This is a genomic window from Kribbella sp. NPDC055071, from assembly GCF_053608045.1.
The window spans coordinates 1-53,667 of record NZ_JBSGUS010000035.1 but is presented as its reverse complement, the minus strand read 5'-3'; the positions used below and the strand labels follow the sequence as shown (position 1 = coordinate 53,667).

61 protein-coding genes, 2 tRNA genes and 1 pseudogene (1 of these 64 only partly in view) are annotated in these 53,667 nt (G+C 67.3%); 22 read left to right on the top strand and 42 right to left on the bottom strand.

Annotated elements, in window-relative coordinates:
• Positions 1-220, top strand: partial view of a helix-turn-helix transcriptional regulator gene (locus ACWF4Z_RS35695; protein WP_452247639.1) — the 3' portion only. It extends 821 nt beyond the left edge of the window; only the last 220 of its 1,041 coding nucleotides appear in the window; its start codon lies off the left edge, out of view; it ends in the stop codon at positions 218-220.
• On the opposite strand, the gene ACWF4Z_RS35690 is transcribed toward ACWF4Z_RS35695, so the two are convergent.
• Positions 221-1,123 (bottom strand): AraC family transcriptional regulator, encoded by a 903-nt coding sequence (locus ACWF4Z_RS35690; protein WP_452247638.1) that lies wholly within the window; start codon positions 1,121-1,123, stop codon positions 221-223. It abuts the gene before it with no gap.
• A 122-nt stretch (positions 1,124-1,245) separates the two neighbouring features.
• Here ACWF4Z_RS35690 and ACWF4Z_RS35685 point away from each other — a divergent pair, with 122 nt between their 5' ends.
• The gene (locus tag ACWF4Z_RS35685) at positions 1,246-2,097 is read left to right on the top strand and encodes an NAD(P)H-binding protein (RefSeq protein WP_452247637.1); all 852 of its coding nucleotides are present in this window, start codon (positions 1,246-1,248) and stop codon (positions 2,095-2,097) included.
• A 43-nt stretch (positions 2,098-2,140) separates the two neighbouring features.
• Here the strand turns inward: ACWF4Z_RS35685 and ACWF4Z_RS35680 are convergent, their stop codons facing one another.
• The 7 genes from ACWF4Z_RS35680 to ACWF4Z_RS35650 all read right to left on the bottom strand — a co-directional run bounded on the left by ACWF4Z_RS35680 (position 2,141) and on the right by ACWF4Z_RS35650 (position 8,460).
• Positions 2,141-3,544, bottom strand: a complete 1,404-nt coding sequence (locus ACWF4Z_RS35680; protein WP_452247636.1) for an alpha/beta hydrolase — start codon at positions 3,542-3,544, stop codon at positions 2,141-2,143.
• Positions 3,545-3,646: 102 nt separating this feature from the next.
• Positions 3,647-3,769, bottom strand: coding sequence for a hypothetical protein (locus tag ACWF4Z_RS35675; protein ID WP_452247635.1), 123 nt, complete (start codon positions 3,767-3,769; stop codon positions 3,647-3,649).
• A gap of 103 nt (positions 3,770-3,872) precedes the next feature.
• Positions 3,873-5,168 carry an ATP-dependent Clp protease ATP-binding subunit ClpX gene (gene clpX, locus ACWF4Z_RS35670; protein WP_452247634.1) on the bottom strand — a complete coding sequence of 432 codons (1,296 nt, stop codon included), beginning with the start codon at positions 5,166-5,168 and terminating at the stop codon, positions 3,873-3,875.
• Between the two features lie 274 nt (positions 5,169-5,442).
• Positions 5,443-6,054, bottom strand: a complete 612-nt coding sequence (locus tag ACWF4Z_RS35665) for an ATP-dependent Clp protease proteolytic subunit (RefSeq protein WP_132152638.1) — start codon at positions 6,052-6,054, stop codon at positions 5,443-5,445.
• 31 nt (positions 6,055-6,085) lie between these two features.
• Positions 6,086-6,709 carry a ClpP family protease gene (locus ACWF4Z_RS35660; protein WP_452247633.1) on the bottom strand — a complete coding sequence of 208 codons (624 nt, stop codon included), beginning with the start codon at positions 6,707-6,709 and terminating at the stop codon, positions 6,086-6,088.
• 194 nt (positions 6,710-6,903) lie between these two features.
• Positions 6,904-8,310 (bottom strand): trigger factor, encoded by a 1,407-nt coding sequence (tig, locus tag ACWF4Z_RS35655; RefSeq protein ID WP_452247632.1) that lies wholly within the window; start codon positions 8,308-8,310, stop codon positions 6,904-6,906.
• Positions 8,311-8,387: 77 nt separating this feature from the next.
• Positions 8,388-8,460: transfer RNA gene (locus tag ACWF4Z_RS35650), tRNA-Pro, on the bottom strand.
• 115 nt (positions 8,461-8,575) lie between these two features.
• Here ACWF4Z_RS35650 and ACWF4Z_RS35645 point away from each other — a divergent pair.
• Positions 8,576-8,646: transfer RNA gene (locus ACWF4Z_RS35645), tRNA-Gly, on the top strand.
• Between the two features lie 346 nt (positions 8,647-8,992).
• On the opposite strand, the gene ACWF4Z_RS35640 is transcribed toward ACWF4Z_RS35645, so the two are convergent.
• On the bottom strand, positions 8,993-9,325 hold the full coding sequence (locus ACWF4Z_RS35640; RefSeq protein ID WP_452247631.1) for a hypothetical protein: 333 nt from the start codon (positions 9,323-9,325) through the stop codon (positions 8,993-8,995).
• Positions 9,326-9,328: 3 nt separating this feature from the next.
• Positions 9,329-11,200: a hypothetical protein gene (locus ACWF4Z_RS35635; protein WP_452247630.1), complete on the bottom strand. Its 1,872-nt coding sequence runs from the start codon at positions 11,198-11,200 to the stop codon at positions 9,329-9,331.
• A gap of 161 nt (positions 11,201-11,361) precedes the next feature.
• On the opposite strand from ACWF4Z_RS35635, the gene ACWF4Z_RS35630 reads away from it, so the two are divergent.
• The 5 genes from ACWF4Z_RS35630 (at position 11,362) to ACWF4Z_RS35610 (ending at position 19,892) form a co-directional block, all read left to right on the top strand.
• Positions 11,362-12,576, top strand: coding sequence for an MFS transporter (locus tag ACWF4Z_RS35630; protein WP_452247629.1), 1,215 nt, complete (start codon positions 11,362-11,364; stop codon positions 12,574-12,576).
• A 362-nt stretch (positions 12,577-12,938) separates the two neighbouring features.
• Positions 12,939-14,603, top strand: coding sequence for an ABC transporter ATP-binding protein (locus ACWF4Z_RS35625; protein WP_452247628.1), 1,665 nt, complete (start codon positions 12,939-12,941; stop codon positions 14,601-14,603).
• Positions 14,600-16,465 (top strand): ABC transporter ATP-binding protein, encoded by a 1,866-nt coding sequence (locus ACWF4Z_RS35620; RefSeq protein WP_452247627.1) that lies wholly within the window; start codon positions 14,600-14,602, stop codon positions 16,463-16,465. Before ACWF4Z_RS35625 ends, ACWF4Z_RS35620 begins: the two co-directional genes overlap by 4 nt.
• Before the next feature lie 141 nt (positions 16,466-16,606).
• On the top strand, positions 16,607-18,652 hold the full coding sequence (locus tag ACWF4Z_RS35615) for a golvesin C-terminal-like domain-containing protein (protein ID WP_452247626.1): 2,046 nt from the start codon (positions 16,607-16,609) through the stop codon (positions 18,650-18,652).
• A 67-nt stretch (positions 18,653-18,719) separates the two neighbouring features.
• Positions 18,720-19,892, top strand: a complete 1,173-nt coding sequence (locus ACWF4Z_RS35610; protein ID WP_452247625.1) for an AAA family ATPase — start codon at positions 18,720-18,722, stop codon at positions 19,890-19,892.
• Here ACWF4Z_RS35610 and ACWF4Z_RS35605 read toward each other — a convergent pair.
• Together ACWF4Z_RS35605 and ACWF4Z_RS35600 are read right to left on the bottom strand one after the other, a co-directional pair.
• Entirely contained in the window at positions 19,889-20,725 is an 837-nt protein-coding gene (locus tag ACWF4Z_RS35605; protein WP_452247624.1) for a hypothetical protein, read from the bottom strand. The two genes, ACWF4Z_RS35610 and ACWF4Z_RS35605, sit on opposite strands and share 4 nt — an antisense overlap.
• Position 20,726: 1 nt before the next feature.
• Positions 20,727-21,455: a CDP-alcohol phosphatidyltransferase family protein gene (locus tag ACWF4Z_RS35600; RefSeq protein ID WP_452247623.1), complete on the bottom strand. Its 729-nt coding sequence runs from the start codon at positions 21,453-21,455 to the stop codon at positions 20,727-20,729.
• Positions 21,456-21,640: 185 nt separating this feature from the next.
• On the opposite strand from ACWF4Z_RS35600, the gene ACWF4Z_RS35595 reads away from it, so the two are divergent.
• Positions 21,641-22,252 (top strand): hypothetical protein, encoded by a 612-nt coding sequence (locus ACWF4Z_RS35595; protein ID WP_452247622.1) that lies wholly within the window; start codon positions 21,641-21,643, stop codon positions 22,250-22,252.
• 20 nt (positions 22,253-22,272) lie between these two features.
• Here the strand turns inward: ACWF4Z_RS35595 and ACWF4Z_RS35590 are convergent, their stop codons facing one another.
• From ACWF4Z_RS35590 to ACWF4Z_RS35575, 4 genes and pseudogenes are all read right to left on the bottom strand, one after another.
• A complete protein-coding gene (locus ACWF4Z_RS35590; protein WP_452247621.1) occupies positions 22,273-22,722 on the bottom strand; it encodes a nitroreductase family deazaflavin-dependent oxidoreductase in 450 nt (149 codons plus the stop codon).
• 49 nt (positions 22,723-22,771) lie between these two features.
• A complete protein-coding gene (locus tag ACWF4Z_RS35585; protein ID WP_452247620.1) occupies positions 22,772-23,224 on the bottom strand; it encodes an ArsR/SmtB family transcription factor in 453 nt (150 codons plus the stop codon).
• Positions 23,225-23,248: 24 nt separating this feature from the next.
• Positions 23,249-23,539 carry an SRPBCC domain-containing protein gene (locus ACWF4Z_RS35580; protein ID WP_452247619.1) on the bottom strand — a complete coding sequence of 97 codons (291 nt, stop codon included), beginning with the start codon at positions 23,537-23,539 and terminating at the stop codon, positions 23,249-23,251.
• A 44-nt stretch (positions 23,540-23,583) separates the two neighbouring features.
• Positions 23,584-23,685 (bottom strand): annotated as a pseudogene (locus ACWF4Z_RS35575) (SRPBCC domain-containing protein); the annotation flags it as partial.
• A gap of 135 nt (positions 23,686-23,820) precedes the next feature.
• Between ACWF4Z_RS35575 and ACWF4Z_RS35570 the strand changes: the two are divergent.
• Both ACWF4Z_RS35570 and ACWF4Z_RS35565 read left to right on the top strand, forming a co-directional pair.
• Positions 23,821-24,108 (top strand): hypothetical protein, encoded by a 288-nt coding sequence (locus tag ACWF4Z_RS35570; RefSeq protein ID WP_452247618.1) that lies wholly within the window; start codon positions 23,821-23,823, stop codon positions 24,106-24,108.
• Positions 24,109-24,140: 32 nt separating this feature from the next.
• Positions 24,141-24,488 carry a PIN domain-containing protein gene (locus tag ACWF4Z_RS35565; RefSeq protein WP_452247617.1) on the top strand — a complete coding sequence of 116 codons (348 nt, stop codon included), beginning with the start codon at positions 24,141-24,143 and terminating at the stop codon, positions 24,486-24,488.
• Positions 24,489-24,492: 4 nt separating this feature from the next.
• Here ACWF4Z_RS35565 and ACWF4Z_RS35560 read toward each other — a convergent pair whose 3' ends face one another.
• The 6 genes from ACWF4Z_RS35560 to ACWF4Z_RS35535 all read right to left on the bottom strand — a co-directional run bounded on the left by ACWF4Z_RS35560 (position 24,493) and on the right by ACWF4Z_RS35535 (position 29,137).
• Positions 24,493-24,954 (bottom strand): hypothetical protein, encoded by a 462-nt coding sequence (locus tag ACWF4Z_RS35560; protein ID WP_452247616.1) that lies wholly within the window; start codon positions 24,952-24,954, stop codon positions 24,493-24,495.
• A gap of 48 nt (positions 24,955-25,002) precedes the next feature.
• Positions 25,003-26,109, bottom strand: coding sequence for a PP2C family protein-serine/threonine phosphatase (locus ACWF4Z_RS35555; protein WP_452247615.1), 1,107 nt, complete (start codon positions 26,107-26,109; stop codon positions 25,003-25,005).
• A 63-nt stretch (positions 26,110-26,172) separates the two neighbouring features.
• Positions 26,173-27,000 carry an Fpg/Nei family DNA glycosylase gene (locus ACWF4Z_RS35550; protein ID WP_452247614.1) on the bottom strand — a complete coding sequence of 276 codons (828 nt, stop codon included), beginning with the start codon at positions 26,998-27,000 and terminating at the stop codon, positions 26,173-26,175.
• 159 nt (positions 27,001-27,159) lie between these two features.
• Positions 27,160-27,627, bottom strand: a complete 468-nt coding sequence (locus ACWF4Z_RS35545; protein ID WP_452247613.1) for a ribose-5-phosphate isomerase — start codon at positions 27,625-27,627, stop codon at positions 27,160-27,162.
• Between the two features lie 10 nt (positions 27,628-27,637).
• Positions 27,638-28,447 carry a hypothetical protein gene (locus ACWF4Z_RS35540; RefSeq protein ID WP_452247612.1) on the bottom strand — a complete coding sequence of 270 codons (810 nt, stop codon included), beginning with the start codon at positions 28,445-28,447 and terminating at the stop codon, positions 27,638-27,640.
• 93 nt (positions 28,448-28,540) lie between these two features.
• Complete coding sequence (locus tag ACWF4Z_RS35535) at positions 28,541-29,137, bottom strand: mycothiol-dependent nitroreductase Rv2466c family protein (RefSeq protein WP_452247611.1); 597 nt, start codon at positions 29,135-29,137, stop codon at positions 28,541-28,543.
• Positions 29,138-29,248: 111 nt separating this feature from the next.
• Between ACWF4Z_RS35535 and pepN the strand changes: the two genes are divergently transcribed.
• From pepN to ACWF4Z_RS35520, 3 genes are all read left to right on the top strand, one after another.
• Positions 29,249-31,822, top strand: coding sequence for an aminopeptidase N (gene pepN, locus ACWF4Z_RS35530; RefSeq protein WP_452247610.1), 2,574 nt, complete (start codon positions 29,249-29,251; stop codon positions 31,820-31,822).
• Between the two features lie 80 nt (positions 31,823-31,902).
• On the top strand, positions 31,903-32,433 hold the full coding sequence (locus ACWF4Z_RS35525; RefSeq protein WP_452247609.1) for a hypothetical protein: 531 nt from the start codon (positions 31,903-31,905) through the stop codon (positions 32,431-32,433).
• 441 nt (positions 32,434-32,874) lie between these two features.
• Complete coding sequence (locus tag ACWF4Z_RS35520; RefSeq protein WP_452247608.1) at positions 32,875-33,435, top strand: hypothetical protein; 561 nt, start codon at positions 32,875-32,877, stop codon at positions 33,433-33,435.
• On the opposite strand, the gene ACWF4Z_RS35515 is transcribed toward ACWF4Z_RS35520, so the two are convergent.
• The 7 genes from ACWF4Z_RS35515 to ACWF4Z_RS35485 all read right to left on the bottom strand — a co-directional run bounded on the left by ACWF4Z_RS35515 (position 33,405) and on the right by ACWF4Z_RS35485 (position 39,378).
• Complete coding sequence (locus ACWF4Z_RS35515) at positions 33,405-34,001, bottom strand: GNAT family N-acetyltransferase (protein ID WP_452247607.1); 597 nt, start codon at positions 33,999-34,001, stop codon at positions 33,405-33,407. The two genes, ACWF4Z_RS35520 and ACWF4Z_RS35515, sit on opposite strands and share 31 nt — an antisense overlap.
• Positions 33,998-34,396 (bottom strand): DUF5130 family protein, encoded by a 399-nt coding sequence (locus tag ACWF4Z_RS35510; protein WP_452247606.1) that lies wholly within the window; start codon positions 34,394-34,396, stop codon positions 33,998-34,000. The genes ACWF4Z_RS35515 and ACWF4Z_RS35510 overlap by 4 nt, the downstream gene beginning before the upstream one ends.
• Entirely contained in the window at positions 34,383-34,664 is a 282-nt protein-coding gene (gene ctaJ, locus ACWF4Z_RS35505; RefSeq protein ID WP_452247605.1) for an aa3-type cytochrome oxidase subunit CtaJ, read from the bottom strand. The genes ACWF4Z_RS35510 and ctaJ overlap by 14 nt, the downstream gene beginning before the upstream one ends.
• Positions 34,665-34,862: 198 nt before the next feature.
• Complete coding sequence (locus ACWF4Z_RS35500) at positions 34,863-35,366, bottom strand: hypothetical protein (RefSeq protein WP_452247604.1); 504 nt, start codon at positions 35,364-35,366, stop codon at positions 34,863-34,865.
• Between the two features lie 81 nt (positions 35,367-35,447).
• Positions 35,448-36,047 carry a lytic polysaccharide monooxygenase auxiliary activity family 9 protein gene (locus ACWF4Z_RS35495; RefSeq protein WP_452247603.1) on the bottom strand — a complete coding sequence of 200 codons (600 nt, stop codon included), beginning with the start codon at positions 36,045-36,047 and terminating at the stop codon, positions 35,448-35,450.
• A 123-nt stretch (positions 36,048-36,170) separates the two neighbouring features.
• On the bottom strand, positions 36,171-38,288 hold the full coding sequence (gene malQ / locus ACWF4Z_RS35490; protein WP_452247602.1) for a 4-alpha-glucanotransferase: 2,118 nt from the start codon (positions 38,286-38,288) through the stop codon (positions 36,171-36,173).
• Between the two features lie 52 nt (positions 38,289-38,340).
• Positions 38,341-39,378: a hypothetical protein gene (locus ACWF4Z_RS35485; RefSeq protein WP_452247601.1), complete on the bottom strand. Its 1,038-nt coding sequence runs from the start codon at positions 39,376-39,378 to the stop codon at positions 38,341-38,343.
• 64 nt (positions 39,379-39,442) lie between these two features.
• Here ACWF4Z_RS35485 and ACWF4Z_RS35480 point away from each other — a divergent pair, with 64 nt between their 5' ends.
• Together ACWF4Z_RS35480 and ACWF4Z_RS35475 are read left to right on the top strand one after the other, a co-directional pair.
• Complete coding sequence (locus ACWF4Z_RS35480; RefSeq protein ID WP_452247600.1) at positions 39,443-40,183, top strand: mechanosensitive ion channel family protein; 741 nt, start codon at positions 39,443-39,445, stop codon at positions 40,181-40,183.
• A 104-nt stretch (positions 40,184-40,287) separates the two neighbouring features.
• Complete coding sequence (locus ACWF4Z_RS35475) at positions 40,288-41,283, top strand: chitinase (RefSeq protein WP_452247599.1); 996 nt, start codon at positions 40,288-40,290, stop codon at positions 41,281-41,283.
• Between the two features lie 53 nt (positions 41,284-41,336).
• Here ACWF4Z_RS35475 and ACWF4Z_RS35470 read toward each other — a convergent pair whose 3' ends face one another.
• Genes ACWF4Z_RS35470 through ACWF4Z_RS35455 form a run of 4 tightly spaced genes read right to left on the bottom strand, consistent with a single transcriptional unit; the run spans position 41,337 to position 43,063 of the window.
• Positions 41,337-41,765: an OsmC family protein gene (locus ACWF4Z_RS35470; RefSeq protein WP_452247598.1), complete on the bottom strand. Its 429-nt coding sequence runs from the start codon at positions 41,763-41,765 to the stop codon at positions 41,337-41,339.
• A gap of 27 nt (positions 41,766-41,792) precedes the next feature.
• Positions 41,793-42,212, bottom strand: a complete 420-nt coding sequence (locus ACWF4Z_RS35465) for a globin (protein WP_452247597.1) — start codon at positions 42,210-42,212, stop codon at positions 41,793-41,795.
• Positions 42,213-42,227: 15 nt separating this feature from the next.
• A complete protein-coding gene (locus ACWF4Z_RS35460; protein ID WP_452247596.1) occupies positions 42,228-42,647 on the bottom strand; it encodes an acyl-CoA thioesterase in 420 nt (139 codons plus the stop codon).
• On the bottom strand, positions 42,644-43,063 hold the full coding sequence (locus tag ACWF4Z_RS35455) for an acyl-CoA thioesterase (protein WP_452247595.1): 420 nt from the start codon (positions 43,061-43,063) through the stop codon (positions 42,644-42,646). Before ACWF4Z_RS35455 ends, ACWF4Z_RS35460 begins: the two co-directional genes overlap by 4 nt.
• A gap of 132 nt (positions 43,064-43,195) precedes the next feature.
• Between ACWF4Z_RS35455 and ACWF4Z_RS35450 the strand changes: the two genes are divergently transcribed.
• Both ACWF4Z_RS35450 and ACWF4Z_RS35445 read left to right on the top strand, forming a co-directional pair.
• The gene (locus ACWF4Z_RS35450; protein ID WP_452247594.1) at positions 43,196-43,951 is read left to right on the top strand and encodes an SDR family oxidoreductase; all 756 of its coding nucleotides are present in this window, start codon (positions 43,196-43,198) and stop codon (positions 43,949-43,951) included.
• A gap of 37 nt (positions 43,952-43,988) precedes the next feature.
• Positions 43,989-44,444, top strand: coding sequence for a MaoC family dehydratase (locus ACWF4Z_RS35445; protein ID WP_452247593.1), 456 nt, complete (start codon positions 43,989-43,991; stop codon positions 44,442-44,444).
• Here ACWF4Z_RS35445 and ACWF4Z_RS35440 read toward each other — a convergent pair.
• The 3 genes from ACWF4Z_RS35440 to ACWF4Z_RS35430 all read right to left on the bottom strand — a co-directional run bounded on the left by ACWF4Z_RS35440 (position 44,441) and on the right by ACWF4Z_RS35430 (position 46,688).
• The gene (locus ACWF4Z_RS35440) at positions 44,441-45,325 is read right to left on the bottom strand and encodes an N-acetyltransferase family protein (protein ID WP_452247592.1); all 885 of its coding nucleotides are present in this window, start codon (positions 45,323-45,325) and stop codon (positions 44,441-44,443) included. The two genes, ACWF4Z_RS35445 and ACWF4Z_RS35440, sit on opposite strands and share 4 nt — an antisense overlap.
• 103 nt (positions 45,326-45,428) lie before the next feature.
• The gene (locus ACWF4Z_RS35435; RefSeq protein ID WP_452247591.1) at positions 45,429-45,662 is read right to left on the bottom strand and encodes a hypothetical protein; all 234 of its coding nucleotides are present in this window, start codon (positions 45,660-45,662) and stop codon (positions 45,429-45,431) included.
• A gap of 117 nt (positions 45,663-45,779) precedes the next feature.
• Complete coding sequence (locus ACWF4Z_RS35430) at positions 45,780-46,688, bottom strand: N-acetyltransferase family protein (RefSeq protein WP_452247590.1); 909 nt, start codon at positions 46,686-46,688, stop codon at positions 45,780-45,782.
• On the opposite strand from ACWF4Z_RS35430, the gene ACWF4Z_RS35425 reads away from it, so the two are divergent.
• The gene (locus ACWF4Z_RS35425; RefSeq protein WP_452247589.1) at positions 46,687-46,947 is read left to right on the top strand and encodes a hypothetical protein; all 261 of its coding nucleotides are present in this window, start codon (positions 46,687-46,689) and stop codon (positions 46,945-46,947) included. The genes ACWF4Z_RS35430 and ACWF4Z_RS35425 overlap by 2 nt on opposite strands.
• Before the next feature lie 23 nt (positions 46,948-46,970).
• Positions 46,971-47,510, top strand: a complete 540-nt coding sequence (locus ACWF4Z_RS35420; protein WP_452247588.1) for a hypothetical protein — start codon at positions 46,971-46,973, stop codon at positions 47,508-47,510.
• On the opposite strand, the gene ACWF4Z_RS35415 is transcribed toward ACWF4Z_RS35420, so the two are convergent.
• A complete protein-coding gene (locus tag ACWF4Z_RS35415) occupies positions 47,501-48,472 on the bottom strand; it encodes a helix-turn-helix transcriptional regulator (protein WP_452247587.1) in 972 nt (323 codons plus the stop codon). The genes ACWF4Z_RS35420 and ACWF4Z_RS35415 overlap by 10 nt on opposite strands.
• A gap of 53 nt (positions 48,473-48,525) precedes the next feature.
• Between ACWF4Z_RS35415 and ACWF4Z_RS35410 the strand changes: the two genes are divergently transcribed.
• Positions 48,526-49,098: a TIGR03086 family metal-binding protein gene (locus ACWF4Z_RS35410; RefSeq protein ID WP_452247586.1), complete on the top strand. Its 573-nt coding sequence runs from the start codon at positions 48,526-48,528 to the stop codon at positions 49,096-49,098.
• Positions 49,099-49,129: 31 nt separating this feature from the next.
• Here the strand turns inward: ACWF4Z_RS35410 and ACWF4Z_RS35405 are convergent, their stop codons facing one another.
• From ACWF4Z_RS35405 to ACWF4Z_RS35385, 5 genes are read right to left on the bottom strand one after another with little or no spacing between them, the layout of a single operon-like run.
• Positions 49,130-49,441, bottom strand: a complete 312-nt coding sequence (locus ACWF4Z_RS35405) for a type II toxin-antitoxin system PemK/MazF family toxin (protein WP_452247644.1) — start codon at positions 49,439-49,441, stop codon at positions 49,130-49,132.
• Between the two features lie 26 nt (positions 49,442-49,467).
• Positions 49,468-49,695, bottom strand: a complete 228-nt coding sequence (locus ACWF4Z_RS35400; protein WP_452247585.1) for a hypothetical protein — start codon at positions 49,693-49,695, stop codon at positions 49,468-49,470.
• 53 nt (positions 49,696-49,748) lie between these two features.
• Positions 49,749-50,501 carry an SDR family oxidoreductase gene (locus ACWF4Z_RS35395; protein ID WP_452247584.1) on the bottom strand — a complete coding sequence of 251 codons (753 nt, stop codon included), beginning with the start codon at positions 50,499-50,501 and terminating at the stop codon, positions 49,749-49,751.
• The gene (locus tag ACWF4Z_RS35390) at positions 50,501-51,721 is read right to left on the bottom strand and encodes an acetyl-CoA C-acetyltransferase (protein WP_452247583.1); all 1,221 of its coding nucleotides are present in this window, start codon (positions 51,719-51,721) and stop codon (positions 50,501-50,503) included. Before ACWF4Z_RS35390 ends, ACWF4Z_RS35395 begins: the two co-directional genes overlap by 1 nt.
• Positions 51,722-51,736: 15 nt before the next feature.
• The gene (locus ACWF4Z_RS35385; protein WP_452247582.1) at positions 51,737-52,882 is read right to left on the bottom strand and encodes an acyl-CoA dehydrogenase family protein; all 1,146 of its coding nucleotides are present in this window, start codon (positions 52,880-52,882) and stop codon (positions 51,737-51,739) included.
• A 74-nt stretch (positions 52,883-52,956) separates the two neighbouring features.
• Here ACWF4Z_RS35385 and ACWF4Z_RS35380 point away from each other — a divergent pair, with 74 nt between their 5' ends.
• The gene (locus tag ACWF4Z_RS35380; RefSeq protein WP_452247581.1) at positions 52,957-53,556 is read left to right on the top strand and encodes a TetR/AcrR family transcriptional regulator; all 600 of its coding nucleotides are present in this window, start codon (positions 52,957-52,959) and stop codon (positions 53,554-53,556) included.
• Positions 53,557-53,667: the final 111 nt, after the last annotated feature.

Sequence of the window (53,667 nt, the reverse complement as noted above, 5' to 3'; positions counted from 1 at the left end):
TCTGGTCGGGATGCTGCTGGCGGCCTACGGGCTGACCACGCGGGAGCGCGAGATCTGCCTCGAGGTCATCTCCGGTCACACCACGGCCGAGATCGCCGATCGGCTGTCGATCTCGCCGCACACGATCCAGGATCATCTGAAGGCGGCGTTCGCCAAAGTCGGCGTACGGAGTCGTGGTGAGCTGGTTGCCACGCTGCGACCGGAGGACCTAACGGCCTGATCAGGCGGGGGTGAGCTGCCTGCGGTAGGTGCCGGGCGGGATGCCGAAGTCGCGCTTGAACGCCTTGGCGAACGCGAACTCGGACGTGTACCCGATCTCCTTCGCCACCGCCGCGAGCGGTCGATCGTGATCGCGGAGCAGCCGCGCAGCCGTCGTCATCCGCCACCGGGACAGGTAGGTCAGCGGCGGCTCGCCCACGGCATCGGTGAAGCGCCGCGCGAAGGCGGCTCGCGACAACCCCACGAGCTCCGCGAGATCGGCAACGGTCCAGGCCGCACCCGGCCGATCGTGAATGAGCTCCAGCGACCGTGCGACGGCCGGATCGGTCAGCGCACGGGCCCAACCGCTCTCGGTCGGACAGCCGTGATCCTCGAACCAGGCTCGCAGAATCAACACCAGCAGGGCATCGACGAGCGCCGGTACGACGGCGGTCGCGCCGGGCCGATTCCCCTCGAGCTCCTCACCGAGGATGCCGATCGCGGTGTGGAGGGTGCGGTGCTTGCCCGGATCGGCGGGAACGTAGACGACGTCCGGCAGCTTGCTCAGCATCGGATGCGGCCGCTCCCGATCGAGCTTGTAGGTCCCGCAGAGCAACAGCGTCCGAGCGCCGTCACCCTGGACCGGCTCCTCGATCTCCGGATCGAAATCGACCAACGGCGAACTGGGGTGGTCGGCCAGCGCGTGCTCGAGACCGCGCGGCATCAGCACCATGTCGCCCGGACCCATCGCGATCGGTGCGCCGCCGCCTGCGGGCAGCAACCAGGCCGTCCCCTGCAGCACGAGGTGGAACGTCGTCCCGAACGAGTGCGCGAACCGCAGGCCCCACGGTCCGTGCACATCGGTGCGCCCGGAGGCGGCCGGTCCGGTCCGGAGCGCGGCGACGACATCGGCAAGAACATCCATGATTGGAATGATACTCGCACTGGTCAAGACGATGAGACATAAAGAAGCGAGAGATAGACATAGATCCGCTCGTCCGAGGCCCCTACTGTCGGTAGTACAAACCTCAATCACAAGGAGTACGGATGAGCATCGTCGTCACCGCCGCCACCGGCCACCTGGGCAATCTGGTCATCGACGAACTGCTGGAGCGGGTGCCCGCCGACCAGGTCGTGGCGGTCGCCCGGAACGCCGAGAAGGCGGCGCCGCTCGCGGCCCGTGGCGTCGAGGTCCGGATCGCCGACTACAACGACTCCGCCGCACTCGCGACGGCGTTCCACGCCGGCGACACGGTCCTGCTGATCTCCGGCCTCGAGCCGAACCGGCTGGACCAGCACGTGGCCGTCGTCGACGCGGCGAAGGCCGCCGGTGTCGCCCGGATCGTGTACACCAGCGTGCTCGGCGGGTCCGAGGCCGACTTCGACCTGGCCGTTGACCACATCGCCACCGAGCAGGCGATCCTCGATTCGGGCCTGAACTACACGTTCCTCCGCAACGGCTGGTACCACGAGGTCTACACCGCCCAGATCCCGACGCAGCTCGAGCACGGTGTGGTCGGGAGCGCGGGTGACGGCCGGATCGGATCCGCCGCCCGGCGCGACTACGCCGCCGCGGCTGCCGTCGTACTGACCGGTGACGGCCACGACAAGACGGCGTACGAACTGAACGGCGACACGTCCTGGACGCTGGCCGAGTACGCCGCCGAGCTGTCGAAGCGGTCCGGTCAGGAGGTTGCCTACAGCAACGTTCCGCCCGCGACCTACCTCGAGATCCTGCTCGGAGCCGGCGTGCCGGAAGGGTTCGCGCCGATCCTGGTCGACGTGGACGACGCGATCGAGCGTGGTCGCCTGGCCGGACGTGGCTCGGACCTCAGCCGCCTGATCGGCCGCCCGACCACTCCGATCGCGGACGCGATCGCGGTTGCCCTGAGCAAGTAATGCCGGATCGGGCCCCAGCACGTGGCTGGGGCCCGATCGTGGATTACAGCGGGAAGACCGGCTGCAGTCGCTTGGCCGTCGTCGGCTGCGGGTCGAACGGCTTGCGGTCCTGAGCGCACGTCGAGCCGTCGGCGGGCGCATTCAGCTTGGTCAGGTAGTCGGTGATCATCAGGTCGGCACACGTGCTCTTGAAGAGCGTGGTGTGACCCCAGCCCTCGACCGTGACCATCCGGGCGTCCGGGTAGAGGTCGGCGTACGGGCGGGTGAACTTGTACGGCGTGGCCGGGTCGTGCCGCGTACCGAAGACGAGGACCGGCTGCTTCACCTGGTTCGGCCAGGGTCCGACGAACGCGTCGGTGTCGCGGATCCCGAGGAACTCACACTGGATGCCGATCCACGAGCGGAACCGGCCGAAATGTGGCCCACTCCGGTCGGCGGCATCGGCGTACGCCGGGTAGGACAGCGGCCGGCCTGTTTGAGGTGACTCGATACACGGCTGCAGGGCGCTGCCGATCGAGGTGGCGTACTCCTCCTTGCGGCGATTCCACTCGACCAGAGCCGCGGGCGCCTGGACCTTGGCCGTCGTCTTCGCCTTCGCCTTTGCCGGGTTCGACAGGCTTGCCAGGGTCGCCAGCAGCTCGGCCAGCCCGGGATAGCCGTTCGGGTCGTACAGGCTCATGAACGTGACCTGGACGGCAATCGCGTAGGTCACCTGCAACGTCGTACCGTCCGGAAGCGGGATGTTGACCGGGTGGGTCTTCAGCCGCTCGAACGTGTCGTCGACCACGGTCTTCGGATCGCCGAGCTCGTTCAGCAGGCAGTTGGCGCCGGCCTTCTTGCACTCCGCCAGGAACTGCGCGAACGTGTCCGCGGCCCCGTCCCCCTGCCCGAGCCGAACGCCGACGGGGCTGCGGTCGCCGTTCGAGCCGGAGTACGCCTCCGGGCTCAGAGTCCCGTCCAGGACCAGAGCACGGACGTTCTTCGGGAAGAGCTTCGCGTACGTCGCACCGAGGTACGTCCCGTACGAGTAGCCGATGTAGGTGAGCTTCTGATCGCCGACAGCCTGCCGGAGCAGGTCCATGTCGCGGGCCACGTTCGCAGTTGAGTAATGCTTGAGTCGATCCGGCGAAGTAGTTCGACAGCTGATCGCGAGCTTCGCGGCGTCGATCGTGTACTGGCGCTCTTCCTTGGGCGTGACCGGGAACGGCGGGACGTTCGCGAACGCGGCGGCCTCCTCGGCGGCTGTCGGGTAGCACGTTGCCGGGTCTGACTTGCCAACCCCACGAGGGTCGAAGCCGAGGATGTCGAACTGCGCCCGGACGGCCGGCGTGTACGCCACCTGGCCGACCTGCTGGACGAAGTCGACGCCGGGCCCACCAGGTCCGCCGGGATTCGTGAACAGCGTGCCGATCTTGTGCGCGGGATCGGTCGCAGGCAGCCGAGTCACCGCGATCGTGGTGGTGGCGCCGCGCGGGTTGTCGTAGTCGGTCGGGACCTCGACCGACGCGCACTGGAAGGGCTTCAGCGCCGGGTCGGTGCCGCAACTCCCTCACGCGATCTTCGGAATCGTGGGCCGGCTCTGCGGCTGTGCCATGGCGGAAGCCGTCGGCGTCACCAAGGCCAGTGCCACACCGGCCGCAGACAGTCTTCGAAGGATTCTTCTGGGCGTCATGCACCGACCGTAGGTGGGCGCGCACCGCTCGGTCGTCCACCACGAGAAGGAGGCCGGGAGTCCGTCGTACAGCGGACTCCCGGCCTCCTTCCGGAGACTTGACTTAGGCCGTCTTCTCGCGGCGTTCGCGCTTGCGCTCCATCTGGTCGCGCGGGATCAGCGTGGGATTCACGTTCTCCAGTACGACGTCGCCGGTGACGACAACCTTGGCGACGTCCTCGCGGCTCGGCACCTCGTACATCACGTTGAGGAGAACCTCTTCCATGATCGCCCGCAGACCACGGGCGCCGGTACCGCGCAGCAGTGCCTGGTCCGCGATCGCCTCGATCGCGTCGTCGCTGAACTCCAGCTCGACGTTGTCGATCTCGAACAGCCGCCGGTACTGCTTCACCAGCGCGTTCTTCGGCTCGGACAGGATCTTGATCAGCGCGTCCCGGTCCAGCGGCGACACCGTCGTGATGACCGGGAGCCGGCCGATGAACTCGGGGATCAGGCCGAACTTGAGCAGATCCTCCGGCATGACATCGGCGTACCCACCCGCCTCTTTCGGCTTCTCCGGCTCACGGGAGGTGTTGAAGCCGAGCGTCTTCTTGCCGACACGCTGCTCGACCATGTGGTCCAGGCCGGCGAACGCGCCGCCGACGATGAACAGCACGTTGGTCGTGTCGATCTGGATGAACTCCTGGTGCGGGTGCTTACGGCCACCCTGCGGCGGCACGGAGGCCGTCGTACCCTCCAGGATCTTCAGCAGTGCCTGCTGCACACCCTCGCCGGAGACATCGCGGGTGATCGACGGGTTCTCGCTCTTGCGGGCGATCTTGTCGACCTCGTCGATGTAGATGATCCCGGTCTCGGCCTTCTTGACGTCGTAGTCGGCCGCCTGGATCAGCTTCAGCAGGATGTTCTCGACGTCCTCGCCGACATACCCGGCCTCGGTCAGCGCCGTCGCGTCCGCGATCGCGAACGGGACGTTGAGCATCCGGGCCAGGGTTTGCGCGAGGTACGTCTTGCCGCAGCCGGTCGGGCCGATCAGCAGAATGTTCGACTTGGCCAGCTCGACGGCCTCGTCCTTCGCGTGCCGGCCGGCGCTGGAGCTGCCCTGACCGTCGCGGACCCGCTTGTAGTGGTTGTACACCGCCACCGCGAGCGCCTTCTTCGCCACGTCCTGTCCGACGACGTAGGCATTGAGGAAGTCGTAGATCTCCCGCGGCTTCGGCAGCTCGGTGAGTCCGACCTCGGAGCCCTCGTTCAGCTCCTCCTCGATGATCTCGTTGCAGAGATCGATGCATTCGTCGCAGATGTAAACGCCGGGACCGGCGATGAGCTTCTTGACCTGCTTCTGGCTCTTACCGCAGAACGAGCACTTGAGCAGGTCGCCGCCGTCACCTATGCGTGCCACCGGGACAGATCCCTTCTATGCGCAGTCGAACCGTGTGCCGAGGGGGCGTGAGCCGCAGTGGCCCGGCGCCGTCGGTCAGGTGCTACCCCCAGCCCGAATTCGACGGTACCCCGTCCGGGGCCGAAACGCCGCGCCCGCCGCCGGGTTATCACTACGCCGGTGGCGAACGCGCCGAGCCCTTGACAGCTCATCCCTCGGCCTCGGCAGTGCAGGCCGGCCGGCAGGCCGGGACACCGGCCGCAGCCGGGTCCCGTCAGCCTGCCCATTGACCAGCTCAGACGCCGGCCGGAACCGGGGTCTTGAGGGTTTGCAGGACGTCGTCGATCAGGCCGTACTCGATCGCCTGGTCGGCGGTGAGGAACTTGTCCCGCTCGATGTCACGCGAAACCTCTTCCAGCGACTTGCCGCTGGCATCGGCGATCATCTTCTCCAGCAACGCGCGCAGCCGGAGAATCTCGTTCGCCTGGATCTCGATGTCACTGGACTGCCCGTAGGTGCCCTCGGTGGCCGGCTGGTGGATGATGATCCGGCTGTTCGGGAGGGCGAGGCGCTTGCCCGGCGTACCGGCGGCGAGCAGCACGGCCGCGGCCGAGGCCGCCTGGCCGAGGCAGACTGTCTGCACGTCCGGCTTGATGTAGCGGACAGTGTCGTAGATCGCCGTCAGCGCGGTGAAGGAGCCGCCCGGCGAGTTGATGTAGATGCTGATGTCGCGGTCGGAGTCCATCGACTGCAGGCACAGCAGCTGGGCCATCACCGCGTTCGCGATCTCGTCGGTGATCGGCGTACCGAGGAAGATGATGCGGTCCTCGAAGAGCTTCGTGTACGGGTCGATCCGGCGCATGCCGTACGACGTGCGCTCCTCCCACTGCGGGATGAAGTAGTTCATGATGCGTCCTTAACTGAGACGGAGTGGGAGATCAGGAGTTCGGGGAGTCGGAGGTCAACTGCGCGGCGCTGGAGACCACGTGGTCGATGAAGCCGTACTCCTTGGCCGCATCCGCGGTGAACCAGCGGTCGCGGTCGGCGTCGTTCTCGACCTGCTCGAGCGGCTGACCGGTGTGCTCGGCGATCAGCTTGAACAGCTGCGCCTTGATGTGCAGCGACTGCTCGGCCTGGATCTTGATGTCGGACGCCGTACCACCCATGCCGCCGGACGGCTGGTGCATCATGATCCGGGCGTGCGGCAGGGCGAACCGCTTGTCCTTCGCGCCGGCGCAGAGCAGGAACTGGCCCATGGACGCGGCCAGGCCCATCCCGACCGTGGCGACGTCGTTGGAGATCCACTGCATCGTGTCGTAGATCGCCATACCGGAGTCGACCGAACCACCCGGCGAGTTGATGTACAGCCAGATGTCCTTGTTGGGGTCCTCGGCGTTCAGGAGGAGCATCTGCGCGCAGATCGCGTTCGCGTTGTCGTCGCGAACCTCGGACCCCAGGAAGATGATCCGGTTGCTCAGCAGGCGCTGGTAGATGTGGTCGTCGAGTCCGCCGGATCCGTTGCCGCCCGCGGCGGTGGGGCTGGCTGCAAATGTCTCGTTCACGAAGCCGACATTACTGGGCGGCGGCGACAGACCTAAGGCTGGGCCACAGGTGTTCGCTCACGGCGCACCCTGCGGTGCGTCCCGTCTGCTCTGAGCGTATTTTCCGGGCTGCTTCCAGGTCGCTTCCGAGTCAGGGAGGTGGACGTGCGAGCGGCCCGGAACCAGGTCGGTTCCGGGCCGCTTCGTCGTACGGATCAAGCCTTTGCGGGCTCCTCGGCCGACTCGTCGGCCGTCCCAGTGGTGTCGTCGGTGCTGTCGTCGCTGGTGTCCTCGGCGTACGAACCGTCCGGCTGCAGGGTCTTCAGCTCGACCACGTTGCCGGAGGCATCCGTGACCTTCGCGTTCTCGACCAGGTGCGCGAGCGCCTTGCCGCGGACGACCTCGGAGACCAGGCTCGGGACCAGGTTGTTCTCCACGGCGTGCTGGGCGAACTGGTCCGGGCTGACGCCGGAACGCTGCGCGTGCCGGACGATGTGCTCGGTCAGCTCCTGGTCGTTGACGCTCAGCTCCTGCTGCTCAGCGACCATGTCGAGCACGAACTGGGCCTTGATCGCGTCCTCGGAACGCTTCTTCAGGTCCTCGTCGAACTCTTCCTGGGACTGCTCCTCGCCCTCGAGGAACTGCTCGAAGGTCATCCCGGAGTAGCCGAGCTGCTGCTCGAGGTTCTCCTTGCGGGCGGCGAGCTCGTCGGTCAGCAGACCCTCCGGCACCGGCACGTCGACCAGCGTCAGGATCTTCTCCAGGACGGCGTCGCGCGCCTCGCCGGCCTGCTCGAGCCGCTTGCCGCGCTCCAGCCGGGTCCGCACGTCGGCGGTCAGCTCCTCGGCCGTGTCGAACTCCGACGCGGTCTGCGCGAACTCGTCGTCGAACTCCGGGAGCTCCTGCTCCTTGACCGCGGTCACCGTCACCTCGACGTCGACGTCCTCGCCCTTGAGCGCACCGCCGACCAGTTGGGTGACGAAGGTCTTGCTCTCGCCGGCGTTCAGCCCGATGACGGCCTCGTCCAGGCCGTCGAGCAGCTGACCGCTGCCGACCTGGTACGACAGGCCGGTCGCCTGGGCCTCTTCGACCTGCTCGCCGTCCTTGCTCGCGGACAGGTCGAGGGTGATGTAGTCGTTGTCCTGCACCGCGCGCTCGACCGGGTTCAGCGAGCCGAAGCGCTGGCGCAGCGACTCGATCTGCTCGGTCACCTCGTCGTCGCTGATCGCGATGTCCTCGACCTCGGCGGTCAGGCCGTCCAGGTCCGGCAGCGTGATCTCCGGACGGACCTCGACCTCGGCGGAGAACTGCAGGCTCTCCTTGTCGTTGAACTCGGTCACGTCGACCTCAGGCTGGCCGATCGCCTTCACCTGGTTGTCGGAGACGGCCCGCGAGTACAGCTTCGGCAGCGCGTCGTTGATCGCCTCTTCCAGCACCGGGCCACGACCCACGCGCTGGTCGATCACCTGCGGGGGGATCTTGCCCTTGCGGAAGCCCGGCACCACGATCTGTGCGCCGATGCTCTTGTACGCCGCGTCGAGGCTCGGCTTGAGCTCCTCGAACGGCACCTCGACGATGAGCTTGACCTTGGTCGGGCTCAAGGACTCGACGGTGCTCTTCACGGTGGCGGTTCTCCTTGATCGATGTCGTTCACAGCACGGGCGACAGCCCGCGCTGCAGCGGTGCTACAGGGGGTTTGTCGGGGCGACAGGACTCGAACCTGCGGTCTCCTGCTCCCAAAGCAGGCGCGCTAGCCACTACGCTACGCCCCGCAGTGACCGCACGAGTCTAGTCGACCCGAGGCAATGCTCGCGCCACCACCCCGGTCCGAACTCGTTTTGAGTCCACCGAGCGGATGTGGAATCATGATCACTCGCCGCAAGGCACGCGGGTGTAGCTCAATGGTAGAGCCCCAGTCTTCCAAACTGACTACGCGAGTTCGATTCTCGTCACCCGCTCGGGCGAGGGCGAGTTGTGTCCGCGGAAAGCGCGGACCTGCTCGCCCTCTTCTTTTGTGCGCCGTCGCTCCGCTCGGCGCGAGCGGGGGCTTCGCCACCCGCACCCCCGGCGCCGTCGCTTCGCTCGGCGGCTTCGGCTGGCGTCGGCGCTTTGCTGGACGGCTTGGGCTGAGGTCGGCGCTTTGCTGGACGGCTTGGGCTGAGGTCGGGGGTTGGGTGGACCGCTCTGGCTGAGGTCGGTGGTTTGGTGGTCGGTGGGAGATGGTCGGTGCGGAGTGGGGTTCGATCGGGTCGCGCGTTGGTTGTCAGAGGGGTTATTTGAAGTAGTGCCAGCCGCCGCCTTGGCTTACTCGGTGGGCGCTTTCGAAGCCGATGCGGGGGCTGCGGGCCAGCTTGCTGTGGTGAAGCGTTGGTGGAGGGCGGTTCGCCAAGTGGTGCAGGCGGTTAGTAGGGCCGCCGGGAGGTTTGTGGGGGCTGGGTCGGACTCCGGGAAGTACCACTCGGGGAGTTGGTCGTCGGGGAGGCCGGTGAGGAGGACCCAGATGACTAGGTACTTGGGGTCGATGTCGACGGCGCCGTACCAGGTGATGGTGTCGATGGTGGCGCCGGCCTGGGTGGTGCCGTTCAGGTCTCGGCGGGCGTCGGTCAGGACACGTTCGACGGTGGCTTTGGCGTCCATGGGTCAGGGGGCTCGGAGAAAGGCGACTGCGTCGATGGTGGCGGGGGCTGTGGTGGTGGAGATGAGTTTGACGGGGCCGGTGCGGTAGGGGGTGGTGGCTAGGTAGAAGGTCTGGCGGGTTGTGGTCGTGGCGGCCAGGGAGAGGGTGCCGACCTTGATGTTGGCGTGGTAGATGTCTACGCGACCTTGGCCGGGGCCGGTGAGGGCTACTACGGCTATGCGGCTGGCTGCCTCGGTGGGCTTGGTCAGGTAGGCGCCGTTGGACTTGAGGATTGTGGTGGTGCCTTGGAAGGCCAGGGGGCTGGTGGACCGGGTGACGGTGCCGGCTGTGGTGAAGGCGCGGTCGTCTTGTGGGGCTACGGAGCAGAGCTGCGGAGACCACGCGGAGACGTTGCCCAGGTAGTCGCGGGAGCGGACCATGAAGCACTCGTCCCAGCCGAGGCGCGGAGTCCAGGAGATCGACGTGATGGCTGTGTTCTGCCAGTTCGCCGGATACATCCACTTGCCTAACGCAGCACCGGCCGCCGCGACCTTGTAGACCACGTCGTACGACGCAATCGACGTGTCGTCCTTGTACGTCCACCGCAGCGTGGCCGGCGACCCGAGCGCGACCCGGTCCCCGATCCGCCATACGACGAGTGCGGGCGCCGTACCGTCCACTTCACTGCAGTACGACGAACTCCACGCACTCCAGTTGCCCGCCCAGTCACGCCCCTGCACCTGCCAGCACGTGTCCGTGCCAATCGCAGCCTCGTACGTGACACCCGGCGCGTGCAGGTTCTGCCACGCGGCCGGCTGACTCCAGGCGCCGTACGGCGAAGTCCGGTTGGGACGCTGCTGGATCCGCACGTTGTAGATGTACACACCGCTACCGGGCGAGTTCTGATCTCCTGGATCGGAATACGCCCAGTCGAACGACAGACTCGTGTTGTCCCGAACCCGGTCCCCCGCGGACGCACTCGTCAGCACCGGAGGCACCGTGTCCGGACGCTGCTGCGGATCCGACGCCAGCCAGCTCAGAGTGATGACACGTGGTCGATTGGCCGCATCGGCGTACACGATCTTCGCGCCACCAGCTCCGTCCGCACGGAAGCTGGCAGGGCTCACCCGCGCCGGTCCGTAGCGACGCTGCCCAAGGGCCTTGTCGTTGAGGTCAGTCACCAGCAGATCCGAGCCAGCCGACTGGACCGTGAAACCGTTACCCACTTGGGCATCCGGGGCCACGGTCAAGCTCCGCGGCGCCTCCGGCCCTTTCACGTCAACCACCTGGTTACAGCCACCCAGCAACGCCCACCGACCACTCACGCGGTCCGGACCGAGCGTGCACGCACTGGCAACCAGGACCGTCTTCACAACCCCGGTGCTCAGGTCCTTGCCATCCAGATGACCGGGCGCGGTCACCTTCCACACTGTGCTGTCCGACATCGCGAACGGCGGCGCGTAGTCCGCGACCTTGGTCCCAAGAGCGACGTCGTACACCTCGGCCGTAGCAGCGCCCGGAGCGAGATGGGACACCAACTTCCCACCCTTGCCGAGTACGACGTCATCCGCCGCCGGAAACGTCAGTCCACCGACCTTCGCCGTACCAGCCGCAAACGTGAGCAGCGAGGACCCCTCCAGCTGCAACGGCTTGGTGTCACTGGAGCCGTTCGCCGTCCAGGTGGTCCCGTTGTTGCTCGTCTCGTAGACCGCGTGGGTCCCCGGGTCCGCCACGACCACCCGCGCACCAGACAGCCCAACGTCCGCAGCAGTGTGCCCAGGGACCACCACACCCTCGCCCAGGTGCGGCGGCGGATCCGCAGCCATCACCGGCTCCGGCGCCAGCAGTGCGACCAGTACGACGGAACACGCGGCAGCAGCGACCCGCAGTCTCACGAAAACCCCCTTGAACGACCGCCCGCACCCTAGTCAGTAACCACTCGTAACGGAAGCGCCCCCGGAAAACCACCTGACACGCACACCCCACAGCGGCATCCTGCTCTGCTGACCGCGAACAGACGTAGTCGAGGAGTTGCCAGGCGTGACAGGTTGCTGGGATGGCGTGGGTGGTGCGAGGGGACTTTCGGAAGCTGTGGGTCGGGCAACTGGTATCGGCGGCCGGGACGGCGATTACGTCGGTCGCGTTGCCGTTGGTTGCGGTGGTGACGCTGCGGGCGTCGGCCGTTGAGATGGGTGCGTTGTCCGCCTTGACGATCGCGCCTCACCTGGTGTTCGGACTCCACGCGGGCGTCTGGGTTGGCAGGTGGTCGCTGCGTCGAGTGTTGATCTGGACCGACCTCGGACGCCTTGTTTTGCTGGGCTCCGTGCCAGCAGCCGCCGCGCTCGGCCTCCTCACCATGACCCAGTTGTACGGCGTCGCCGTACTCGCCGGTGTGCTCACTCTGCTCTCCGACACGGCCTCGCAGACGATGATTCCGGCTCTGGTGCCGCGAGACGACCTGATGCGGGCGAACAGTGCGGCGCTGCTCAACCTCAACCTGGCCTCGACAGCCGGTCCGTCCGTGGCCGGGCTGCTCGTTCAGGTCTTGACCGCGCCGTTCGCGATCCTTTTCGACGCTGCGTCGTACGTGGTCTCCGCGGTGGCGGCGTACCTGATCCGCGAGCCCGCCCGAGCTCCCGCACCGGAGCGGTCCGAGGTGCGCTTGCTGGCCGGACTCCGCGAGCTGTTCGGTCATCCGATCCTCAGACCGCTGGCACTCTCCGCGGCCGTCGCCGCGATGGCAGGTGCGCTCCAAGGCCCGCTGATCGTGCTCTACCTCGTTCGACAGCTGCACCGGTCCCCGTCGTTCGTCGGTCTCGCGGTCACGACGTTCGGCGTCGCCGCGGTGCTCGGTACGTTCGTCGCCGGCCCCTGGTGCCGTCGGGTCGGTATCGGCCGCGCCTATCTGTCCGGAGTGTTCCTGGCCGCGCTCACACCCGTCTCGCTCTTCACCGGGATCACTCCGATGATTCTGCTCAGCCAGGCGTTCTCCGGACTGGGCATGTCACTCTTCGGCGTCCCCCAGCGCACCCTGCGTCAGTCGCTGGTCCCACCGCAGCTCGTCGCCCAGGTCACCTCGACCTGGCGCACTCTGGTCATCGGCGGCCAGACGGTCGGCGCCGCGACCTCAGGCGTCCTCGCAACCGCGATCGGCATCCGCCCCACCTTGCTCCTCGCGACCGCCGGCATGCTCGCCGGTGTCGTGGTCGCCCTGGTGTCCCCACTCCGCACGTTCGACGCCCTGCCGACCGAGGACCCGGTACCCAGCTGATCGAGCGATCGATCGCGGCGTACTGATTGCGATCCGTGATGGCCGTGACCCTCGGCACCGCTCGGTGCCGAGGTTGCTTATTGCAACAAGCGGTAATTCATCACCAGGGAATGGAATTGGAAGGACAAGCGCTTACCTGGTGAGCGATACTGGAAAGTGCGCCTGTTTCAGGTCGCCCACCACCGAAGCACACAGCTTCTTTCGCACCGAGCATGATGGGAAGTGCGCCCGTCCAGATGCCCTCAGAGCACCCTGCCCAAGCGCCGTCGATCGCAGCCCCTACCACCCGAGCCCCCGAACGCAGTCGTAACCTGTGGCGGCTCCGTCCCTACCTCCGGCCACACCGCTGGCGCCTCGCGGTCATGTTCTCGACCGCAGGTCTGGGCGTCGCCGTCAGCCTTACCGTTCCCCTGGTCACCAGAGCCATCATCGATGGTCCGGTCACCCGCCACGAACTCAGCCTGCTGGTCCCGCTGGCGCTCCTCGCCCTCGGCCTGAGCATCTCCGAAGTCATCCTGGTCTGGATGCGCCGGTGGGCCCAGTCGCGGACGGTCAGCGACCTCGAGGCGACTCTCCGCAACGACCTGTACATCCGTCTGCAAGCCCTGCCGATGGAGTTCCACACCCGCTGGCAGAGCGGTCAGCTGCTGTCCCGGGTCACTACCGACCTGTCGATCATCCGCAGGTTCCTGGGCTTCGGCCTGCTCTTCCTGGTGATGAACATCCTGCAACTGGTCGTGGTCACGATCCTGTTGCTCCAGCTGTACTGGCCGCTGGGTGTCGTGGTGCTGCTCGCCGCGGTCCCGATCGTGCTGGTGTCGCTGAAGTTCGAGAAGAAGTACCTGCTGATCTCCCGCAAGGTCCAGGACCAGCAGGGCGACCTCGCCACCCGGATCGAGGAGTCGGCGCTCGGCTTCCGGGTGACCAAGGCGTTCGGCCGCCGGGCGCACGTCCAGCGGCAGTTCGACGACGAGGCGACCACGCTGTACGACACCGAGGTGGCCAAGGTCCGGCTCGCGTCCCGGTTCTGGAGCTTCCTCGGCGTCATCCCGAACCTGACGCTCGTGATCGTGCTGCTGCTCGGCGCGCTCGCGGTCGGCCGGGAAGCGATCACCCTGGGCACCCTGGTCGCGTTCATCACGCTGATGCTGTCGCTGATCTGGCCGGTCACGTCGCTCGGCGCGATCCTCGCGATGGCGCAGGAGGCGATGACGGCGGCGGACCGGATCAGCGAGATCCTGGACACCCACTCGGTGATCCAGTCCGGTCCGGACGAGCTCGAGCACTCCCGCGGTCACCTCCGTTTCGAGCACGTCGGCTTCCGGTTCTCGCCGGACTCCCCCGAGATCCTGCACGACATCAACCTCGACCTTGCTCCCGGTACGACGCTGGCCCTGGTCGGCGCGACCGGATCCGGCAAGACCACCCTCACCGCCCTGGTTCCGCGCCTGTACGACGTGACCGCCGGACGCATCACCATCGACGGCCACGACATCCGGGACCTCACCTTGAGCTCACTGCGGACCGCGGTCGCGTCGGCGTTCGACGACCCGACCCTGTTCTCGATGAGCGTCCGGGAGAACCTCACCCTCGGCCGTCCGGACGCCTCCGAGGCGGACGTACAGCAGGCGCTGCAGGTGGCGCAGGCCGAGTTCGCCAACGAGCTGCCCTGGGGTCTGGAGACCCGGGTCGGTGAGCAGGGCATGTCACTGTCGGGTGGGCAACGGCAGCGGCTCGCACTCGCCCGGGCCGTGCTCGCCAAGCCGGCGATCCTGGTGCTGGACGACACGCTGTCCGCGCTCGACGTGCACACCGAGGCGCTGGTCGAAGAGGCGCTGCGGAACGTGCTCGCCGACACCACCGGCATCGTCGTCGCGCACCGTGCGTCCACGGTGATGCTGGCCGACAAGGTGGCCCTGCTGGAGAACGGCACGATCACCCACGTCGGTACGCATCACGATCTGCTGGCCGAGGTTCCGGCGTACCGGCAACTGCTGGCAGCCGAGGACGAGGAGGTGCACGCATGACCACCACTCAGCAAACGCCCCCTCCCACCTCGGAGCCGAGGTCGCAGGAGGACACCTGGCGGGGTCAGTTCGACGAGGATCCCGACAGAGAGTTGTCGAGGGCAACGACCCTGCGGCTGAAGGAGAACTCGCGCAAGCTGCTCGGTGAGCTGCTTCGCCCGTACTCCAAGCTGATCTGGCTGCTCGTCGTGATCGTCGTGGTCGAGAACGGCGCCCGCCTCGCGGTGCCGTACCTGGTCCACCTCGGCATCGACAACGGCATCCCGCCGATCCTGGCCGGCAAAGGTTCCCGGGAGCTCATCACGGTCGTGGCGCTGGTGCTGGTGATGGCGCTGCTCCAGGCGTGGGCGCGGCAGGTGTTCCTGATGCGGTCCGGCCGGCTCGGTCAGACCATCCTGCTCAGCCTGCGCAAGCGGGTCTTCGACCACTTCCAGCGGCTCAGCCCGTCGTTCCACGACAAGTTCACGTCGGGGCGGGTGATCTCGCGGCTGACGTCCGACGTCGGCGTGATCGACGAGATGCTGGCCAACGGGTTCGACGGTCTGGTCACGGCGGCGCTGACGCTGATCGGTACGTCGGTCATCCTGCTCACCCTCGACCTCAAGCTCGGTCTGCTCGCGTTGGTGTCGTTCCCGATCCTGCTCCTGCTGACGGCGTGGTTCCGGAAGCGGTCGGCGATCGTGTACCGGCAGACGCGCGAGTCCGTCGTACTCGTCATCGTGCACTTCGTCGAGTCGATGACCGGGATCCGCGCGGTGCAGGCGTTCCGCCGGGAGCCGCGCAACGAGGAGATCTTCCACGGTGTCAACGACCGGTACCGGAAGGCGAACCTGGAGTCGTTCCAGCTCAACGCGATCTTCATGCCGGCGATCAAGGGCGTCGGCAACATCACGATCGTCGCGATCCTGGCGTACGGCGGTTACCAGGCGTACCACGGTCACGTCACGGTCGGGGTGCTGACCGCGTTCCTGCTGTATCTGCGGCAGTTCTTCGAGCCGCTGCAGGACATCTCGCAGTTCTACAACACCTTCCTGTCCGCCAGCGCCGCACTGGAGAAGCTGTCCGGCGTACTGAACGAGACACCGGACGTCCCCGAACCACTCGAGCCGGCCAAGCCAGGTCCGGCCCGGGGACGGCTGGAGCTGCGCAACGTGCGGTTCCACTACGTCGACGACGTACCGGTGCTACCTGGTCTGCAATTGGACGTACCGGCCGGACAGACGCTTGCACTGGTCGGTACGACGGGTGCTGGCAAGACCACCATCGCCAAGCTCGTGGCGCGGTTCTACGACCCGTCCGACGGCCAGGTGCTGCTGGACGGCGTGGATCTGCGCGACCTCGCCGAGGACGACCTGCGCAAGCGGGTGGTCATGGTGACGCAGGAGAACTTCCTGTTCACCGGGTCCGTGGCCGACAACATCCGGTTCGGTAAGCCGGACGCGACCATGGACGAGGTGATCGAGGCGGCCAAGGTGATCGGGGCGCACGAGTTCATCTCGGCCCTCCCGAACGGGTACGACACCGCGGTGGAGAAGCGGGGTTCACGGCTGTCGGCGGGTCAGCGGCAGCTGGTCGCCTTCGCCCGGGCGTTCCTTGCGGACCCCGCCGTACTGATCCTGGACGAGGCGACGTCGAGCCTCGACATCCCCAGTGAGCGGCTGATCCAGCGCGCACTGCGAACCATCCTGGCCGACCGTACGGCGATCGTCATCGCGCACCGGTTGTCCACGGTCGAAACCGCGGACCGCGTCATCGTCCTCGAACACGGCCGCATCATCGAGGACGGCGCCCCCGCCGACCTCATCACCACCAGCGGCCACTACGCCGGCCTCCACCAAGCCTGGGAAGAATCACTGGCCTGAGTCACCCGACAGCCGCCCGCGACCACCTGGTTGCGGGCGGCTGTTTCTTTGTCCTCGGAGTAATACCTATTAGCGTCTAGCGGTGCGGGGAAGGGGGCGGGTACGGTCCTGGGCAGTTTCCGTCCTGGTGAGGAGAGTCGGATGAGCCTGCCGATCAGCCGTCGTACGTTGAATCTCGGGGTTGCGGCCGGGGCCGCCGCGGCCGCGATCCCGGCGAGTGCCGGCGCCGTACCGCCGCCGAGCACGCCACCGCAGGGTGACCGCGGCGGCCACCATCAGCCCGCGGCGCCGTTCTTCTACGAGAACACGTTGTGGGACAACACCGTCGATCCACTGGCCAGCTACTTCGTGTACGGGTTGATTGCCCTGCCCAACGACACGATCATCGCGTGTACCGAAGGCCGGCACGAGGTGTGTGACGCGGGACCACACGACCTGCTCATCCGGCGGAGCAAGGACAAGGGCAAGACCTGGCTGCCCACGCAGGCCGTCGAGACCTCGGTGGGTGAGGAGAGCTGGTCGAACCCGACGTTCGTGGTCGACAAGACCACCCGCGAGGTCTTCCTGTTCTACAACCTCTGTGCGCGCCTGCCCGGGAACACCAGCTGCTCCTCGGACACCGGCATCCTGCACTACCGCTCCAGCAAAGATGGCGGCGCCACGTGGGGCGAACGGCACCGCCTGGACGGCATGTTCGACTCGTTCCCGTTCAACTGGCAGATGCATGGTCCGGGGCCGGGACACGGCATCCAGCTGCAGTCCGGTCGGCTCCTGCTCACGGTGTCACATCGCACCATCATCAGCGGCGTACCGGCCGAACAACGCAACTACGGCGCCAGCACGATCTACAGCGACGACCATGGCCGCACCTGGAACGTCGGTGGCGAGGTACCGATGGGCACCGGGCTGCAGACCGTCGGTGAGTCGCGACTGCTGCAGCGCGAAGACGGCTCGATCCTGATGAACAGCCGCCCCGGCTCCGGCAACGACTGGCCGCGGGACTTCGCCATCAGCAACGACGACGGTCTGACGTGGTCCCGTGCGGTGATGGAGTTCAGCGCTGGGCTCTTCAACGGCTGTGACGCGGGTTTCCTGCGGTACACCGGCGGCCCGGACAGCCACGACGTCAACCGCGTGCTGTTCAGCAGACCAGACGCACCCATGCGCTGGAACCTGACCGTTTCGTTGAGCTATGACGAAGGCAAGTCGTTCCGCTACAGCCGCTCGATCAGCCAGCTCCGCGGGTACTACTCCGACCTGGCCCGGCTGTCCGACGGCACGATTGTGCTGCTGTACGGCTGCGACGGCGATGTAGACGGCAGTCCGCGCCGGGCGGCCGTCGCTTGCTTCAACCTGGAGTGGCTGACGCAAGGCCGCGACAGTCTGGCCACTGGGCCGGGTCTGACGGCTTCGACGTACCCCATGAACTACCCGAGGCTGTCCGTGGCCGCCGTGGGTGCGTACATCGACCAGTCCATCCACGTGGACCGCGACGACACCTATGAGCTCTGGCTGCGTTACTACCGCTCGTCCGACGGCGGACTGGTCACCGTGACTGTCGACGGCGAGGCTCCACGGACCAGTGCACTCGATCTGACCTCGTTCCGCGGTGACGGGTACGACGTCGCACTGCTCGACCGCCGTCGGCTCACGCCCGGCCGGCACAGTATCCGCTTCACCCTTGCCGGAGCCGGCAGAGGCGGCGGTACGGCGGTCGCACTCGAGCAACTGACTCTGGTCAAGGCAACCGCGACCCCGGACCTCCGTGCGGAAGTCACCGTGGACAACGGCGGCCTCGGCTTCGAAACGGTCGGCACGTGGCCCAGCAGCCGCGGAGTCCTTGGCTACTACGGCTTCAACTACCTCACGCACGCCAAGGGCACCGGCGCCAACCTGGCGCGCTTCCGCCCAGCGCTCCCGGGCGCCGGCACCTACGAGGTGCTGGTCGCGTACGCCGCCGACCCGAACCGCGCGACCAATGCCCCGTACACCGTCCACCACGCCGACGGCACCACCACGGTCGCGGTCAACCAGCAGCTCCACGGCACCCCCGATCCGCGCACCGGCGAGTGGATCTCGCTCGGCACCTTCACCTTCGACGCCGGCCTGTCCGGGTACGTAGAACTCTCCGACAACGCGAACGGCGTGGTCATCGCCGACGCCGTCCGCTTCCGCCGCCTCTCCTAGCCGCCCGGTTCGCGTGGGGCCGCGTCACCCCACGCGAACTGTCTGCGGCCGCTTGTAGGTTGGCCGCATGTTGACCACGTTGGCGGTGGAGAACTACCGATCCTTGCGGCGGGTGGTGATGCCGCTGCGCACCTTGAACGTGGTGACCGGCGCCAACGGGACCGGGAAGTCGAGCCTGTACCGAGCGCTCCGGCTCCTCGCCGACGCCTCCCGGAACGGCGCGGTCGCCGCGCTCGCGCGTGAGGGCGGTCTCCAGTCGACGCTGTGGGCCGGACCGGAGCACGTCCGCAAGGACCGACCAGTGCAAGGGACGGTTCGAACCGGCCCGGTCTCATTGCGGATGGGCTTCGCGTCCGAAGACTACGGGTATGCCGTGGACTTCGGCTTGCCGATACCGACTCTTGGCGCTCGGAGGAACGAGCCCTCGGCGTTCAACCTGGACCCTGAGATCAAGCGGGAGTCGCTCTGGGCCGGGCCGTTCCTGCGACCTGCCGCGCTCCTGATGGAGCGCGGTGGCGGTGGTGCGCGCATCCGGCGCGACGACGGAAAGTGGCAAGACGGCGGACACGTGTTGCAACCGTTCGACAGCATGCTCAGCGAGTTCGCCGATCCGCAGCGCGCGCCCGAACTGCTCGCACTTCGCGAGCGGATGCGGGCCTGGCGCTTCTACGACCACCTTCGCACCGACTCGGACGCGCCGGCCCGGCAAGCACAGATCGGCACGCGCACGCCGATCCTCGACCCGGAGGGCGCCGACCTTGCGGCCGCACTGCAGACGATCAGGGAGATCGGGTCAAGGAGTGCACTCGACGACGCGATCGGGCTAGCGTTCCCCGGCAGTCAGGTGGAGATCGTCAACACGAGTGGGCGATTCGAGATCGCGTTCCGCCAGCACGGCCTGCTGCGCCCGCTGTCCGGCGCCGAGCTGTCCGACGGGACCCTCAGATACCTCCTCTGGACCGCCGCCCTACTCACCCCACGCCCGCCGGAGCTCTTAGTCCTCAACGAACCCGAGACCAGCCTCCACCCAGACCTCCTGCCCGCACTGGCAAACCTGGTAGTCACCGCCTCGAAAGACGCCCAGGTCATCGTCGTAACCCACTCCCGCCCGTTCCTCGCCGCCCTCGACGCACTATCCGACGACCTACACACCATCGAACTAATCAAAGCCCAAGGCGCCACCACCATCGCCGATCAAGGCCCACTGGACGAGCCACCCTGGAAGTGGCCGAGTCGTTAGGCTTTGACGGATTCGAAGCGGACGAGGATGAGCGAGCCGGCGGCCGAGAGTAGGAAGCCGGCGATTGCGGTGGGCCACCAGCCGGTGCGGACGGCGTCGTTCAGGACGAAGACGCCGACGGCGGAGGGGGTGATGGTCTGGAAGGCGATCATCGGAGTGGTTGCCAGCGTCACCGAACCGCGCTGCAACGCCAACGAATACAGGATGAACGCCAATGCACCACTGATCGGGAGTGTGTACGTCGTTGGACTGCCCAACAACGCACCGACCGACCCGTCCTGGAGCAACCGCGCCGAGATCGCGACACCGGCGTACCCGAGACCGGCGAGCGAGCCGAGCAAGGCGGTGGAGAGGCCGTGCTTGGACCGGCTGGCGAAGGCGCCCACGACGGCGAGGACAACGAGGCCGACGATGATGCCGACCGTGAGGCCGTGATGCTGGACGTCCGCGCCCGCGTCGCCGGCGGATGCCGCCAGCAAGCCAAGGCCCACGCAGGCCGCGATCACGGCCGACCATTCGAGCACGCTGAGTTGGTCGGCCATCAGCCGTGTCGCCAGGAGCGCGGTCACGACGAGGCTCACCGCGATACCGGCCTGGGCCAGGTACAGCGGAAGGTGGCGGAGGGCAACGAAGTGCAGCCCGAAGCCGGCCAGGTTCATCACCAGGGCACCGAGGAACGCCGGCTGCTTGAGCAGAGCGACCACGAACCCGCCGAACCGCCGCGGGTCGAACTCCGACTCGGTCGGCACCTTGCGCGAACCGACCGCCTGCAGGATCGAGGCGACACCGAAGAGCACCGCGGCGCCGAGCGCCGCGCCGAGTCCGAGGACCACCTCAGCTGACCCTGCGCCGCGGGACCCAGAAGGTGAGATACAGGCTGAGGACCGCGTAGTACAGGAGATAGGCGAGCGAGACCGCGACGACGATCGCGTTCGGGTTCGGCATCTGGGCGAGGAGTACGGCGTACGACGCCAGCCAGATCGCGGTCGTGAGCAGGTTCATCGACCGGAACGCCTTGGTCCGGGAGGGGTAGACGTACTTCACCGGAATGAAGACGAGCGCCGCGCAGACGACCAGGATCACGCCGGTCGTCGTCGGGCTCAGGCCGAGGACCACGACGTAGAACGCGACCACGTTCCAGTAGCTCGGGAAGCCCAGGAAGAAGTGGTCGTCCGTCTTCGCGTCGGTCCGGCAGAACTGGTAGCTGGAGGCAAGCAACGGTAGCGCGGCCAGCACTCCGCCCCACAGCCCGGACGGCAGGTAGTGCCCGGTCCACAGCAACACGATCGGCGCGAACGCATACGTCAGGTAGTCGACGATGTTGTCGAGCATCGCGCCGTCGAACCACGGGATGGTCTCCTTGACCCGCAGCCGGCGCGCGAGCATCCCATCGGTTCCGTCGATCACCAACGCCGCCAGGCCGAGCCACAGCGCCCGGACGGCGTCGCCGTCGATGGCCGCGATCACGATCAGCAGCGCGAGCACCGTTCCGCTCGCGGTATAGGCATGCAGTGCAAGTCCGGCCAGGCGCAAGCGCGTCGACCCGACGAACGGTTCCCGCACCGCGTCGTGTGTGGTCAGGACAACTCCCAGAACTCGGTCGACGCAGCGCGCCGGAGTACGAAGTCCCAGCGTCTCACAGTCGCTGGTCGCTTCCGTTCAGCCGCTACGGTTCCAGGGCGGATCTGTTCACAGACCTTACGGGAAGCCGGGCACACAGACGGCGTGGGACCGCGCACACTGGTCTGGTGAGCAACGGCGGTTGGGTGAAGTGGGCGGCGGCGCGGCGGTGGGCTTTCGGGTGCCTGCTGTTCGCGGTACTGGCGTTTGTGCTTGCCTACCTCGACTACGACGACAATCGAAGGCTGGAGGGCGCTCCGACAGCTCCCGCGACGATCACCGATATCACCAGGTTCGCCAAGGGCGGCCCGTTCCTCGATGTCGATGTCACGCTGCCGGACGGTCGGGTCCAGCGAACCACCATCACCGACTTCTTCGACCAGCCCAAGCCGAAGAAGGGCGGACGGATCCAGGTCCAGTACCGGCAGGACGGGTCGGATCTGCTCGCCCGCGAGGCCGGCTTCGGTTCGGATCGGAGCGGTCAGTTCGGATGGGGTGCGGCCGGGCTGGCGACGACGCTGGTCGGTCTTGGCATCCTCGTCCGGCACACCCGTCGCTGGCGGAAACGGACCTGGGGGCAGTTCTGGTTCTACGGCAACTGCGCCGCCTGCGACCACGACTGGCGGGAGCATCCGGGGGGCGTGTACGGCGAGCCGCCAGGAGGCTCCTGCGCCGACTGCCGCCACGATTCCCCGGACACCCCGGACTCCGCCTGCCGACAAGCCGCAGCCGCGCCCTGAGTTGCCACTCAGCCGAGCAGCTACTCGCTGACCGGTTCGAGGACGAACAGCGGGATCTTGCGCGTGGTCTTGGTCTGATACTCGGCGTACGGCGGGTACGCGGCGACGGCCCGCGGCCACCACTCGTCGTACTCGGCGCCGTCGAGCTCGCGGGCGACGTAGTTCTTGGTGACCTCGCCGTCCTGCAGGGTGAGCTTCGGGTCGGCCTTCAGGTTGAAGTACCAGACGGGGTGCTTGGGATCGCCACCCTTCGACGCGACCGCGGCGTACACACCGTTGTGCTCGACCCGCATCAGCGGGACCTTCCGGATCTTGCCCGACTTGGCGCCACGCATCGTCAGCAGAACCACCTTCAGGCCCAAGATGTCGACCACATCGGTGGTCCCGGCCTCGGCGACCTTGTCGACCTGCTCCCGAACCCAACCGGTCGCGCTCGGGGCATAGTCCTCGTCGTGAATGCTCGATGTCATGCCACCGATCCTAATCGGTGATGCATCACCAATCACAATGCGACCACGCTCAGCCCTCCTGGGTGATCACCCCCGGAACGGCGGACCCTCCGGCGACAACCGTTTGAACGGCTTCCTTTGTCTCCATGACCTCCTTGGTCTCCACCAGCTCTTTGAGAGTGGCCAGGCTGTGATCCCATCGCGCTGCGACGTCGGCCATCCAGGCCGCGGTCGCTGTCAGGGCCGTCGGACGCAACCCGAAGCGGACCTCACGTCCCTCGCGGCGACTCTCGACCAGACCGGCGTCACGCAACACCGCGAGATGCTGAACCACAGCCTGCCTCGTCACCGGCAACTCACCGGCGAGCCACGTCGCCGTACGCCCGCCGCTCGTCGCCAGCAACTCCACCACAACCCGCCGAGTCGAGTCCCCCAACGCCGCCAACACCCCATCAACAGCAATCACCGACCCCCGGCCACCAGCCCGGTCAGTCACCTCGGGCTCGGTCAGTTCGTCAGTCATGTCGACCTCCTCAGCGGCTGGCCATTATCGCAGCGTAGGCGCCAGTGCCGTCAGCGAGGCGAGCCCGCCATCCCAACCCTGTGACGATTCCGCGGCGCGTTTCTCCCGCTCCTCCGGTGACACATCGAGCCGTTCGAACCCCGACTCCACCACCCGCAGCCGTGTGCCTTCACCCTCGGGGGTCAGCGTGAACTTCACCAGATTCGACATACCCGGCGCCGGCTCGACCCCTGGGTCCACGGCATACCGATACGCGAACCGCCGCCCCGGCTCGACCGTCTCCACGAAGCCGAGATACCCCCGTGCTCCTCCCACCGCATCACCAGCCGCCCTCCTGGCCGCAGATCAACATCGGCCCCACCGAACGCATACCATCGCGCCAACTCCTCAGGCCGAGTCACCGCCGCCCACACAACCTCCGGCCGAGCCTCCAGATAAACCTCGCGCTCCACACTCTCCATGCCAAGTCATCCTGCCATCGATCCGGTTTGACACGCAAGTCACGACTTGCACATCATGGATGCATGAAAGCAGGCCAGATTCCCCTCGGAGAAAGTGGTAGGAACGCGTTCCTACCAGTTGCTAACCTCGATGACATGACCGCACGCAAGCTGTCGATCTCGGTGCCGCCAGAGGTCGAGGAGATGATCAAATCGGCCGCCGCCGAAGAGGGCGTCCCGGTCTCCACCTGGATTGCCCGGGCCGCTGTCGACAAGGCCGAGCGATCAGCCAAGCACGCAGCCGGCCGAGCCGCTGCTGCCGAGATGATCGCCGAGTACGAGCGGGAGAGCGGGCCCATCCCGGAGTCCGCCAGAAGGCGGGCCCGAGAGTTCATGATCGAGGCCGGCCTACTCACCGACAACCAGTGGCTGACGGCGGGCTAGTGCCTACGGTCGTCTATGACACCGGAGCGCTGTTGGCGGCGGAAAGGCGGGATGCCGACTTCCTGAGCCTGCACGACGGCCTGACCGCGGCACAGGTTCAGGTGATCGTGCCGGTGGTGGTGCTGGCGCAGGCCTGGCGCGGTGGACCACAACACTGGTTGTCGCGGACCTTGAAGGCGTGCGACGTCGTTCCCGATGACGAGCAGCTCGGTCGAGCGGCCGGCATCGCCTGCGCGGCTGCGCGTACGTCGGATGCCGTCGACGCGATCGTCGTGGCGATGGCGGTCCGGCATCAGGCGCCCGTCGTGACCAGCGATCCAGGAGATCTGACCCGTCTCGCGGAGTCGATCGGGGTGAAGCTGCGGCTGTTCGCGGTGTGAACGATCAGGGAGCGCAGGATTGGAGTTGGGTGGCGGTGGCGAGGGTGGCTTCGATCCAGCGGCGGCGGAGGAAGTGGGCCTTGAGGAGGCGGTGCATGCCGTCGAGGACGACAAGGCGGCCGCGGTAGGCGACCAGGTTGATCGGGTGGTCGAGGTCGGCGTCCATGACTCGTTCGTAGTGGGCGCGGAAGTTCATCGGGGTCGCGGCGATCTGGTTCGGGGTGATCTTGAAGCGTTCGCCGTCGAGTTGCCACAGCGGCAGGTCGAACATCCAGACCAGATCCGCGACCTCGACCGGCTCGACCTTCAGGTCGAGTGCCCACAGCTTGTCGAGTTGCCAGCGCTGCGGCGGGAACACCTCGCGGACGGCGGCCGGCATCAGCGCGACCAGTTCCTCGAACGAGACGTCCGGCGCCCCGCGATCAGCCTGGGATCCGAAGGAGTCGCCCAACCCATCGATCGTCACGACCGAGCAGGCTACGCCATCCCCGGCGCACGCACCGCGCGCCGACGCTCAGCCGTGAGCCATCCGGTGAATGATGACGATCGCGGAGTCGTCGCCGGGTCCACCCGCAGAGCCGACCAGCAAAGCCGCACCACCCTCGAACCCCTGTGCCACCAGGCGTTCCGCGTGTCCCGCGAGCCGGTCGGTCCCCCGGCCGATGTCACGCCGCGGCGTCTCGACCATGCCGTCGCTGTACAGGAACAGCGCGTCCCCAAGCTTCAGCTGCCCATGGTTCACCTCGAACTCCGGCGACTCCATCAGCCCGAGCAACGGCCCGTCCGTGTCCCGTGTCTGCCACCGCCCCGACCACGCGTCGAACTGAATCGCCGGCGGATGCCCAGCCGTCCGTACGTCGAAGATGCCGGTCCGCAGGTCGATCGCGACATGGACGACCGTGGCGAAGTCGTCGTCCCAGTCCTGCCGCCGCAGATAGCGATTCGCAGCGGGCAGAAACTCCTCGACCGGTACGACGCCGAGCAGTCCGCCGAACGCGCCCGACAGCAGCAGCGCCCGCGTCCCGGCATCGATTCCCTTGCCTGAGACATCGACCAGCGCAACCTCGAGAATGTCCTCACGCGTCGTCGACACCACGAAGTCCCCGGAGAACGACGATCCACCGGCGGACTGAATCGCCACCTCGGCCCGCCACCCGGCCGGCAGCGAAGGGAGTTCGCCCTGCGCGGTCAGGGTGTCGCGCAACTCGATCAGCATCGACTCACCCCGAGTGCCGGGCACACCGAGCCGGGCACGCACCTTGGCACCGGTGATGACGATCCATCCGACCATCCCGAGCACCAGCACGAAGCCGGTCTTCGGCGTCGGTCCGGTTCGCGAAGCAACGACGTACGCGCCGAAGGCAACAGTGATGAGCGTCTGCACGACCAACTGCCGGAAGCGCACGAGCAGACCGCCGAGCAGCAGGGGAATGATCAGCAACGACGCGGGGACATGCTGCGGCCAGACCAGGCTGCCCAGCGCAATGATCACCGTCGTCAGCAGCAGCACGGCGAAGGCGAGCTGGTGCGATCGGCGCGCGCGGCGGACGACGCGACGCAGCAGGGACTCGACCCGGCGGCCGATCCGTCGTACTTCAGCGAGACCGCCACTCGTCGTCATGGTGTGAAGAAGATAACGGCACCAGCCGGTCCGCGCATCAATTTGTCATCGAACCGATGATTATCAGCTCTTGCGAGTGAGTCCGGTGCGCTGGCACTTCGGGCACCAGAACAGATTGCGGCCCTCCAGGACCGTGGTCCGGATGATCGAGTCGCAGACGTGACAGTGCTGCCCCTGCCGCCGGTACACATAGACCTCACCACCATGATCGTCGCGCCGTGGATCGCGCCCCATCGCCTCGGGAGTGTGGTCGTCGGCAACGGTATCGATCCGTCCGGTCTCGACGCCGTACTTCATCAGCGCGAGCAGGTCGTCCCACATGCCCTGCCACTCGCGCTTCTTGACCACGTTGCCCGGTGTCATCGGGTTCAGCCGGGCCCTGAACAGGACCTCGGCGCGGTAGACGTTCCCGACGCCACTCAGGACCTCCTGGTTCATCAGCAGCCGCCCGATCGGCAGCTTGCTGCGGTGGATCCGCTTCCACGCCAACTCCGGATCCGCGTCGTCGCGCAACGGGTCCGGGCCGAGCCGTCCGATCAGCGTCTCGCGCTCGCCGTCGGTCAGCACCTCGACCACGGTCGCGCCGCGCAGATCGGCGTACGACGTCTTGTTCTGCAGGCGGAGGCGGACCTGGCCGACCGGCTCGGGCACGGGGGCCGGTGCGATGTCCATCTTGCCGATCAGGCCGAGGTGGATGTGCAGCCAGCCGGCGCCCTCGAAGTCGGCCAGGAAGTGCTTGCCGTGGGCCTCGGTCTGCCGCAGCACGTGCCCGTCCAGCAACGCGGCGCCCTCGACGAACCGGCCCTGCGGGCTGGATGTCCGGACGGTACGGCCGCCGAACGCGTCCCAGACGTCGTTCGCCAGGCGGTGCAGCGTGTGACCTTCAGGCATGATTCCTCATATGGGGACAACAGGTGGAGCCAAAGGCCGGAGTGGTCCGCCCACTCCGGCGGTAGTCGGCATCGGTCGATCGATGCGCGCGCGGGACGTGTCCCGACCGCGTCAGCCGGTCAACCGCAAGCCGACTGCCTCAGCTGATCCGGCCAGCGGTCAGGAGACCGGTGGGAGCTCGCCGGTCGACTCGTAGGCCGACAGCATGTCGATCCGGCGGGTGTGCCGCTCCTCGCCAGAATAGTCGGTGGCCAGAAACGTCTCGACGAATCCGGTCGCCTCCTCCGCGGAGTGCATCCGGGCGCCGACACTGATCACGTTGGCGTCGTTGTGCTGGCGGCCGAGCTGCGCGGTCTCGGTGCTCCAGGCCAGGATCGCCCGGACCCCTTTCACCTTGTTGGCCGCGATCTGCTCGCCGTTGCCGGAGCCACCGATCACGATGCCGAGACTGCCCGGCTCGTCCACCACTGCCTGAGCAGCCCGCAGACAATACGGCGGATAGTCGTCGACGGCGTCGTACACCGTTGCGCCGTGGTCCACAACGTCGTGCCCAGCCGCTGTGAGGTGCTGGACCAGGTGGGCTTTGAGTTCGAAGCCGGCGTGGTCGGACCCGATATGCACTCGCATGGCCAGCAATCTACTGTCCGGCACCCTTCGACGGCGAAGCGCCCGGCAGCCGCAGCGCCGCTGTCAGCCCGTTCACCTCGGCGGAGGCCTGCTCGTACGACGTTCCGGGTGGACGCACCGTGTACACAGCGACGATGAACCGGTCGTCCGGGCCGACAGTCCCGGTGGTGTGGAGTGCGTCGCCACCGAGCTCGACCAGCGCCTTCGGCCTGGACCGATCCTGGCCGTAGCCACTGGACCCGATGAAGCCGGACCAGCCTTGTTTGATGCTGAAACCGGAGTCGAAGACCGACGGGATCCCGAAGTACTGGTCGAAGCCGTCGGTGCCGTGGCGGGTGGCCTGACGCAGCTGGTCCATCACGAACGTCCGCACGGGCTCAGGCGCACGATCGACGATGTATCGATAGATCTCGACCGTGTCGGCAGCGGTGATGGCGACGTACCCCCAGAAGCCCGGATGGGTGATCGGCGGCCCGGCCGTGTGCGTCAGGCCGAGCCGCTTCACCATCCGGTCCACCAAAAACGGACCACCGAGCTCGTCCCAGTAGTGGCTGGCGGCGTCGTCGTCGCTGCTGCGCAACATCGCCTCGAGCCGGGTCCGATCCTCGGCCGGTACGTCGTAGGCCGGTCCGCGGTCCCAGAGGAAGTCCAGGACGATCAGCAGCTTCACCACGGAGGCCGACCGGAACCGGTGAGCGGCGTTGAACCGCTGGACGAACTCACCTGTCCGGCGGTCGAAGACGGCGATACCTGCCGTCACTCCGACCGGGATCGCCACGTCGTTCACACCGACCGCGGGCAGCTGATCACGCAAGGTCATCGGAAACCTACTCACCACTTGACGAATTCCTAGGTGAGTAACCTTCACCATCCGGGGCGGTCCAGGCAAGCTTTAAAGAGCAGGCCGAATCAATCAGTCGAAAATCGGCTCGCGGTCACGCGTTCGCTTGAGCTCGAAGAAGCCCTCGGTCGAGGCGACGAGCCGTACGCCGTCCCACAGCTTCCCGGCCGCCTCACCCTTCGGGGCAGGGGTCACGACCGGACCGAAGAACGCCGTACCCTCGACCGCGATGACCGGCGTGCCGACCTCCATGCCGACCTGGTCCATACCGGCGTGGTGCGACTTGCGCAACACCTCGTCGTACCGGTCGGTGCCGGCGGCCTCGAGCAGTGACGCGGGCAGGCCGACCTCTTCGAGTGCTTCGGCCAGTACGGCGTCGTCCTTGCCGCCGCGGCCTTCGGTGTGGATGCGGCGGCCGATGGCGGTGTAGAGCGGCAACAGGACCTCGTTGCCGTGCGCCTGCTCGGCGGCGGTCAGCACCCGGACACGGCCGAGCAGGCGGTCCCAGTTGGCGTCGTGCTCGTTACGGTCCTCGTTCAGGACGGCCAGGCTCATCACGTGCCAGGTCGTCGTCACATCCCGCACCTGCTCGACCTCGAGCATCCAGCGAGACGTCATCCAGGCCCAGGGGCAGGCCGGGTCGAACCAAAAATCTGCGGAGGCAGTCATGTTCCCAATCATACAAAGTTGAAGGAACGTAGGTACCGGCTTGGTATCCAATGCCCAAGGTTGCGGGGAAACCCTCGGCCAAGCCGACAGCCAGGTGCATAGGATGCCGACATGCCTGGAACCAACCTCACGCGCGACGAGGCGCGTACCCGTGCCGGTGTGGTCAGCGATGTCAGCTATGCGATCGAGCTGGACCTGACCAACGCTCCGAGCGGCGCCCCGACCTTCCCGTCGGTGACCATGATCACCTTTGCCGCCGAGGCCGGCGCGAGGACCTTCGCCGACCTGATCGCGGACAGCATCCGCGAGGTGACGCTGAACGGTACGGCGCTGGACCCGGACACCGTGTACGACGGGGCCCGCATCCAGCTGGACGGGTTGGCCGAGCGCAACGAGCTGAAGGTCGTCGCCGACTGCCTGTACTCGCGCACCGGTGAAGGACTGCACCGCTCGGTCGACCCGGCCGACAAGGAGACGTACCTCTACACGCAGTTCGAGGTGCCGGATGCGCGCCGCGTCTTCACCACCTTCGAGCAGCCGAACCTCAAGGCCCCGTTCACGTTCACCGTCTCCGCACCGGCCCGTTGGGTCGTCATCTCGAACGCTCCGACGCCCGAGCCCACGCCGTACCAGGGTGAGAGCGGTGAGGAGCTGGCCCGGTGGGAGTTCCCGCCGACCGAACGGATCTCGACGTACATCACCGCTGTGGTGGCCGGGCCGTACCACGTGGTCACGGACTCCTACGAAGGCGCGAACGGGACCTACCCGCTGTCGCTGCTGTGCCGTCCGTCGCTGAAGGACGCTCTGGACGTCGAGGACCTGTTCGAGGTGACCAAGCAGGGCTTCGAGCTGTTCGAGAACGCCTTCGGTACGCCGTACCCGTTCCACAAGTACGACCAGGCATTCGTGCCGGAGTACAACATGGGCGCGATGGAGAACGCGGGCTGCGTGACGCTGCGGGACGAGTACCTGTTCCGCAGCCGCACCACGCACGCGGAGCTGGAGAGCCGCGCCAACACCGTTCTGCACGAGCTGGCGCACATGTGGTTCGGCGACCTGGTCACGATGACCTGGTGGGACGACCTGTGGCTCAACGAGTCGTTCGCCGAGTGGGCCAGCCACTGGGCGCAGGCGACCGCGACCACCAAGTACGCCGGCGCCTGGACGACGTTCTGCAACGCCAGGAAGAACTGGGCCTACCGGCAGGACCAGCTGCCCTCGACGCACCCGATCGCGGCCGACATGGTCGACTTCCACGCGGTCGAGGTGAACTTCGACGGCATCACCTACGCCAAGGGCGCGTCCACGCTGCGCCAGCTCGTCGCGTTCGTCGGTGAGGACACCTTCATCACCGCGCTGAAGGAGTACTTCGCCGACCACGCGTTCGGGAACACCGAGCTGACCGACCTGCTCAAGCCGCTGGAGAAGGCGTCCGGTCGGGATCTGGACGACTGGACCGAGCGCTGGCTGCGGACCGCCGGTGTGAACACGCTGCGAGCCGACTTCGCGGTCGACAGTTCAGGCGCCTTCACGTCGTTCGCGATCGAGCAGACCGCGACGGAGAAGTTCCCCGTGCTGCGGCCGCACCGGCTCGCGGTCGGCCTGTACCGGCGTACCGACGAAGGCCTGGTCCGGACCGAGCGGTTCGAGGTGGACATCGACGGCGCGCGTACCGAGCTGCCCGAGCTCGTCGGTGCGTCCCAGCCGGACCTGGTGCTGCTGAACGACGACGACCTCACCTACGCGAAGATCCGGATGGACGAGCGCTCCCGCGCCACGCTGGTCGAGTCGATCGATCAACTCACCGAATCGTTGCCCAGGGCACTGGCCTGGGGCTCGGCCTGGGACATGACCCGCGACGCGGAGATGCCGGCCAGCCAGTACGTCGGCATCGTGCTGCGCGGGATCCGGGCCGAGACCGACCTCACCGGCGTACGGTCCCTGCTCGGCCAGGCGACCACCGCGATCAACCAGTACGCCGCTCCCGAGAACCGCCCCGCCCTGCGGGCACAGTTCGAGGCAGCCGTGGCGAGCCTGCTCGCCGACGCCGCGCCGGGCAGCGACCACCAGCTCGCCTTCGCGCGTTCGTACAGCTCGGCGGTCTTCTCCGAGGCAGGTGCCGACCGTCTCCTCGCCTGGCTGGACGGACGCGACCTGCCGACCGGACTGGTCGTCGACACCGACCTGCGCTGGACCTTGATCGTGGCACTCGCCCGGCTCGGCCGGATCGGTGCCGACGAGATCGACGACGAGCTGACCCGGGACACCACGATGACCGGTCAGGAGCGCGCGGCCCAGGCACGTGCGGCCAGGCCGACCGCAGCCGCCAAGGAGGACGCTTGGCGGATCGCGGTGGAGTCGGAGGACACTCCGAACGAGACACAGTTCCGGACCATCATCGGCTTCCAGCAGCCGGGTCAGGAGGACCTGCTGCGCCCGTACGTCGAGAAGTACCTGAACGCGGCCAAGGACGTCTACACGCGCCTTGGCTCGTCGATGGGCGAGAACGTGCTGGTCTACCTGTCGCCGCGCAACCTCGCGGACCAGGAAGCGCTGGACGCGCTGACCAACTGGCTGGCGGTGGAGTCCGCGTCGGTGGACGCTCCGACGCTTCGTTACGTCTCTGAAGCACGGGCTGACCTCACCCGGGCCATCACGGCCCAAGCAAAGGACATCGTCGCCTGACGCATCACACTGCCGGTCTCAGCCTTTGTCGCTGCGACCGGCAGTGTCATGTCCGTCGCAGATGCGGTAAGACTGGGTCGGTGCCCGCCTCCGATCCCGCCCTGGCAGGTGCGGCAGCCGTTGCGCTGACCGGACTGGCAGAGGCCTACCGACCCCGCCCGGTCACTCCCCTGATGCCATGGCGCTATCCACACCGGCTGGTGAAGCCGTACATCATCACGGCCCGCGGACGGCAGTGGGACGACCAGATGGTCGAGATCGCCCGTACCACTGCGACCCGGCAGCTCGAGTTCGACGATGCGATGGGCGCTGTCGGCCTGGCCGTCGTCGTCCTGCATCTCGGCGACGACGGTGTCTATCTGGTCGTGCAGAGCTGGGCCAAGGACTTCCAGTCCCGCCTGAGCATCTTCAGCGGCTTCGAGGTCGACGACCTCCGACCGGCCCCGATCGGCGCCGCCCCCTGCATCTGGGAACTAGAGGTGCTCAGCCACGAGCGCTCGGCGTACGTGAACCACATCCTCGCCGCAGCCGTCGACATCGACGCCTGGCTTGACGACGCCCTGGACACCCGACCGCAGCCCAAGCCCAGCGGCATCCCGTCCGGGACCTAGTCGCGCCTTTCAGGTCAAGCAATTTCCTGAAGGTTTGTGCGGCGGGGATTTCCTGACGTTACCCACAGGACCGGGTGGATCGCGTCCGGTAAGGGTCAAACGATTGCTCGTCGGCGGACGGTGAGGGGCCGTGCGCAGTGCGCGATTCCCTTGTGGAGAACGAGATTCTGACCACTTGAGGGATGCTCATTTATTCGGTCGTTCGGTTTAAGCTGCCACCGGAATGCCGATTCATGTCCATTCGAGGGACCCTGGGGAGGGGGCCTTGCCGTGACACCTGTTGATCATCGCAAGCCGTCGGCCCGAGGGGCTCGCAGACAGAAGCCGGCACCGCGACGCAGCGAACCCGCGCGTCGCGACGTCACCGCGCGCCGCGGCGATGCCCCGCCGCGGCCTCCACGGAAAGCCCAGCGCTCGCACAGCGCGATCGGAGCCGCGATCGTGACCGCGGCGGCGCTGGTCGCCGTGTTCGCGTTCATCCTGACCAGAGGATCGTCTCCGGCGCCGGAGAGCAGCGACGGGCTGCGGCTGGGGACCGACACGACCGGCGCGCCGGCCGCGCCGACACCGCCGGTCGCGACCGATGACGCGAGCGCGACCAAGGCCGACCGTAATCCGCCGGCCTCTTCGAAGGCGGCACCGACCACCGCGCCGTCGGTGAACACCGGTGCGACGTCACCGGCGTTCGCGCGGGGACAGTGGATCGTGGTCCTGGACACCTACCCGACCGACGTGGGCATGGATGCGGACCAGCTTGCGAAGGGTGCGGCGACGAAGCTGATCCAGGCCGGCGTGCCCGCGAAGGCGATGCTGGTCGACGGGCAGTACCCGGGGATCGCCAGCAGCTCGGCAGAGCGGGTCACCGACACCTGGATGCTGTATCTCGGTCCTGGGGAGTCATCGGACCAGATGCTCAAGCTGTGCACCGCACCGAAGACGCAGCGCGCCCACCCCAACACCGCCTGCCCGACCTACGAGCCGGCGAGCGCTGCAGGCAGCTGATCCACCACGTCCGTCGCCAACCGGGCGTGCAGGTGCGAGTCATGCCGGTCGCCGGTCGGCTCGACGTAGTACGCCCGCATGATGCCTTCGAGCTGGAAGCCGGCCCGCGTTGCGACGCGGCAGGAGCCCTTGTTGACCAGTGCGTGGTCCAGCGACAGGCGGTGCAGGCGTAGACCGTCCGTTGCAAAGGCCCAGCGGGCTGCCGCATCGAGAGCGCGGGCCGCGAGTCTGCGACCGCGGGCGGCCGGGCTGACCCAGTACGCGACCACGGCCTGGTCCGGCACCCGGTTCACGTCGCGGATCGCGACGTTGGCGAGCACGTAGTCGGTTGCGGCGTCGGCCACCGCGAAGACGGCGTTGCCGCGCGCCCAGGCCGTGATGCGCGGCTCCAACCACCTGCGGGCTCGCTGATCCGCGGGTGTGCGGATGACCGCCGTACCGCCGGTCCAGCGGAGGATGTCCGGATCCCGCAACGCCTCGGCCACTGCCGCCTCGTCAGTCGCTACGAACGGACGCAGTACGACGTCGTCCAGCTCGATGCGGTGTCGCGGCAGGGCCTCGGTCACTGCTGGTGCGGCTCGTGGGCGTGCAGCAGCGGTGCCTGTACGGCGTGCTCGCCGAGTTGCTGTACGCCGGTCACCAGCCCGCCGGTCAGATCACCAGCGGCGAACGAGGTCTGCATGGTCAGCGCGGCCAGCCCGGCCGAGGTGTCCGTCAGCTGCCGCTTGGCCAGCGGACCGATGACGATCTCCAACCGGCGGCCGGCCGGGTCGACGTACACCAGAACCGAGTGGTCGGGGTCGTCCAGCTCGTTCAGCAGCTCCACGGCGAACGGGCGGGTCTCCTCGTCCGCTCCACCGACGTACACGGAGAAGTGCAGGCCGGACACCTCTTCGGCGTGCCGGACGGCCTTCTCGATGTCGTAGAGCTGGTCCGGTGTGAATGCGTCACCAGCTGGCACTTGCGCCTCCGGTCGTACGGGCGACGCCGGTGCCGGCGATCGCGGTCGCGCCCGGTGCGGCGGGCAGCTCGGGAAGGTTGGCCGGGTCCGGCTTGGTCACCGTCGGACCGTTGATCCAGACCGGCGGGGCCCACCACGACAGCCCCGGGCGGTACCGCGGCCCGCTCGCGATCGACGACGCGAACACCAGCAACGACACCACCGCAACAACCAGCACAGGTATACCGACAAACACCAACAACGTGTGGCCGGAAACTTCAGTGATCACGCCCTAGAGCCTAGTACTCCCCCACCTCCCCCACCCCGCAGACCCCACAAGTCGCCCCCCACCCCCCGACCACTTTCCCTGGCAGACCCACGAATTTGCCTGGCAGACCCATGAGCTCGGGGGTTCCACACCCGCACTAGGGGTACGGAACCCCCGATTTGCTGGGTCAACCAGGCAAATGGGGCGAGCGGTGGGGGGTCAGCAGCCGCCGCAGTTGTAGTAGGTGATGTCCCAGTGGTTGCCCTCGTTGGCGTAGATGTTGCCGGAGGGGGCTTGCCACTGGGGGTAGCCGTCGCCGCGGTCGGCGATGCGGGCGAAGTGGTTGTGGACGTAGTTCGTGACACAGGTGGTGATGGCGACGTCGACCTTGTAGCCGTTGCGGTGGCTGTAGGTGCCGGCGGCGTGCCCGACCTCGGTTCCACCGGTGATGCGGATCGCGCACCCACTCGCCTGCTTCAGCGTGCGAACGCCGTACACGGTCGAGTCGTTGATGTTGGTGAACGACGTACAACTGGCGTTGTTCCAGTCCGAGCAGTTGCCGCTGGACGACCAGGTGATCCCGGCCGCGGAGAAGATCGCGGTCGCCTGCGCGTGCGTCAGCTTGGTCAGCGCCGAGGCCTGGTCGACCGCGATCACACCGGGCAGCAGCCCGGCGAGTACGGCGACCACCGGGATGAGGACGCGTCGGAGGACGGATTTCATGGGGACACTCCTTGAAATATGGGGCGGTTATCTCAAGGAGTGCACTGCCCAGGAAAGATATTCACGAAACGTGCGGTTAAATCAGAAATTAACGTCCGAACACTGGTAGAAGGCGTTCCCCGTGTCGGCAATGGTCCAGACCGCAAGGATCATGTGCCGTCCGGTCCGATTGCTCGGCAACGTACCGGGGTGCGAAACCTCCGTCGGCGGTCGGGCGCCGTTCAGCTTCACGGTCAGGAACGGGGTCAGATCGAGCGCCGAACGGGTCAGCGGATCGTTCTTACTCCAGCCCTGCTTGGTCATGTAGTACTTGAAATCGGTCGTCGCATGCGACGCGGTCAGGTGCCAGCTGAACGTGTAGCCGGCACCGGCCGTCAACTGGGTAGCCGGCCAAGCTCCACCACGCTGGTCGTCCAACTCGTGGAACTGCGACAGACCGGCCGAGCAGAGCAGACCGTCCGCAGGACCCGTGGTCGGGAAGCCCTTCGGACCTTCGGTGCTTTGCGGCTCCCACTGGATCGCGCCGCAATCCGTCACGGTCTGGTTCTGACAGAGCTTGGCCCGACTGATCGGTGTGGTCGTGTAGCCGTGCCCATAGGCCAGGGGCACCGACGTGCTGACCGTCAGCGCGAGTGCGCCGACGGCGATTCCGGCCAGGCTGAGCGTGCGATTGCGCAGCATCTGGTCAACTCCTTCACCTGTTGGGGCGGTGAGACAGCGAAGGAAGGCGCCTTCTTGTTGACGAATAGAAAACAACCGTTCAAATCTATTGTCAACGGTTCGTAGCCGTTTGCGTACAGAAAGCTAGATATTGAGGGCGCCGATGAGCCGGCGGAGGCGCTGGTTGTTCGGCAGGTCCTCGATCATCACCGGCTGTCCGTCCGGCCCACCGAGCGGGATACGCCAGTTCGGATACTCATCCGTGGTGCCCGGCTGATTCTGCGTACGACGCTCGCCCACAGCGTCAGTGAGTGCCACCCCGACCAGCTTGGCCGGCGTATGAGCGACGTACTGATGCAGTGCCTCGACGATGCGCTCGACGTCGCCATCGGTGTTACTGAGCAGGTGCCGCTCGCGCAGTGCGTTCAGCCACGAGTCACGCTCGGCCTCGTCCACAGCGAGCTCCTCAGCGACCGGTCTGGTCAGCAGACCGAGCTGGTTGCGCAGCTCGACGTGATCACCGGCCAGATACCCCGCTGTCGGCGGCAGGTCGTGCGTGGTGACCGTTGCCAGGCAAAGCTCACGCCAGCGCTCCGGGGCGAGCGGATGACCCTCAGCGTCCCGCTCGAACCACAGAACCGACGTGCCCAGGATGCCGCGCTCGGTCAGGTAGTCACGCACCCACGGCTCGACCGTGCCGAGGTCTTCGCCGATCACCATCACCCCAGCCCGCGAAGCCTCCAAGGCGAGGATGCCAATGAGCGCCTCATGGTCGTAGCGCACGTACGTACCCTCGGTCGGCCGCTCCGGCGACGTGACCCACCAGAGCCGGAACATGCCGAGGATGTGGTCGATCCGCAGCCCACCACCATGCCGCATCACCGCACGGACCAGATCCCGCCAAGCGGCGTACCCGGTCTCGGCCAGTGCGTCCGGGCGCCAAGGCGGCTGCGACCAGTCCTGTCCCTGCTGGTTGAACGCGTCCGGCGGCGCACCGACGTGGATACCGCGGGCCAACACGTTCTGCAGCGCCCACGCGTCCGCTCCGTCCGGATGTACGCCGACGGCCAGGTCATGTACGACGCCCAGCGACATGCCGGCCGCCTTCGCCCGGGCCTGCGTACGCGCGAGCTGGTCGTCCAGCTGCCACTGCAACCAGCAGTGGAACTCGACGGCATCCGGGTTCTCGTTGCGGAAGGCAACGACGGCCGGCTCGCTCGGATCACGCAGCTCCTCAGGCCACTTGCTCCACTCCGGCCCGTGCACGTCCGCGATCGCGGCCCAGGTGGCGAAGTCGATCAGCCCCTGGCTCTCGCGATCGCAGTAGGCGCCGTACTCCGCGATCCGGCCGATGGACGGCCGGACACCGAAGAGCAGCTGGAGTGCCTCGCGCTTGGCCGCCCAGACCGTGTCCCGGTCCAATGCGGTCGCGTCCTCACTCAGAGCCCGGGTCTGCAGGCTGAGCGCCCGGACCCGATCCCGCTCCGCGGGCGCGAGGTCGCCGTACTCGTCGATGTCTTCGATGCGCAGGTAAATGGGGTTCCCGAAACGCCGCGAGGCCGGGAGGTACGGCGAGGGCTCCATCCGGCCCGCGGTCTCGGCCGCGTGCAGTGGATTCACCAGTACGAAGCCGGCACCCAGGTCGTGCGCGGACCAGGCGGCGATGTCCGCGAGGTCGTGCAGATCACCGATCCCCCACGACCGGCGCGAGCGCACCGAGTACAGCTGGAGCACCCAGCCCCAGGTGCGGTCCAGCTTCTCCGGCTCGAGCTTGCGCGGAGTCACGATCAGCGTGCTCACCGAAATCTCCGGACTGCTGCCGACCCGCGCACACAGCCGGTGGTATCCGAGCGGTAGATCACCCGGCAGTTGGAACGTCGCCTCACCGATCTGCACGCCGTCGACCCACTCCGGCTCCACCAGGTGGTCCTGCTGGGCGATGTCCCGTCGCTGACCGCCGTCCTCCAGGTCAACCCACACGTCCGCCGTCGACCCGTGCGGCAGGTGTACGGCGAACCAGGGCGTCCAGCCCGCTCGCATCACCACAGTCGCGGGCAACGTCCGCCGCCAGCGCTCCTGCTGATGCTCAGCGAGCGCCAAGGCCGCCTTGTCCGGCGTCGACGCGTCCACACCGAGTGCTGCGAGTACGGCGGAGACCACCTCGCTGGAGACGATCACATGCTCGCCCTGCCAGTTCCAGTACTCCGTCGCCACGCCATGGGCAACCGCTAGCTCGACAAGGGCCGCAGTGGGAGCTGTCACCCCAGCGAGTCTGCCGTATCACCCATGCCAACGCCCAACGGCGCGCGCCGTGTCACTCATTCGAACGGCGACGACTCAGGATCAGTACGGCGACCAGCAGCACGCCACTCGCGACCACCAGGCCGATCGCCACCCCACCCATGTTGTCCGTCAGCTGGTACAGCGCGGTCGGCCAGATGACCAGCAAGATCGCACAAGCGACCACCGCGTACGCCGAATGCCGCCGGCGACCGTACGCGACCAGAAGGGCGGCCGGACCGGCCGTGCCGACGGCCAGCGCCATGATCTCGCCACGCTCCTGGATGAGCCAGCAGATCGACGAACTGAACATCGCGGCGCCGGCCAGTGACCATGCGGTCACCTGATCCCGAACCAGGCCGAGCATCGCCAGCACGAAGGCCACCAGGATGAATCCGGTCCCGGCGATGCCCGCGGTGTTCGCGGCCGACCCGGTGTCCGGAGTGAGGACATCTGCCGTGATCACCACCACACCCACGGCGAGGATTCCAAAAGTTGCCACCAGCAACGACGAGCCGGCCAGCCTCCACAGGCCGACCGCGGCCAGCGCGAGCGCGACCGCGACCCCGACGACCCGACCGGTCTCCCCTTCGATCGCGACGTACGCGGCGAAACCGGCCACACAGCAGCCCAGGGACGCCAGCGCCGAGCTGAGCTGGCCACGGCCGCGCAGCAGCGCGAGGACGACGGACGCACCCAGCAGGATGACCGCCGCGCTCGTGCCGGTCACGATGCGGGCCGCGCGACCCATCTCACCCCAGTTGGCGAGCGTGAGCAGCGCGACCGCGCCCAGCAGCAGCGCTCCGCCGATGTAGCCGAGCACCTCGATCAGCGCGTTCGAATGGGACACCGTCGGCGGCGTCCTGGTCTTCACCGGCGGCTCGGCCGGCTGGGGCTTCGCCGGGGTTGCCGGCTGGGTCTTCGGCTGTGCCGGCGCTTGCGGTGGCCCGGCGACCGCCCGGGCCTTGTCGATCTCCGCGTCGGCGGCGTCCCGGATCGAGTCGGCCTGGTACTGGCGCAGCACACCCGCACTCACGAGCCTGGACAGCTCGTCATCCAGCCGGCTGGGCATGCAGGTCGTCTCCCCTTGTCGAACTGTGTCCCGTGGCGGGACACCACTATGGTTGGGCGGCGAGATGCCTTATTTGATCAGCTACCTTGTGTCCGCGGTCAGTCACCCCCTGTTTTCGCTGCCGGAGACCCTCCCGACCTTCTTCCGGATGGGCAACGACGGCAAGCTGGAAGTGACCGACCAGATCGTCGTCGTCCCGGCCCGGATCGCCGGGCTCATCATCGGTTTCTTCGTGCTGCGCTGGGTGCTGCACAAGGTCATCCGCCGGTTCGCCAAGCGGACCGGGAACGGCGCCGTCGCCGGCGTCCTGTCGAAGGCCAGGATCGGCCAGGACTTCGTCGAGAACACGCTGGCCACCGAGCGGCGGGCCCAGCGGGCCCAGACGATCGGTTCCCTGCTCTCGAGCACGGTGACGATCGTTCTGACCGCCGTCCTCGTGGTGATGGTGCTGGCCGAGCTGGGCTTCAACATCCTGCCGGTGATCGCGTCCGCGAGCATCATCGGCGTCGCGCTCGGCTTCGGCGCGCAGACGCTGGTGAAGGACTTTCTGGCCGGCATCTTCATGATCTTCGAGGACCAGTACGGCGTCGGCGACCTGATCGACATGGAGAAGGCGACCGGCGTGGTCGTCGCGGTCGGCCTGCGGATCACCACGCTGCGCGGCGAGGACGGCACCACCTGGTACGTCCGCAACGGCGAGGTGGTCCGAATCGGCAACCTGACCACCCGCGACCCGCGCAGCGACGCCTCCTCCGGCGTTGGCTCGGCCACGGAGCAGGAAGAACAAGCTCCGAAGTCCGACTGAAATCAGCTGTTGACGCATCGCGACCGGCACGTCATGATCGAGCGAACCGTTAGGAAACCTTCCTAACTAAAGAACTCTGACCGCCCCCAGATTGGGAGTTCGAGATGCGCTCACGCATGTTCAAGATCGCCACGGCAGCGGTCGCAGCCGGCGCCCTGGCGCTCGGCGTCGCGGCCGCCGCCCAGGCGTCCACCCAACGGGTCCAGGCGGATCCGGCCAGTATCGGCGCCGCGCCGTACCTGTATCTCGGCTGGGGAAACCCGCAGAACCCGACCAGTGTGATGAACGCGGCCGGCAACACCTGGTTCACGCTCGCCTTCGTCCTGTCCGACGGCGGCTGCAACCCGAAGTGGGACGGCGACCGCGCGCTCACCGGCGGCTCGGACCAGACCACGATCAACAGCATCCGGGCCGCGGGTGGTGACGTGATCCCGTCGTTCGGCGGCTGGTCGGGCAACAAGCTCGGCGAGAAGTGCACCTCCGCTTCGGCGCTGGCCGGTGCGTACCAGAAGGTGATCGACGCCTACAAGCTGAAGGCGATCGACATCGACATCGAGGACACCGAGTTCCACAGTGCGGCCGCCCGGCAGCGGGTCGTGGACGCGCTCAAGACCGTCAAGAGCAAGAACGCCGGGATCAAGACGTACATCACGATGGGCACCGACCAGGGCGGCCCGGACTCGTCGGGCGTCGACCTGATCAAGAAGGCTGCCGCTGCGGGGCTGGCCAACGACGGCTGGGTGCTGATGCCGTTCGACTTCGGTGGTGGCTCGACCAACATGGCCACTCTCACCCAGCAGGCCGAGGAAGGGCTCAAGGGCCGGTTGAAGACCGCTTACGGCTACACCGACGACACGGCGTACCGGCACATGGGGATCTCGTCGATGAACGGCAAGACCGACGACGGCGAGACGGTCCGCCTGCAGGACTTCAAGACGATGCTGACCTACGCACAGCAGCACCACCTGGCCCGCTTCACGTTCTGGGCGGTGAACCGGGACCGCGCCTGCGGCGGCAGCAACAACGACGGTGACTCGTGCAGCGGGATCTCCCAGAGCCAGTACGACTTCACCAAGGTCGTAGCCCGGTTCCACGGCTGAAAACACGACGTCCGGCGAACCCTGGTGGGTTCGCCGGACGTTGACGTGCAGGGTCAGGCGGTGAAGGTGACGTCCAGCGTGATCGGGACGGCGGCCAGCGCCTGCGAGACCGGGCAGTTCTTCTTCGCGCCCTCGGCGAACTCGGCGAACTCGTCGGCGGTGATCCCGGGGACCTTGCCGTTCACCGACAGCTTGATACCGGTGATGCCCTCGCCCGGCTGGAAGGTGACGTCGGCCTGGGTGTCGATCGCCTCCGGCGCGTGGCCCTCGCCGGCCAGCGCGTGCGACAGCGCCATCGAGAAGCAGGTCGAGTGCGCGGCGGCGATGAGCTCCTCCGGGCTGGTCTTGCCGTTGGCGTCGTTCGCGCGGGAGGCCCAGGTGACGTCGTAGGTGCCGACACCGGACGACTCGAGAGCGACCTGGCCGGCGCCCTCCATCAGCGAGCCTTCCCAGTGGGCCTTGGCCGTACGAGTGGTAGCCATGCTCGTGTTGTCTCCTTCGAAGGGGGTTCAGCGGCCGGACACGTCGATCGCGCCCGGGTAGTGCGGTTCGTCGGTGTTCACCATCGTCTGCGCCGCCATCAGCATGTAGTTCCAGATCTGCTCGTCCTGCTCAGGTGTCAGGGCGATCTCGTCCAGTGCGGCGCGCATGTGGCGCAGCCAGCTGTCCCGGGCGCTCGGGGTGACGGCGAACGGCGCGTGCCGCATCCGCAGCCGGGGATGTCCACGCTGCTCGGAGTACGTCTTCGGTCCACCCCAGTACTGCTCCAGGAACATCCGGAAGCGCACCTCGGCCGGGCCGAGGTCCTCCTCCGGGTACAGCGCACGCAGTTCGGGATCGGCGGCGACGCCGCGATAGAACGCCGCTACCAGCCGGTGGAAGGTATCCGCCCCACCGACGGCGTCGTAAAAACTCTGCTGCTCAGTCATGTCAGCTCTAGTCTTTCAGGCCGATACAACGCGCTTGAGGAGGGCTGCCCGTTCGGTGTCCGACAGTGGGCGCTTGGCGTGGGTCTGCGGGTCCACGGTGACGATCACGGACTCGGCCTTGGCGTAGACGTCCTCGCTCTCCCCGCTGCGGTCCACGATCCAGGAGTGCAGCGTGTACGACGTCGTACCGATCGAGTCGATCCAGACGTCCACGTCGTACGGCGGGTGCCGGAGCAGGATCGGCCGTAGGTAGTCCACCGTCTGGCTGACCAGGACACACGGATAGACCGTGAACACGTCGCTGCCGGCGCCGAGCGTGTCGGCCAGGAACGCGATCCGGGCTTCCTGGAGGTAATCGAAGTACCGGACGTTGTTGACGTGGTCGTACGAATCGATGTCCGACCAGCGAACCAGCACGGGGTGGGTGAACTTCATGCGCCCACCAGCTTCGACAGGGCCTCGCGCTCGACCGGGGTGATCCGGCGGAGGCGGTTGGCGGCGAAGTCGAACGGGACCAGCTTGGTCCGGGCTTCGACGTACGTGGTCCGCTCGGGCTCGGCGTCGAGGATCTCGTAGTCGACGGTGAAGGACGCCGCCTTGATCTCGCTGATCCACAGCTCGATCCGGACCGGCTCCGGCCGGAAGTACAGCGGTGCGCGGTACTGGACCTCGTGCCGGGCCACCAGCAGGCCGGTCTCCAGGTCGTCCGCGCCGAGCTCCTTGGCGGTCCGGAAGAGAAAATCGACGCGAGCGTCCTGCAGGTAGTCGACGTACTTTCCGTTGTTCACGTGGCCGAGCGCGTCCAGATCACCCCACCGCAGCGGGCAGTAGTAGATATGGCGGTTGCTCATACTTTCCCCACCCCACGCGCCGGGCTGTGATGATCCACACGGCGATCATCGCATCCGCGGTACTGCCCGGGTGACAGAGCGTGGGTAATGTCATCCCCGGCAGCAGCACGGGACCAAAAGGAGCGGCGGACCATGACTCAGCAGCGAGTGGCGATTGTGACCGGGTCCGCGCGGGGAATCGGCGCGGCCGTCGCGCAGCGGCTCGCCGCCGACGGGAACGCGGTTGCCGTCCTCGATCTCGACGAGGGCGCCTGCGCCGCGACCGTCAAGACGATCACCGAGGCCGGCGGCACGGCGATCGCGGTCGGCTGCGACGTCAGCAAGTCCGACCAGGTCACCGCCGCGGTCGAGCGCGTCGTCGCCGAGCTGGGCGCACCGACGATCCTGGTGAACAACGCCGGCGTCCTGCGGGACAACCTGATCTTCAAGATGTCCGAGGACGACTGGGACACGGTCATGTCCGTCCACCTCAAGGGCAGCTTCCTGATGTCCAAGGCGGTCCAGGCCCACATGGTCGAGGCCGGGTACGGACGCTTCGTCTTCCTCTCCTCGACCTCCGCCCTGGGCAACCGCGGCCAGTCGAACTACGCCTCCGCCAAGGCCGGACTGCAGGGGCTGGCCAAGACGCTGGCGATCGAGCTGGGCAAGTTCGGCGTCACCTCGAACGCGATCGCCCCAGGCTTCATCGAGACCGACATGACCGCGGCGACCGCGGCCCGGGTCGGCGTCGACTTCGAGGAGTTCAAGAAGGCGACCGCCGCGAGCATCCCGGTGAACCGGACCGGCAAGCCGGAGGACATCGCCGCTGCCGCGTCGTTCTTCTGCAGCGAAGAGGCCGGGTTCGTGTCCGGTCAAGTTCTGTACGTGGCCGGCGGACCGCGCAACTAGACCGCAACTTGACCCACGGCACCCTGAGGAGCAGCAGATGGCGCAGACGTTCACCGGTGTCGACGAGGTCGTGCAGGCCGTCGGGACCCAGCTGGGCGAGACCGAGTGGCTGGAGATCACGCAGGAGCAGGTGAACACGTTCGCCGACGCGACCGGCGACCACCAGTGGATCCACGTCGACGTCGAGCGCGCCTCCAAGGGCCCGTACGGCGGGACCATCGCGCACGGCTATCTCACGCTCAGCCTCATCGCACGGTTCGGCGACGAACTCTTCGCCGTCAACGGCGTCACCGCCAAGCTCAACTACGGCGTGAACAAGGTCCGCTTCCCGGCTCCCGTCCCGGTCGGCACCCGCATCCGCGCCGGTGCCTCGATCGCGAACGCCGTCGAAACCCCCGCAGGTGTCCAGGTGTCGCTCAACTGGGTCATCGAGCTGGAGAACTCCACGAAGCCCGCCTGCGTGGCCGAAACCGTCGTACTGCTGGTCCCCTAGAGGGGGCAGATGATGACCGCGTGGGTGGCCACGCGGTCATAGCCGAGCCATTCGTTGACGGCGATCATCGGGGCGTTGCTGTCGTAGTTCGCGGTGTAGGCACCTCTGACACCCGCATCGGCGGCCCGGTGCAGTGCGGCGGCCTTGACTAGCTTGGCCAGGCCTCGGCCGCGGTACTCCGGCATGGTCGAGGTCATCTTGGACCAGATCCGGGTGTGGTCGCCTTGGCTGAGGGTGAATGCCACCAGCTCGTCCTGATACATCGCCGCGACGCTCAGGTCCGCCACCGTGCTGGGCGAGTGCCAGATCTCGGCCAGCCAGTCGTCGTACGGCTGCGAAGTGATGTTCGCATCACCAGGTTTGGTGCGCTGGGCAACTTCGTCCGCCGCGTAGAGCTGGCGCGGGTCGACCTCGGTGAACAGAACCAGGTCGACGCCGCTCGGGGTCTCCGGGATGTCCGTCGTCTTCGCGGGATCGATACCCACGTAGTGAACCTGCCTGGTCTGCCGGTAACCCCACCGCGCCGCCCACTCCACCGAGCTGGGATCGGCGAACACCCGCGCACTCCTCGCGCCGGCCGCGCGCAGGTTCTCGTGTGTTGCCTCCAGCAACCGTGTCCCGATCCCCCGGCCCCGGTGATCCGGCCGGACCAGGATCCGCAGCTGTCCGTCGAGCGGATCCGACCCCGAGATCAGTGCCGTCGTCGCCCACCCCACCACCTCGCCGGCATCAACCGCGGCGAACGTCCCGTTTCCGGGCGTGGGGGTCTCCGTGGCGCGGCGGGTCAGCGCGTCCCGCGTCACGGCAAGATACGGCGCGTGGATCTCGTGCAGCGCAAGGGCTCCGTCGACATCCGCCGCTTCGGCCGGCCTGATCTCCATCCGATCTCCTTGGCGATCTCCATGCAATCCGGTCACTGACGTCCCTCAGAACGTAACCCGCATTCAGGCCCAGACCAGATGGAAAATCGATTACAGCTCCGTATCACCCGCCCCGAGGCCCGAGAACCAGCCGGGCACCCGTGACATCGACGCTCATCCGGTAGCGCCCGAGATAGCTGGTACCCACCAGACCCTCATGAATAATGTCCTGGAACAGAACCCGTGGCGAGACCTGAGCGGTCTCCGGCGCCGCCGCCAGCCACACGCTGCCGGAGATCGTTGCCCAGCGCCTCGACCATTCGTAGCCGGTCTCGTCGGTCCCGGTCCGCGTCGTCACGTCCGGACTACTGAGATCGACCTCGCAGCGTGCTCTCCGAGTTCCAGCAACGGTAGGCGGACCAGCGGTGTCTCGATCGATTGCCCCGACATTCGCTGCCCGGTAAAGGTTTCGCCTCTAGCCCCCCAAGTAGTGCAGCAGTCCGAGTTCGGTCTGGACACGTTCGTACCCGAGCCAGTTGTTGATGGCAAGCATTGGGGCGTTCTTGTCGTCGTTCGACGTGTAGGCGGCGGTGATACCGGCCGCGGCGGCGCGGCGCAGGGCGACCGACTTGACCAGCTTGGCCAGACCGCGACCGCGGTACGACGGGATCGTGCCGGTCATCCCCGACCAGGCGCGATCGCCCGCGGTCTCGACCAGGGTGAAGCAGACGATGTCGTCACCGACCATCGCGGCGACACTGAGGGATTTGTCCAGCGACGGGCCTTGCCAGGTCTCGTCGAGCCAGTCGTCGTACCCGACCGCGTCCATCGGGACGTCGTCCGGTTCGTCGGCTCCGGCGATCGTGTCGGCGGTGTAGACCTGACGCGGTCCGACCTGGGCGAGCGTGACGAGCTCGAAGCCGTCCGGGGTCTCCGGCTGCGCGGGCAACGCTCGTACGTCGACGCCCGCGTAGTGCATCCGACGCGTCCCGTCGTACCCGAGGTTCCGGGCGAACTCGAGGCCTTCGGGCTGGACGAACGTCCGGACCCGGCTCGCGCCTACCTCGGTCAGGTGTTGGTGCAGCCGGTCGGCGAGCGCCGTACCGATGCCCCGGTTGCGATGGTCGGGATGCACGAAGATGGAGAGCTCGCTCTGACCCGGCTCGCTCGTCCACACGTTCAGCCCGGCCGAGCCCCAGGCAACCACCTCGCCGCTACAAACCGCGACCAGCGGGAGGAACCGCTCGGCCGGCTGGGACACGGTGATCATGTGACGACTGGCCGCTGCAGACATCACCTTGTACGAGTAGACGGCTCGCCGTACCGCCGCCACGGCCTCAGCGTCGTCGCCCACCGCGGCCCGGATCACCACCGGAGTTGTCATGCTCTCGGACCCTAACCACCGCGCCTTCGAGGCGCCACGCATTATCAAGGGACAACAGCAACGTGATCGCAACGCCTGCGAGCGCACTGTGATTCTGCTGTGCGGTGAACTCGCACTACAGTTACCCGGTGCTGTCGGACTGATCGCCCCGACCGCCGGAAGTGCCATCGGGCTGAACACCTGTCTTGGGCAGGTGCTCGGCGATGACGGGGTCACCGGCGGCGGGGCGTCCACACCGCTCGACAATGCAATGGCTTGACAGACTCCCGCGCGCACCGAGTAATGGCGACTGTGCACATAACCGATGGTGCTTCCGCCGCGCGGGTCCTGGCCGGGCTGTTCGTCTCCGATGCGCCACGGCCGGAGTTCGCCGAGGTGTTCGCCGCGTTCGCGCCGCTGATCGGCAGCTGGGATCTCGACGTTCGCTGGTACGACGAGACCGGCGCGGTGACCCGGCAGACCAAGGGCGAGTGGCACTTCGCGTGGGCGCTCGACGGCAGGGCCGTCGCCGACGTCTGGATCACCCCGAGCCGGGCCGCGCGCACCACGGACGGCGACGGCGAGTGGGGGCTGTCGATCCGCATCTGGGATCCCGAGCTGAACGCGTTCCGCTCGACCTGGATGGGTCCGAAGGCTGCGTTCGTGATGGCGTTCATCGCCCACGCCGAGGGAGACACGATCACTCTCGAAGGCCAGACCGCCAACACCCGTTGGGGTTTCACCAACATCACCGACACCAGTTTCCACTGGCGCAACGAGGACGAGACCGACGACGGGCGGGTCATCCTCAGGCAGACGTTCGAGGCACAGCGTCAGGCGTAGGTCGCGACCGCAGTCTTGGCAAGGTCCAGCAAGCTGGATCGGATCTCGTCCGGCTCCAGCACTTCGACGACGCCGGCGAACCCGAGCAGCATGCCGCACGCAGCCTCTCGAACCCGGAAGTGCAGACGCAGGTGCGGCCACTCGTCGTCGGACTCCACCTCGCGGGCTATTGAGCCCTTGGCGAGCATCGGCGTGACAATCCGCCGTACGACGTCCACGCGGTCCGGCCGGACCCGCACCAGCACCTCCACGCCGGTCGGCAGGTTCTGCTCGAGTCCGGAGCGCAGTCTGTCCCACTCCGCCCGTACGTCGAGGCCCTCCGGCCGTACGGCGGTCTCCTCGAGCACGTCCGCCTGTTCGACCCGCGACACCCGATACATCCGCGCAGAGCCGCGATGGGCCGCGACCAGGTACCAACGCCCGGCCTGCTCGACCAGTCCCCACGGATCGACCGTCCGACTCTGCCGACCCGCACTGGCCGACGCGTACTGCAATCGCACTCGTCGCTGAGCCACCACCGCTTGCCGGAGCACGGGCAGAGCGCCGTGATCCTCCGCGTCGGCGAACCACCGCCGCCGGTCCACCACGATCGCGTCCGAGAGCGCATCAGCGTCGTCCTGCAGCGCCAGCGGGAGTGTCGACGCCAGCTTGCCCATCGCGGACCGCAGTGCGTCGTGCAGACCGAGCTCCTCCGACAACGCGGCTCGCCCCGACCACGCGAACAAGGCCTGCGCCTCCCGCGGCGTCAGCCCACTCACGTCCGCCCGATACCCCGGCAGCAACACACAACCGCCGTTCCGGCCACGCTCGCTGTAGACCGGTACGCCGGCGGCCGACAGCGCCTCCATGTCACGCATGACAGTGCGCGTCGACACCTCCAGCCGCTCGGCCAGCTCCCGAGCAGTCAACCGCGGATGCCGCTGCAGCAGCAGGATGATCTGCAACAACCGGTCGGCTCGCACTCTTCGAACATATACGACAAAGGGTGTCGCATATACCCCGCGAAGCTGTCGGCATGAACAACCTTGGAAACGACCCACGACCGATGTTCGTCCTTGCGCTGGACCAGACGCAGGCCCTGATCGACGCGATCGGCACCGACGAATTGACGCTCCCGACACCCTGCCCGGAGTACGACGTACGAACGCTGCTTGCGCACCTGCTCTCGGTCGCCGCCCGCATCAACCTCGCACTGACCGGCGGCGACCCACTGACGATCCCGAAGGTGACGAACAGCCCCGACATCGCCGGGACCTGGAAGGAACACCGGACCGCGCTCGACGCGACCCTGACCGACAACTCCATCCTCGGACGGGTCTGCAGGCTCCCCTTTGCCACCCTCCCGGGCGCGGCGGCGCTGGTCGCCTACACCGGCGAACTCACCACGCACTCATGGGATCTGGCCAAGGCCACCGGCCGGGTCGACCAGTTGGACGATTCACTCGCGAACTACGTGCTGCCGCTGGTCGGTCAGTTCCTTCCGGCCGAACCGCGCGGTGGCGACATCCCGTTCGGCCCCGTGGTCCCGGTCCCGGCCGATGCATCGCCGTACGACCGGCTGGCCGGATGGCAGGGCCGCCAGCCGTGAGCGATGCCGACCTGTAGCCGGGCATGCGGCACTAGGAGATGTCGATCATCCGGCGGAGCGCGAACTTGACCGACTCGACATCGCTCGGCGCGAGCTGCTCGCGGTGCGGCTTCTTCAGGCGCTGCAAGCTGATCGACTTGATCTGGTCGGTCATCGCGTAGCCCGCCGTGTTGCCGAGTCGCACCGAAGGATGGAACGGCAGCCCGCGATCTCGTGTAGTCATCGGGACGACAATCACGAGCCCGTTCGGGAGACTGCAGGCCAGCGGCGAACCGACCACGATGGCCGGTCGCCGACCTGCTTGCTCCCGGCCGAGCTGCGGATCGAAGTCGACCCACCACACCTGCCACGGTGCAACCCGTGGCAGGTTCACCACTCGGCGGCCTCGATGTCCACTCCCTCGAGCGCCTCGGCCTCGGCACGGTACTCGCTGAGCGCTTCTGGGTCGGCGGACAGACGGGCGATCGCCGTGGCCGATGCGTGCTCGAACAGGATGATCCTGAGCGCCTCGTCCAGGCTGACCCCACCGAACTCGTCCTCGGCCACGCGCGCCAGCTCGTCGCGTGTCGGGACGGAAACCCGCATGGTCGTATGCATGCCGCCAAGCATAGCGCACATATACCTCTGGTAAATGACCGGGTATAAATCTGTTAGGTCATGCCGCCTGTGAGTGTCAGGCCGCCGTCGATGGTGATCGTCTGTCCGGTGATCCACGAGGCCTCATCGGACAACAGGAACCAGACCAGCGACGCAACGTCCTCAGGACGACCGAGCCGGCCCATCGGGTACGTCGACGCGACCTTGTCCTCACGTCCTTCGTAGAGGGCTCCGGCGAACTTGGTCTTGACCACTGCCGGAGCCACCGCGTTGACGCGGATCTCCGGGGCCAACTCGACGGCCAGCTCGGCCGTCACCCGGGACACCATCGCCTTGGTCGCGCCGTACCAACCGATGCCGGGTGACGGCGACAGGCCGGCCACCGACGACAGATTGACCACTGCGCCACCGTGTTCGCGCATCCACGCGTCGCGGCACGCCTTCACCCACGCGATCGCGGCGACCACGTTCGTGTCGACCATCTTGGCCGCGACGGCCGGTTCGACGTCGAGGAGCTTGCCGTAGATCGGGTTGATGCCGGCGTTGTTCACCAGCAGGTCCACCGACCCGTACGTCGCCACCGCAGCCGCGACCACCGCCGTCCGGTGCGCGGGATCGGCCGCCTTACCAGCGATCGCGAGCGCATGCTTGCGCCCACCCAGCGACTCGACTGCCTCGTCCAGCGTCTCCTGCGTACGACCGGTGATCACGACGCGAGCACCATCGGCAACGAGACGCTGCGCGACGGCCAGCCCGATACCGCGGGAGGCGCCGGTGATGATCGCCGTACGGTTCTCGAGACCCATCAGCTGAGACGCTCGAGTACGACGGCCATCCCCTGACCGCCACCGACGCACATGGTCTCGAGCCCGAACTGCTTGTCCTCGAACTGCAGGCCGTTCACCAGCGTGGTCATGATCCGCGCACCGGTCGAACCGAACGGGTGCCCGAGCGCGATCGCGCCACCGTGCACGTTCAGCCTGTCCTCGTCGATGCCCAGCTCGCGCGCCGAGCCGATCACCTGAACAGCGAACGCCTCGTTGATCTCGACCAGATCCATGTCGTTGATGCTCATCCCGGCCCGGGCCAGCGCCTGCTTGGAGGCCTCGATCGGACCGAGGCCCATGATCTCCGGCGACAGACCGCTCACCCCGGTCGACACGATCCGCGCCAGCGGCGTCAGACCGAGCTCACGAGCCTTGGTGTCGCTCATGATCACGACCGCCGCGGCACCGTCGTTCAGCGGGCAGCAGTTGCCGGCCGTGACCGTTCCGTCCGGCCGGAACACCGGCTTCAGCTGACTGACCTTCTCCAGCGTCGTCCCGGCCCGCGGCCCGTCGTCCTTGCTGATCACGGTCCCGTCCGGCAGCGTCACCGGGACGATCTCGCGCTCGAAGAAGCCGTTGCCGATCGCCTTCTCGGCCAGATTCTGCGAACGCACACCGAACGCGTCCTGGTCGGCGCGGCTGATGCCCTTGAGCGTCGCGACGTTCTCCGCGGTCTGACCCATCGCGATGTAGACGTCCGGGATCTGTCCGTCCTGGCGCGGGTCGTGCCACACGTCGTTGGTCTCGGCGTACTTCTCGGTCCGCGCGACCGCGTCGGTGAAGACCTCGTTGAACGAGGTCGGGTCCCCGACCCCGGCCGAGCCGAAGTTCTTGTACCGCGACACACACTCGACGCCGGCGCTGACGAAGATGTCGCCCTCGCCGGCCTTGATCGCGTGGAAGGCCATCCGCGCGGTCTGCGTCGAGGACGCGCAGAACCGGTTCACCGTCGTCGCCGGGGTGTTGTCCCAGCCGAGCTGCACCGCCACCCGGCGGGCCATGTTGCCGCCGTGCTCGTCGTGCGGCTCCGCACACCCGAGGGCGAGGTCCTCGATCTGGTCGCCCGTCAGCCCGACCTTGTCGACCGCCGCCTTGATCATCTGGACGGCGAGGTCGTCCGGCCGGATCGTGGTCATCGACCCCTTGTACGCGCGACCGATCGGCGAGCGGGCCGTGGACACGATGACTGCTTCAGGCATCTTCTTCTATCCCTTTCAGAGGCCCAGATCGCGGCCGATGAGTTCCTTCATGATCTCGTTCGAGCCGGCCCAGATCTTCGTCACCCGGGCGTCCCGCCAGGCGCGCGCGACCCGGTACTCGTTCATGTACCCGTACCCGCCGTGCAGCTGGACGCAGGCGTCCAGGATCTCGTTCTGCACGTGCGCACTCCACCACTTCACCTTCGCCGCGTCCACCGCGGACAGGCGGTCCTCGTCATGGGCGACCACGCCGTTGTCGACGTACGCCTGGGTGACCTCGGCCTTGGTGACGAGCTCGGCGATCAGGAACTTGTTGTACTGGAACGAGCCGACCGGCTGGCCGAACGCCTTGCGCTGCTTCACGTACTCGATCGTCTCGTCGAGGATCTGGGTCGCGTGCGCGATGTTCGACACCGCGGCGCCGATCCGCTCCTGGGCCAGTCGCTCCATCATGTGGATGAAGCCACGGTCGAGCTCGCCGAGCACGTTGTCGTCACCGACGAACAGGTCCTCGAAGAAGAGCTCCGACGTACCGGACTCGGTCTGGCCGACCTTGTCGAGCTTCCGGCCGCGCGCGAAGCCCTCCATCCCTTCCTCGACCACGAACAGCGTGATGCCCTTCGCGCCCTTGGACGGGTCGGTGCGGGCCGCGACGATGACGAGGTCGGCCATGTCGCCGTTCGTGATGAACGTCTTCGAGCCGTTCAGCACCCAGCCGCCGTCGGCCTTCTTCGCGGTCGTCTTCAGCGCGGCCAGGTCCGAGCCACCCGAGGGCTCGGTCATCCCGATCGCGGCGACGTACTCACCGGAGCAGAACTTCGGCAGCCAGCGCTGCTTCTGCTCCTCGGTGCCGAGGTCGACGAAGTACGGCGCGGCACAGTCGTAGTGGATGCCGAAACAGCTCGACAGCGACGCGGAGACCTTCGAGACCTCCTCGGCGAAGACCTGGTTGAACCGGTAGTCGCCGACGCTGGAACCGCCGTACTCCTCCGGCACGTCCAGCCCGAGGAAGCCCTGCTTGCCGGCCTCCAGCCAGGCGGCCCGGTCGATCGTCTTCTCTTCGAGGAACTGCTCCATCCGTGGCACCAGCGAGCGGTCGCAGTACTCCTTGGCACTGGCGCGGAATGCGCGGTGGTCCTCGTTGAAGATGACGCGCTCCATCGGAGCCTCCTCGGAGTATGAGATGCGTGGCTAAGCGCTTGCTTAGGTTCCCGCTTTCGGTGCATGGTGTCAACGTGTCCGCAGTCACGAGCCCCCTGGTGTGGGACCACGTCCAGCCGGCCGCGGCCCGGCGGCTGCTGACCGGCGCGGTCGACGCGTTCGCCGAGCGCGGCTTCCAGGCGACGACAACGCGCGACATCGCATCCCGTGCGGGGATGAGCCCGGCCGCCCTGTACGTGCACTACCCGTCCAAGGAGCGCCTGCTCTTCGAGATCAGCCTCTACGGTCACAACGCGGCTCTCGACGTACTGCGGAACGCCGACCAGGGCTCGTCCGCCGCGGAGCGACTGCGCTCGATGGTTGCGGCCTTCACCGCCTGGCACGCCGAGCACCACACCATCGCCCGCGTCGTGCAGTACGAACTGGTCGCACTGACCGCCGAGCACCTCGCTGAGGTCGCGGTGATCCGTCGAGCCATCTCCGCACAAATCGAGCAGGTCCTCACCGACGGAGTCGCCGCGGACGAGTTCGCCGTCGGTGATCTGCCTGGTACGACGCTCGCCGTCCTGTCACTCTCCATCGACGTCGCGCGGTGGTACACCCCGCACCGCGGAGACCCGTCCGCCTTGGGCAAGCTCTACGCGGACCTGGCCCAGCGAATGGTCCAGGCATAGCAAAGACCCCGCCCACCCGGCGGGTTCACGTGGTCGTCGCAACACCTCGATTTGAGGAGTTGCGGCGGCCATGTCGTTTGTGGAGGATTTTGAGTGTCACGGTGGTGCGTT

Excerpts from the sequence above, each read along its gene's own strand:
- ACWF4Z_RS35690 (WP_452247638.1), bottom strand. The coding sequence starts at position 1,123 with ATGGATGTTCTTGCCGATGTCGTCGCCGCGCTCCGGACCGGACCGGCC.
- ACWF4Z_RS35685 (WP_452247637.1), top strand. The coding sequence starts at position 1,246 with ATGAGCATCGTCGTCACCGCCGCCACCGGCCACCTGGGCAATCTGGTC.
- ACWF4Z_RS35675 (WP_452247635.1), bottom strand. The coding sequence starts at position 3,769 with ATGACGCCCAGAAGAATCCTTCGAAGACTGTCTGCGGCCGGTGTGGCA.
- ACWF4Z_RS35665 (WP_132152638.1), bottom strand. The coding sequence starts at position 6,054 with ATGAACTACTTCATCCCGCAGTGGGAGGAGCGCACGTCGTACGGCATG.
- ACWF4Z_RS35640 (WP_452247631.1), bottom strand. The coding sequence starts at position 9,325 with ATGGACGCCAAAGCCACCGTCGAACGTGTCCTGACCGACGCCCGCCGA.
- ACWF4Z_RS35630 (WP_452247629.1), top strand. The coding sequence starts at position 11,362 with ATGGCGTGGGTGGTGCGAGGGGACTTTCGGAAGCTGTGGGTCGGGCAA.
- ACWF4Z_RS35625 (WP_452247628.1), top strand. The coding sequence starts at position 12,939 with ATGTTCTCGACCGCAGGTCTGGGCGTCGCCGTCAGCCTTACCGTTCCC.
- ACWF4Z_RS35620 (WP_452247627.1), top strand. The coding sequence starts at position 14,600 with ATGACCACCACTCAGCAAACGCCCCCTCCCACCTCGGAGCCGAGGTCG.
- ACWF4Z_RS35615 (WP_452247626.1), top strand. The coding sequence starts at position 16,607 with ATGAGCCTGCCGATCAGCCGTCGTACGTTGAATCTCGGGGTTGCGGCC.
- ACWF4Z_RS35610 (WP_452247625.1), top strand. The coding sequence starts at position 18,720 with ATGTTGACCACGTTGGCGGTGGAGAACTACCGATCCTTGCGGCGGGTG.
- ACWF4Z_RS35590 (WP_452247621.1), bottom strand. The coding sequence starts at position 22,722 with ATGACATCGAGCATTCACGACGAGGACTATGCCCCGAGCGCGACCGGT.
- ACWF4Z_RS35585 (WP_452247620.1), bottom strand. The coding sequence starts at position 23,224 with ATGACTGACGAACTGACCGAGCCCGAGGTGACTGACCGGGCTGGTGGC.
- ACWF4Z_RS35570 (WP_452247618.1), top strand. The coding sequence starts at position 23,821 with ATGACCGCACGCAAGCTGTCGATCTCGGTGCCGCCAGAGGTCGAGGAG.
- ACWF4Z_RS35555 (WP_452247615.1), bottom strand. The coding sequence starts at position 26,109 with ATGACGACGAGTGGCGGTCTCGCTGAAGTACGACGGATCGGCCGCCGG.
- ACWF4Z_RS35550 (WP_452247614.1), bottom strand. The coding sequence starts at position 27,000 with ATGCCTGAAGGTCACACGCTGCACCGCCTGGCGAACGACGTCTGGGAC.
- ACWF4Z_RS35545 (WP_452247613.1), bottom strand. The coding sequence starts at position 27,627 with ATGCGAGTGCATATCGGGTCCGACCACGCCGGCTTCGAACTCAAAGCC.
- ACWF4Z_RS35540 (WP_452247612.1), bottom strand. The coding sequence starts at position 28,447 with ATGACCTTGCGTGATCAGCTGCCCGCGGTCGGTGTGAACGACGTGGCG.
- ACWF4Z_RS35535 (WP_452247611.1), bottom strand. The coding sequence starts at position 29,137 with ATGACTGCCTCCGCAGATTTTTGGTTCGACCCGGCCTGCCCCTGGGCC.
- pepN (WP_452247610.1), top strand. The coding sequence starts at position 29,249 with ATGCCTGGAACCAACCTCACGCGCGACGAGGCGCGTACCCGTGCCGGT.
- ACWF4Z_RS35500 (WP_452247604.1), bottom strand. The coding sequence starts at position 35,366 with ATGAAATCCGTCCTCCGACGCGTCCTCATCCCGGTGGTCGCCGTACTC.
- ACWF4Z_RS35495 (WP_452247603.1), bottom strand. The coding sequence starts at position 36,047 with ATGCTGCGCAATCGCACGCTCAGCCTGGCCGGAATCGCCGTCGGCGCA.
- ACWF4Z_RS35485 (WP_452247601.1), bottom strand. The coding sequence starts at position 39,378 with ATGCCCAGCCGGCTGGATGACGAGCTGTCCAGGCTCGTGAGTGCGGGT.
- ACWF4Z_RS35480 (WP_452247600.1), top strand. The coding sequence starts at position 39,443 with ATGCCTTATTTGATCAGCTACCTTGTGTCCGCGGTCAGTCACCCCCTG.
- ACWF4Z_RS35475 (WP_452247599.1), top strand. The coding sequence starts at position 40,288 with ATGCGCTCACGCATGTTCAAGATCGCCACGGCAGCGGTCGCAGCCGGC.
- ACWF4Z_RS35470 (WP_452247598.1), bottom strand. The coding sequence starts at position 41,765 with ATGGCTACCACTCGTACGGCCAAGGCCCACTGGGAAGGCTCGCTGATG.
- ACWF4Z_RS35465 (WP_452247597.1), bottom strand. The coding sequence starts at position 42,212 with ATGACTGAGCAGCAGAGTTTTTACGACGCCGTCGGTGGGGCGGATACC.
- ACWF4Z_RS35460 (WP_452247596.1), bottom strand. The coding sequence starts at position 42,647 with ATGAAGTTCACCCACCCCGTGCTGGTTCGCTGGTCGGACATCGATTCG.
- ACWF4Z_RS35455 (WP_452247595.1), bottom strand. The coding sequence starts at position 43,063 with ATGAGCAACCGCCATATCTACTACTGCCCGCTGCGGTGGGGTGATCTG.
- ACWF4Z_RS35450 (WP_452247594.1), top strand. The coding sequence starts at position 43,196 with ATGACTCAGCAGCGAGTGGCGATTGTGACCGGGTCCGCGCGGGGAATC.
- ACWF4Z_RS35445 (WP_452247593.1), top strand. The coding sequence starts at position 43,989 with ATGGCGCAGACGTTCACCGGTGTCGACGAGGTCGTGCAGGCCGTCGGG.
- ACWF4Z_RS35440 (WP_452247592.1), bottom strand. The coding sequence starts at position 45,325 with ATGGAGATCAGGCCGGCCGAAGCGGCGGATGTCGACGGAGCCCTTGCG.
- ACWF4Z_RS35425 (WP_452247589.1), top strand. The coding sequence starts at position 46,687 with ATGCTCTCGGACCCTAACCACCGCGCCTTCGAGGCGCCACGCATTATC.
- ACWF4Z_RS35430 (WP_452247590.1), bottom strand. The coding sequence starts at position 46,688 with ATGACAACTCCGGTGGTGATCCGGGCCGCGGTGGGCGACGACGCTGAG.
- ACWF4Z_RS35420 (WP_452247588.1), top strand. The coding sequence starts at position 46,971 with ATGGCGACTGTGCACATAACCGATGGTGCTTCCGCCGCGCGGGTCCTG.
- ACWF4Z_RS35410 (WP_452247586.1), top strand. The coding sequence starts at position 48,526 with ATGAACAACCTTGGAAACGACCCACGACCGATGTTCGTCCTTGCGCTG.
- ACWF4Z_RS35400 (WP_452247585.1), bottom strand. The coding sequence starts at position 49,695 with ATGCATACGACCATGCGGGTTTCCGTCCCGACACGCGACGAGCTGGCG.
- ACWF4Z_RS35395 (WP_452247584.1), bottom strand. The coding sequence starts at position 50,501 with ATGGGTCTCGAGAACCGTACGGCGATCATCACCGGCGCCTCCCGCGGT.
- ACWF4Z_RS35390 (WP_452247583.1), bottom strand. The coding sequence starts at position 51,721 with ATGCCTGAAGCAGTCATCGTGTCCACGGCCCGCTCGCCGATCGGTCGC.
- ACWF4Z_RS35385 (WP_452247582.1), bottom strand. The coding sequence starts at position 52,882 with ATGGAGCGCGTCATCTTCAACGAGGACCACCGCGCATTCCGCGCCAGT.